The sequence below is a fragment of the Rhizobacter sp. genome (assembly GCA_021153565.1).
Lineage (GTDB): Bacteria > Pseudomonadota > Gammaproteobacteria > Burkholderiales > Burkholderiaceae_C > Albitalea.
The window spans coordinates 1-48,242 of record JAJKJU010000036.1 but is presented as its reverse complement, the minus strand read 5'-3'; the positions used below and the strand labels follow the sequence as shown (position 1 = coordinate 48,242).

Sequence of the window (48,242 nt, the reverse complement as noted above, 5' to 3'; positions counted from 1 at the left end):
GCCAAAAGACCCCTGCTCGTCGTTGCAAATGCTCGCCATAGCCCGGGCTATGGCTGTGCTTTGCGCCTAGATCAGGTGCCTTTTGACGCGCTGCTCGGACATGCTCGAAATACTCTCAGCCTCTGAATTCCTGAACCCGACCCTTCATACCCATGCCCAACATCGTCGTTCACCCAGTGATCATGGCCGGCGGCAGCGGCACGCGGCTGTGGCCGCTGTCGCGCGCGCAGTACCCGAAGCAGTTCCTCGTCCTGCAAGGAAACCGCAGCCTCTTTCAACAGGCAGTCACACGCCTCGACGGACTCGCCAGCGCAGACATCGAAGTCGCCGCACCACAGGTCGTCGGCAACGAAGACCATCGTTTCCTGGTGCTCGATCAGCTGCGCGAGCTCGGAAAGGCCGATGCCAGCGTTTTGCTCGAACCCGTGGGCCGCAACACCGCGCCTGCCATGACCATCGCCGCCTTGCAGGCAACCGACGGCAGCGCCGACCCCGTACTGATCGTCTCGCCCGCGGACCAGACCGTCACCGACGAGGTCGCCTTCACGACGGCGTTGCAGCAGGCCGTGCGCGCCGCGGCAACGGGCGCAATCGTGATCCTCGGCATCACGCCTGACCGGCCTGAGACCGGATTCGGCTACATACGCGCCGGAAGAGCCAATGGATCAGATCCTGCCCTGCCCGTGGCGCAATTCGTCGAGAAGCCCAACCTCGACACCGCGAAGCGCTACCTTGCCGAAGGTGTCTACTACTGGAACAGCGGCATCTTCGTGGTACGCGCTTCCGTGTGGCTCAAGGCGCTGGAGAAGTTCCGCCCCGACATTGCTGCCGCGACCCGCGCGGCGTGGGCGGCAAAAAGTGTCGACTCGAGTTTTATCCGCCCCAGCAAGGCTGAATTCCAGGCCATCCCCAGCGAGTCGATCGACTATGCCGTGATGGAGAAATGCCCCGGTGGCGCGTCCTTCGACATCCGCATGGTGCCGCTCGACGCCGGCTGGTCCGACCTCGGCGCCTGGGACGCGGTGTGGCAAGTGAGCCAGAAGGATGCCGACGGCAACGCCTCGGTCGGTGACACCTTCGTGCGCGACAGCCATGGAACCTTGGTGCACGCGACGAGCCGACTCGTGGGCGTGGTGGGCCTCGACAACATCGTCGTGGTCGAGACGCCCGACGCCGTGCTCGTCACCGATCGCGCGCGCAGCCAAGAGGTGAAGCACATCGTCGGGCACCTCAGCGGCTCGGGTCGCACGGAGCAGAACCTGCACCGGCAGGTGCACCGGCCCTGGGGCTGGTACGACAGCATCGATGCCGGGTCGCGATTCCAGGTCAAACGAATCATGGTCAAGCCGGGCGCGTCGCTCAGCCTGCAAAAGCATCATCACCGCGCCGAGCATTGGATCGTGGTGAGCGGCACGGCCGAAGTCACCAACGGCGACCAGGTGATCCTGCTCACGGAAAACCAGAGCACGTATATCCCGCTGGGCACGGTGCACCGGCTGGCCAACCCCGGCAAGGTACCCCTCGAAATCATCGAAGTGCAATCGGGCAGCTACTTGGGTGAAGACGACATCGTCCGCTACGAAGACACCTATGGGCGCGTGAAGTGACGCGCCTACGGATTGAACTGAAAGCAAGAGAAAAATGAAGATCACCGTCATAGGCACCGGCTACGTCGGACTCGTCACAGGCACCTGCCTCGCCGAAATGGGCAATCACGTTGTCTGCCTCGATCTGGACGTCGAAAAAATCCGCATCCTCGAAGATGGCGGGATCCCGATTCACGAGCCCGGTCTGCTGGACATGGTCACCCGTAATCGCGCAGCAGGGCGTCTACAGTTCACCACTGACATCGTCTCGGCCGTCAACCACGGAACGCTGCAGTTCATCGGCGTCGGCACACCACCCGACGAAGACGGCTCCGCCGATCTCAAATACGTGCTCGCGGCCGCCCGCAACGTGGGCCGCCACATGACCGACTACAAGGTCGTCATCAACAAGAGCACCGTCCCGGTGGGCACGGGCGAGAAAGTGCGCGCGGCAATCGCCGAAGAACTGAAGCAGCGGGGCTCGACGGTCGACTTTGCCGTGGTCTCGAATCCCGAGTTCCTGAAAGAAGGCGCCGCGGTCGAAGACTTCATGCGGCCCGACCGCATCGTGGTCGGCGCCGACGACGAGCGAGCGATTCTTTTGATGCGCGCGCTGTACTCACCTTTCATTCGCAACCACGACCGGCTGCTCGTGATGGACATCAAGAGCGCCGAGTTCACCAAGTACGCGGCCAATTCGATGCTCGCGACGCGCATCAGCTTCATGAACGAACTGGCCTTGCTGTCTGAGAAGGTGGGCGTGGACATCGAACTCGTGCGCAAGGGCATCGGCAGCGACCCGCGAATCGGCTATCACTTCCTGTACGCGGGCGCGGGATACGGCGGCTCGTGTTTTCCGAAGGACGTGAAAGCCCTCATCACCACGGCCAACCAGAACGGCATCGAATTGCAGGTGCTCCAGGCCGTTGAAGCAGCCAACGAGCGGCAAAAGCACATCCTCGTGGACAAGATCGTCGCCCGCTTTGGCGAAGACCTGCGGGGTCGCCAAGTCGCAATCTGGGGTCTGGCCTTCAAGCCCAACACCGACGATATGCGCGAAGCCCCGAGCCGCGTGGTCATCGCCGAGCTGGCTCGCCGGGGTGCGAAGCTCAAGGCATACGACCCGGTGGCCATTCCCGAGGCGCGCCGCGTGATGTCGGACGTGCCGGGTCTGAGCTTCGTGGACAACCAGGCGCAGGCGCTCGAAGGTTCGGACGCACTCGTCGTGCTGACCGAATGGAAAGAGTTCAAGAGCCCGGACTTCGAGCTCATCAAGTCTTCGCTCAAGCAGCCGGTGGTGATTGACGGCCGAAACCTCTACGACCCCGACCTCATGCTCGCACTGGGCATTGAGTACACCGGCATCGGAAGGTCGGCCAAGCCGCGGGCTTGATAGCGCGGAACTGGGCGCTGGCTCGCGCTGGCGCCACGATCTCCGCCACGTAACCTGTCACCTGTCCTGGATGCACTTCGGCCAAGCATCGTCGAGGTTGCAACAAGCCGCAACTTCAGTCGGCGGAAATCCTGACTGAATCGACAGGAAATTGTCCGAACCGCCCCCAAAAAGCCCTGGCCCGATCCCTGCACACGCGATGGCAGGTTGGTTACCCAACGGTGCCGGTAGAAGAAGACAAGGCCGTCGTGCTGTTGAGTCGGTTTCTTTCAACGAGCGCGCTGTGCCCGCCCTTCGGGGTTGGTTTCGCAGCGCCCTGTTTTCTTCACGCCAGGCTGCGAGCGGTTGTCTTGGAGTGACGAATGAGAGCCCTTTTCGAGCGAATGTCAGTACAAAGCGTGTCCATGACAACCTGTGTACTGGTTGCCGCGATGCTGACCGCCTGTGGCGGCGGTATCACCGACGGCTCCGCGACCGCTTCGGCCGCCTCGCTGATCGCAGATGGCGGCGGCACAGCGACCTCGCAGCCGACGCCCAACCCAGCCCCCTCTGACCCTGGCATCAGCGCCCCCGCGCCGACGTCGGCCCCAGCCTCTCATGGTTCTGGCACCAGCGCTCCCTCACCGGCACTCGGCAGCATCTCGCTGAGCTGGACTGCGCCCTCGACGAACGCTGACGGATCGCCCGTGTCCGACTTGGCCGGCTACCGTGTGTACTACGGCACGATGCAAGGCCTCTACTCTGACAACGTCACGATCAATAACCCGGCGACGCTGAGCACCACGATCAGCAATCTGCCAGCCTCTACGTACTATGTCGTCGTACGCGCCTTCAACCAGGTGAACGCCGAAAGTCAGGCTTCGGTCGAAGTCAGCAAGACAATCATGTAAGTCGCTGCGCTGCAGGCAGGAAGCCTGTCGCAGGAGACCCGCAGCGGGCGCGCTGCAGAAACCGCAACGACGCTTCAACACAGCGTCATCGCTTCGAGCGCGCCAAGTACCACGAGACATCGAGTCTCGAGGGCAAGCTGGGATGACGCTGGATGCCGACCTTCTCGGCATCACGGTGTAGGCAGAGATGCTCCGCACGTCAGGGCAAATGTTCATATCCCACGAGTGAAGTGCCGGCCTTCGTTGTCGAGGCCATATTCTCTGCTCTCCATAAATCACAGGGAGAGATAGAACAATGCGCACCTTGCTCGCAGGTTTGAGCCTTTTCGCCGCGGCTGCAGCCGCTCACGCCGTGCCGATCGCCACGCCAAGCTCCTGGGAGACCACACTTCAGGCACGTGACATCAACCACGATGGCCTCATCGATGCCTACTACGACACCTCGACAAACCTGAGCTGGCTGGCCGACGCCAACTATGCCGGCACCAGCGGCTTCGCTCCTGCCAGCATGTTCACCTATCCGCCGAATGTGGAGGGCGCGATGAACCGGGATGTTGCAGTAGGGTGGGCAGCGTCGCTCGACATTTATGGCGTCAAGGGCTGGCGGCTGCCGCGTGCACTCAGCGTCGCCCCCGTCGATTGCGCACACAACCAAGGACGTGGCATTCAGACCGGGCTGAGGTGCGAATTCAGTCCGGAACCGGGCATCAATGAACTGGTCGACTTGTATCACCTGCTGGGTGGCTCGAAAGGACCTTTCCTGAATGCGTGGCTCTACGGCCTGCCCGGATACCTGATGGAAAGCAACTATACGGGCCCAGAGGCGCCAGGCTATAACCTCGACATCCTGACATCGGGTCCGACGGAGATCATCCTGCACGAAACCTTTGCCGGCTACGCCTGGGCTGTCCGCGACGGCGACGTCATGGCAGTTCCCGAGCCGTCGACCTATGGCTTGATGATGCTCGGAATCACAGTGCTTGCGTTGCGTCGGCGCCAGAATAAGACCGGACGCGGACTGAGTTAAACCAGGGCGGCCTCAAGTCTGAAGTGCAACACCTACCAGAAGCACTACGCTGGAGGGCACGAGCACGCGGGCGAGCGAAGGGTTCAGTTCGTCCGCCTTGTATGCGCTTGCGATATGGACTGCGACGAACGGATCGCATCACGATAGATGGTCAGTATGCGATCGACTTTCGCTTCCCAGTCGAATTCGCGAAGCACCTTGTCGCGGCCGGCCTGTCCCATGGCCGCGCGCAATGGCGAGGATTGAGCGAGCCGGACCATGGCGTCGACCAGCCCTTCGATCATGGCTGCGCGCGAGCTTGGCTTGACCAGGATCCCGCAACTCGGATCCACATAGTCGGCTGGCCCCCCCCAATCGGTGGCGATCACTGGCAGGCCGAGAGCCATCGCTTCGAGCACCACTGCGCCACCGCACTCCATGAGGCTGGGAAGAATCAGGCAGTCCTGCTGGGCGAGCTTGCGCGCGCAATCCGCCTGCGTCATCCACCCGGCGAAAAACACCTTGCCGGCTTCTCCCTCCGCGGTCGCTGTCAACTCCAGTTTGTTGGCCAATGATCTGAGGTCAGCCGCTGCTGCACCGTCACCGATTACCTCCAGCGACATCGGCGCCTGCTTGCAAGCCACGGCGAAAGCGGTGAGCAGCAAATCTACCGCTTTCAGACCAATAAGCCGCCCGAGAAATACGAAACGCGTGACCTCGCCCGCCTCGTTCAATCGAGCACGGCCGGATTGCTTCCAAAGCGACAGGTCCACCCCGTTCTCGACGAGTTCGATCACGTTCGCAGACGTGCCCGTCGGCAAAGCGTCCCGCGTGCGACCATTGGCCACCAGCAGTGCCGCCGCTCGCCGTTTTCCGGGGATGAGCCAGTTCATGAAATTGGCAGCGGACCGGCCGACATCCACGATTCGATCGACCAGCGCTCCCTTCTGCTGGCGAAAGGCAGGCGGAAAGTCCATGCCGCCATTCATGGGTCCGATCACGACGGGCGCACCCAACTCGTAAAGCAAGGAAGGCTCTTTGGGCGACACCGGCATGGGCTGGTGCACGATCGAAATTCCAAGGCTGCGGATGGCACGACGTGCGATGCTGCGCTGTGTCAGCTGCGTCACGATGCGCAGCAGATAGCCGGTCGAGAAATGAGCCAGTCGCGTCGGCAACAAGCGCCCGGCGCGCCAGAGCCCGCGATGAATCCAGGTGTCCTCGATGTAGATGATGTGGTCCGTATCGACCGGATAGGCCTTTTGCAGCTCATCGCGAACACGTGCATGCGTGACGAGCCACACGGGAATGTTTCGCGAACGCAGGACACGGTAGTAGTGCAGCGGCAATGCCGCCTCTCCACCGAAGCGGGCCGATGCGTGTTCGGCGACGATCATGACGCGCAGTGGCGATTCAGTCATTGGGGGTGAGGTCGATTGTCAAGAAACGGCTCGCGACCAAGGCAGCAGACGATCTGCCGTCACCAGATTGCGGGCGAATCGCTTTTCGACCAGATGAAAGACAAGCATCGCGACGAGCAATGACGCCAGCAATGCCATCACGCGTGTGGCGATGAAATAGACCGCCCCTTTTGTAGACACGAAGGTGGACACGAGGAGACAGACAATGGTGATGACGGCGTAGTGCGTGAGGAAGATGGAGTACGAACGCTCTCCGAGCCACACGAGCTTGTCGTTGGACAATGTCCGCGAAGCGCGGGTCCACTGGTCGATGGCCGAGCCGACAACACCGAAATACACAAGACCCCATCCCACATGAACGTTCAGTGCATCAACCATGCCACTGCAACCGACGATGAACAGGCCGAGGATGGCGGCGGATCGGCGCAGCACCTTGGGAGCTTCTGAAGTGGCGAGAAAGACACCAGCTGCAAAGCTGGACAGGTAGGTCACGAACGGCCTGATCCCTGGGAGGGCCAAGGGGCCGGCGGCCCAACTGCCGGGATACACGAGAAGCGCCCCGACGATCGAAGCGGCAAAAAAACAGCGCACGGCCAATTTGGCGTTCTTTGTGGAGGCAATCAATATCACGATGGCGGGCGCGCACACGTAGAACATGAGTTCAACAGTGAGGCTCCACCATGCAAAGTTGTGCGCCCGATTGCCGAAGTACATGATGCCGGATTGTTTGATCCAGTCCATCAAGTCGAAAACGGGCAATGCGGAAACCTGGGTCCACCAAGTCGGGTAGGTCCATACCAGCCACACCGACAGCCCCGACAGCAACCACGCCACGAAAAAAGGCGGGTACAGACGAACGATCCGCCGCCAACAATAGTGCGCGATATCCATGCGCCGTCCGTCGCGAAGGTAGGGCCGCAGCAGCACCACGCCGCTCAAGACAAAGAAAAGCTCCACCCCTGATGCAGTCAAGCTTCCCAGGATGTGCCCCACCCACGTGTAGCCATTCTTGACGAGGGTCTGCGCAAAACTCGAGACGCCCAGATGGTGAAAAACCACCAGGCCGACCGCCAACGCTCGAAGACCATCGAGCGAGTGCAAGCGCGCGACACTGCCACTTCTGTCGGTTATCCCGATAGCCGTCACTGCTGAATTCGACGTCAGCATGGCACGCTCCCCTTGGCCAAAGCGCCGGGCGCGATGCCTGGGTCCAACATGTACTCGGCACAGGCATTTCGAAGGCAACGCCGCCCAGCGGGATGAATGCTCAAGCACGACCACGGTCGACCTTCTCGGACAAGGTGAAGCCAGAGAAGGCTCAAGAGCCCGATCAGGGCTGGGTCAGCGTGGCTCAGGTTCCGAAGGTCCAGTGTCAGCCGACGCCGATCAACGGCTGCCTCGGCAAGCACAGATCTCAAGGGCGCGATATCGTTTGCCGTCCAGGCACCGGAAAGCGTCAACTTCATCGAGTCGACACCTTTTGTGAAGTTGCAGGTGGCCTGTTCGCGGCGCGTCGAGCGTGCGAAGCACCGCACAAAAACTTGCGGGACGACTCGCGTCAGCAGCAATCGGCCAAACACCATCGCATCGTTCGCGTAGCGGCGCCAGAGTGCTGGCTCTTCCTTGATGCGCCAAAGCCACTCGAAGCCAATGCGCCCCATCCATGAGGGTGATTGACGCACCGTGCCGGCGACGAAGTTGACCACCGCGCCGAGGTGGCTCACGACCGGGGTGTGCAAGCGGTCGAGATTCCGTTCGATCCAGGCCTGCCCCTTTTGCGCACCCAGCGACACGACGAGAAAGTCCGCCGCGCTGGCGTTGATGCGGGCGATGCGATCTGCGCCGCTCATGTCTTCGATGGATCCGAAGCCAGGCGCATCAAAGCCGACGCAGCGCAATCCTTGGGAACGTGCATTGAGTTGCTCACACGCACGAGCAGCCACGCCGTCCGGACCGCCGAAGAAAAACACCTTGATCGGCGTCGCCGTGCGTTCGCGCAAGCGCTCGAACAAGGTCGATCCTGCGACGCGCTCAGGCATAGGAATGCCCAGCAGCTTGGCCACCCAGATCAGGGGCATGCCATCGGCGATATTCAAGTCGCTGTGAAGTACGGAGTCGCGGAACTGCGAGTTGCTCTGCGCCGCGATGGCGAAGTTCAGGTTGGGCGTCGACAGAAAGCATCGATTGCCGGATGCCGCCGCCGCGCGGACCTTTGCCACCGCACCGTCCATGTCGATGGCATCGAAGGGCAACCCGAGAATGCAATGGACATCACGACTGAAGTCCGGAGCCAACGCCCTTCTCCCGATAGATTTCCTGCGTGGCGCGCTTTTTTCCGACCAACAGTGAGCGCCATTGATAGTGGCGCACGAAGCGGCGGAAGGCCTCGTCGTCGTAGCGCGGCTTGCGCTGGAGCGCCGCCTTGATCCAGCCCCACAACATCATGCTGCTGCCGATCAGGGCCGGCTTCTCGCCGATGCGATTCACGGCGCTGGCGAGCATATACAGGAAGCCAGTGCCCATGAAATACTGGCCGAAGCCATGTCGCATGCGGCCGGTGAGAATTCCGGTCTGACTCGATCCCATCGGCCGCAGGTGCACGAAGCGCAGCTCGGGCTCGTCCCAGCTGCATGCCACCCAGCCCATCATGCGGCAGCGGTGGCAGTCGATGCCATCCCACATGACTTCGCGCACGAAACCGCCTATGGCCTTGAAGCGGTCGACCCGGTAGAACTTCGTCATGCCCAGCGAGGTTTCGTCTCCATGGTTCTCGGCCACGAGTTCACTGCCTTGGCGCACATAGGCTTTGCCGCTGCAAGTTGCAATGAGCTTGTTCGCTTCCATACGCTGCATCAGGATTTCGAAGTAGCGCGGCGGGAGGTTCAAGTCGAGATCTAGCTTGCAGAGGTAATCGTAGTCGTCGGGATCAATCGATTCATAGCCTTCATAAAAAGCTTCGATCACTCCTGGACCGACAGCACGGCGACCGCGATCCTTGCGCGTGACGATCGTGATCCAGTCGTACTTGGCTTGGTATTGCGCAAGGACGCGTGGGGTGTCATCGGTAGAGCCGTCGTCAACGATGACCCAGCGTGTGGGGCGCACCGTCTGGGCGATGACGGTGTCAAGCGTCTGCCGCATGTACTCGGCTTCGTTGCGACAAGGAGAAATCAGGACGTAGCGCTTGCTCATGGGATCAGATTCATTTCCGCTCAAGGGCTAGAGCTTGTGGCCAGGGAACCGAGTTTGTTTAAAGGCCTGCACGGCCGCATTGGCGATGCGGCCGAGCCACTACAACACCTCGGAGCGCCTCAGCCTGGGGAGGCGACGGGGCCAAGCCCGCTCAGCCGCTTTCGATCGGTGGCCGACAGTGCCCTGAGCAGCTCCGCCACGAAGGCATCGTGAAGACCATAGGCCCGGGACGACTGGGGATCGGGCGATGAAACGCGGAACAAAAGACCGTCTGGGATCTGCCCGGTCAGGCCAAGGCGCACCTCCACAATGCGGCGCTCGAGATTGCTCTTGACCGCCTCATCGCCCATGGTGAACCAGTAGGTCACTGGTTCCTTGTAGCGCCCGCGACTGGTGTCTAGACGGCGAGCATCAATGCTGCCAAATGGTGTTTTCACAGGCGAGTCGAATTTTTCGTTGAGTTCGAAGCCCTGTGCGGGATAGCAGATTTCTGGCTTGTGAGCGGCGAGGTCTCCGCGCTGATCGTCGCCGTAGGCAATGGACAGCATGATGCGGTAGCCGGCGCTGTTGATGTAGGTGCGCGACAGCACTTGGCTATAGAGCTTGTCGAGGAGCTGCTGCGTCTGCGGATTGACCACCTGCGCAGTTTCGGCCGGAAGCTCGCGCCAGTCGCCGAATTGCCGCGGCACCACGGTTTCAAGCACGTAGCGCGGACGCCCCCCGTTGTTCGCCTTGGCCGATGGCCGGATCGCAAAGCCGCCGATGGCTGTCAGTGCCATCAATCCGGTGAGGACTATCGATCTGCGAACCATTCCCATCGTGCGAGCCTCTACAGAGAAGTGGGATTGTATGTTCGCCCTGCAGCGGAGCAGCCCCATGACTTCGGGGGGCTGCGGCAGCGAACTCCGTGAGCAAAGTCGAAATCAGCATCGGAAAATCGGCCCGGAAACGGCGATCGTTTTCGATGTACCAGGCGCGGGCCGCGGCACCGATACGTTCGCGACGGTCGGGCGACCAGCTCAGGACATCGGCAACCGCTTGTTCCAATGCTGGCAGGAGCACCTTGTAGCGATGACCAAGGCGAAAGGGCTCTCCATCACCGGCTTTCACGACCACGCCGCGCTCAGGCGTCACCAACTCGTTCATCGGAGGAGCGTCCGTGGTGATGACGATGGCGCCAAGACTCATGCCCTCCACCAAGGACTGGCCGTAGCCCTCTACTTCGCTCGGAAGGACGTAAAGCGCATGCTCGCGCTGCAATGAAAGAATGGCTTCGTCAGACAGGCGCTCACTGACGTAGCGCACGTTCGGCAAGGTCGGTGCATACAGCACCGAGCCGGTATCGGGGACCCGCTGCACAACCGTGAGTTCGGTCCATTCGGGATGTCGCGCCCAGGCGTCGATGACTTGCCGAGTGCCCTTGTGCTCACTGCGCCCAGCAACGTGCAGCGCGCGCAAGGGAGTACGAGTGGCCGCCAATGATTCATGCCCGCGGTCTTCTGCAGTGAATCCGATCCACCGAGTGTCCTTGCCAAGCTCCTGGAAAGCGCGTTGTGCATCGGCCGTCTTGCACAGGACGAGATCAATGCCACTCAAATGCAGGCGGTGATCTTCGAGGAACCATTCCGGGTTCGGGATGAGCACGTTCCGATTCGCAAAAGGAAACCACCCCGGGTGCACTCGCTCGAGAAACAGGTTGATGTCATAGCGCGGAAGAAACCGGCCCAGAGCCTCGAGTTTCGCGAGCCGGGTCAGCCACTTGGCGGGTCGCACACCTCGGAACCAGTCGGCTTCGAAACCGGCGTCTTGTAGCAGGCCTTGCAGTAGCCGGGCGTCCACGCTCAGCCCGGCCCCGTTGTCCAGGCCAATGATGTTGACCCGCAATGGCCGTGGTCGCCTGATGCCCGGTTGTTTCGCTTTCGAGATAGAGGGTCGATTCGCCATAAGCCCCGTTTCGCTGCCTTGGACTGCAGACATCGCGCCGCAGTAGACCACAAGGCATGTAAGGAGCCGTGAAGCTCTGCTGCATCCACCAACAAGCCAGCCCCTGCGCGTCAGCCTTGTAACGACGAGCAGCGCCGGGCCGATCACATCACGGCCGAAAGGGAGAAATTTGGATTGATTTCTACGTGAAAACCCTTGGTCCGGTAAATGCGACAGCGTCACGCCCCAGTGGGGGCATTAGTGAGCCCCAATCGCCCTGGGTTCAATCGACAGCCATCGCCAGCCTTTCAGACCGCGCCAGCTATTCGATATTTCCCAAGACCCGCAAATAGTTACACATTGTGGATTCCGTTTACAGATGCGCGAACAAGCCAATCGACCAGCTTCCGAAAACCTGTATGCCCCCGGCGCAGCGCGCTTCAACTCCGGTTGGACAACGTCGGGAGCAATGTTCGAGCGACTTCAACGCCCCTGCGTCACACCGACCCCGTCGGTTCCTTCGCTCTCCGTACCGCGAGCCTGCCGGCTTCCGTGCCAGTGCTTGTGAATCTTTTTGATTAATGGAGCGATACATGAGAACCTTCCTGGGCCGGGCAGCTTTTGCCCCCGTTTCGATCAGCCTTTGCATCTCCCTTGCCGCATTGTTGAGTGCGTGCGGTGGTGGCAGTGCTGACTCCGTGAGCACGGCTCAAAGCACGGACGATGGTGTTGCAAGTGCAAACCTGGCGCGCCTGGGCAGCGCCCCGATCAATCAGATTGCTCCAATGCCGGCAGGCGTGACGCCGCCCAAGACCACCCTGCCCGCGCCGACGCCCGACCCAGTCTCGCCGACTGGAACGATGTCGGTTGAATGGGTGACCCCGACCACCAGCGCAGACGGCCTGAAAATGGCAGACTTGGCCGGATATCGCATCTATTACGGAACAGCAAGCGGTACGTACACGAATACGATCAACGTGCCAAGCCCGAGCACACTGAGCTACACGATCAGTGGCTTGCCTTCGAACACATACTTCGTTGTGGTCAAGGCTTACGACACATCGGACAACGAGAGCAGCCCTTCCGTGGAAGTGAACAAGGCTATCCGCTAGGGACCGCGTCGCTGATCTGTCCCGCAAGACAGATCGAACATCATCGATGTCTCCGTCAGGGAATGCTGGCGAATTGAGGTTAGATTCCGCAAGGCCCGGGAGGTCGGTGTCGAGTGGATTCCAGATTGGAGCAAACGAAATGAAAACGATTTTGAAAACCGGTTTGGCCGCAGTGGCCATTGCCTTGAGCGCATCGGCGTCGGCAACGGTCTATTACGTCTCGGATTGCCAGGCTGGCGCGGCCGCTGGTTGCGTGCCCGGCAACGACGCCAACGCCGGAACGAGCATCGATGCCCCGTGGCGAACCATTGCCAAGGCGCAGACCGTCATCGAAGCGCTGAAAGGTGGCGACGAAATGCGCTTTGCACGCGGCGCGGCTTTCACCAACGCGAAGCTGAAGATCTTTAATCCGAACAGCCGCGCAGCGACACCGTTGATTTTCGACAGCTATAAGCCAACCTGGGGAGCAGGCACGCAAAAGCCAATCTTCATGGCTCCGACGGGCACGAACGCGCTCCAGTTCGAAGACTCGGGCAATGCCGACCACGATGAGGGCTACGTCATTCGCAACCTCGATTTGCGCGGTTCGGGCAGCAGCACCGGCATCTTCATCTACAACGATGCTGACTACATCACGCTCGACAGTCTGGACGTCAGCAATTTCTCCGTTGGCGTCAATTGCTCTGAATCCAATCCGCCTGCCAACGCCGCAAGCAATGCGCGCAATGAATACATCACGCTTCGCAACTCCAACATCAGCAATAACATTGACATTGGCTATCTGGGTGGCTGCTACAACGTCCTGATCGAGAACAATCGCTTCGACAACAACGGCTTCAATCCCGGGGCTCTGCTGAACCGAAACCACAACATCTACATCAGTTCCGAAGGTGAAAATGTCGTCATTCGCGGCAACAAGTCGACACGCAGCGCAGTAGGAGCGGGCCTTTGCCAGGGCGTGCCGATCGTGGTGCACGGCGTGCAAAAGGGCCTCGTGATCGAGAACAATTACATCGATGAATCCACTGGCGCACACCCGGGCTGCTACGGTATTCAAGTCGCAACCGGCTACGGCAGCGTGGCTGAATCCTTTCGTGGCGCCATCATTCGAGGCAACAAGGTCATCAACGTAGGCGGCATCGGCATCGCAGTGGGGTCATGCCCGGATTGCGTCATCGAGAACAATTTCATCGTCCGGGAAGCTCCTGGCATTTTCATCGGCATCGCGATGCCGGATGGCACACCCACAGGTGGCGATGCGCTCGACACCAACCTGACTGTCCGCAACAACTCGATCTATGCCGCGTCCCCTGCCTATGGCAGCGCCGGCATCCGCGTAGAGACCTACGGGGCCACTCACAAAGTGGTATCGAACCTGATCTATTTCGGAGCCGGAGCTTCCAACTCGACATGCTTCAGCACCAAAGGTCTGACACTCGCAGGCTTCACGGCATTCGACAACAACCTCTGCTACACCGCCGGTTCCGGAACGTACAGCACGGGCTACGCGACCCTTGCCGCAGCACAAGCAGCAGGCTTCGACAAGAATGGCTCGAACAAGGATCCGATGCTTCAGGCCATCCCATCTCTTGCGAACGGCTACGCGATGAAGGCCAAGGACGGCTCGCCATTGCTCCAGGCCGGAAATGCGGTCTACAGCGTGATTTCGGGCGTTGTGAACATCGGCGCGTATGACAGGACGCCTCCATCGCCCCCCCCGAGCGTGACCATCAAATAAGCTCCACAATAGCGCAGCCTACGACGCGACGTCCCTTGATCGGGGCGTCGCGTTTTTCATTGGTAGAAGCAATTGCCCAGGCACTCGAAAGACACATGACCGGCTACGAGCGCAAGACTTTTTCCTTGCTGCTCCTGCAAAGCAGGGCGATGTCATCAGCCACCGCCCGAATACCCCCCACTTAACTCTCCTGAGTGGATCGATTGGAAAAGTATTCGATTACCGCCTGCGCCAACGCGTTTGTCGAGTCGATGTACAACGACGGCACCAAGGCGCACTGCCTTTGCATTCCGATTGGAATCTCCGTGCAGCCCAGGATAATGATGTCCGCCCCGCGATCCAACAACCGCTGCGCCGCGGCTTCGAAGGCTATCTCAGCTTTGTCGATGATGTTGGCCTTCACGAAGGCGATGCCGGGAGAGACAAAATCGGCGAATTCCTGCTCCCTCGGAGCAAGAACCTCGTAACCGATCTCACTCAATGCTCTTGCATAAATGCCGGTTCGATGGGTTCCCAGGGTCGACATGACGCCCACACGCCTGGCCGATGGATTCTTCTTGCTCACGCAGGCCACGCTCGCCCGCGCAATGTGAAGCACGGTAACGCTGGACTCGGCCTCGACCTCATCGAACCAGTGATGAGCACTGTTGCACGGGATGCAGATCGCCCGTGCACCAGCGTCACTCAGAAATCTGACGCCTTCGAGCAACTTCGGCAGAGGTGACAAGCCCGCACCGATGATGTTGTCCGTGCGATCCGGCGTCGAGCAGTCGCCATAAAGCAGGATGGGAATGTGTTCCTGATCGCAGGTGGCCGCCGATTCCTGAGCGAGCTTCCTGAGAAAATCGGCGGTGGCCAGCGGCCCCATTCCTCCAAGCACGCCCAGAAAGTCCTTCATGCCGCCACTCCGACACGCGCTGCGGCGTCTTGCTGCGGCCCGATGGCGCCGTAGTAGAGCTCGTAGAGTTTGAACATCAACCAGCCGCATCCGCCGAAGAACAGGCCCAGCGGAATCAGCAGAGCTGGCGAACCTGGCACTCCGAAATGGACCAGCAGCGCTTTGGCCCGAAGAACCATGTTGTGGAAGACGAATACGACCAAGGATATCTGCCCGAGCACGCTCAAGAGGTTGATGCTCACCCTGACCGGTGCGACGTAGCGTTCGTAGTTCGACAAGGCGACGCTGATCAAGGACGCCGCAAGCAGCAAAGTTCCGCCGTAGAAGATCCACTTCCACAAAGGCATTCGCGCGGCGTCGTGCAGCGCCCAGAAACTGCCGGTATCCATGTACACAGAAATCAGCCCCACGATCGTCACCGCGCATCCGGACAGCAGGAGGCGACGCGTCAAGTCGGCCAGCGGCTGCTTGCCCAAGGACCATTGATAGAGGTAGTACCCAGCCGCCAAGCCCGAAAATGCGCCCACGGACATGTTGAAGTAGTTGAACTTGGCCACCAGCATCAGACGGCAAAGCTGGACAAAACCCACTTGCTCATGGCTCAGAAAAAGCCATTGCGCCGTTTGATAAAGCACATAGGTGGCGACCAACATCACGCTCATGGTCCGGTAGATGTGCTTGCGGTTCAACGCGATGACCTTGAACCACAGCGGGGCCGTGGCGAGTGCGAGCAGGTAATACAGCAGTGCACTATAGAAACTGGCGAAGAAGGTCGTGGAGTCGAACGGATCGCCGCTCATCATCAGCATGCTGATGTCAAGGGCCGCACGGATCATCACGCCGATGGCAACCAGCCCCACGCCCTGGCGCAAGCCCCGCTTGGACTGCGCTGGATCGGTGAGATACATCGGCAGATAGATATAGCCCAGGCTCAGGCCAAACAGCATTGCGAATCCCGGCGTGGCCACGTTGAACAATGGCATCAGCACTTCCACCGTCCCGTGCAAAGAGTCGGGCAGGCGATTGAGCAACCCGTCGATCCAGTGTCCGGCCACAAGAATGATGACCAGGATGCCGCGCAGGACGTTGACCAGGAGATTGGTCTTCACTTTCGGAGGCATCCGCACCCCCTCCAGCGACGGAGCATTCCCGTCCGCCATGTCCGATATCTGACGAATCGACCAGCCCTGAAAGATGCCACGGGCAAAAGCATCGGGGATTCCCAGGCGCTGCATCCGCACCAGCGCGCTGATCGCGGTCAGAGAATCCCCGCCGAGTTCGACAAAACTGTCGTTCACACCGACGCGCTCATGCCCGAGCACGCCCTTCCAAATGGCGAGCAGTTCGGCCTCAAGCGGGTTGCGCGGACCGTCACACGCACCGGACGCAGCCACGGGTTCAACGGACGACGACACGTCCGTGGGCTTGAGTGCCTTCTTGTTGACCTTTCCATTGGGCAACAGAGGCAAGGCGTCCAATATGACGAAGACCGATGGCACCATGTTTTCCGGCAGCCGGGCACGCAGGTAGTCGCGCAGCATATTCGTCGCCGCCGCGTTGCCGGCCCGCGTTGACTCTTGGTCGAACGCAACATAGGCCGCCAAGTACTTGATGCCTTTCGCATTCTCGTGCGCCACCACGGCGGCCTCTTTGACTCCCGCGCAAAGCCCGATGGCCGCCTCAACCTCGCCCGGTTCCACGCGCACGCCGCGGATCTTGACCTGGTTGTCCATGCGGCCTCGCATGACGAGCAGCCCATCCGCGCGGTAACAGCCGCTGTCACCAGTGAGGTAGATCAAGTCGGCCGCGTCGTCGCAGTCCTTGCGAAACGGGTTGGGAATGAAAGCCTTTGCCGTCGCCTCCGGCGCGTTCAGATAGCCGAGAGTGCGAAATGGCGTCCTGATGGCAATCTCGCCAATTTCGTGCACGCCGCAAAGCCTTCGATTGCGGTTGAGGATCAATATCTGCGTCTCGGGCTGCGGACGGCCTATCGGCTGCACGCCTGGCTCCGGCTGAAACACCTTGTGGAAACACTTGATCAGGGTCGTCTCTGTCGGACCATAGAAGTTGGTGATCAGCGGCCCGTCACCGAGAACCGCTCGAAAATTCAGGATCAGCGCATCGGTCAGCGGCTCTCCCGCCAAGAACACGCGCCGCAGACTTGGCAGGCGCAGTTGTGCAGGCACATGATTGGTCCAGGCGCGCAAGAGCGACGGGACCACGTGGAGGATGCTGATCTGCTCCGACGCCATCCACATCAGGATTGCGGACGGATCGAGGACCTCGGCCTCGGCGGGGATGCACAAGGTGCCGCCACTGGTGAGGACGAGGAACATGTCCCGAAGCACCATGTCGAAAGACAGGGTCGTGATTTGCGCCGCGCGATCGCCTGGGCCGATGTCAAAGGTCTTGCGCTGCCAGTCGAGAAAGTGCGCAAGCCCTTGATGCGAGCCGACGACACCTTTGGGCACACCAGTACTGCCGGAGGTGAAGAAGATGTACGCCGCCGCATTGGGAATCAGCACAGGTAGCTGCGTCGCGGGCGATGCGGCGCATGCTTTCGAGGAAACGAGCCCGGTCTCCGGATCGACGGTGATGACCTGCACGCTATCGTCGATGCCACCGGGCTCTCCAATGCGCACCAGGAATTTGGCGCCGGTCTGTTTCATCATCACAGCTTGGCGCTCGAAAGGAAGCTTGGGATCGATGGTCAGCAGCGTCGCACCGCTTCGAAATACGCCAAGGACAGAACTGACGACACCAAAGCTGCGCGGGCCTGAAACAGCCACCACATTGCCGAGCGCGACACCGGCCCCACACAAGTGGGCAGCGAGTTGGCCAGAACTGCGATCCAGATCGGCGTAAGACCAGGTTTTTCCCGACTGGCGAATGGCGACTTCATCTGGCCGGGTCGCCGCGATCGAAGCAAAGGACTCCGTCAAGAGTGGATAGCGCGGAACGTCGATGGCCGCCGTAGGGTCAGGCAGCCATGTCGACGCCAGTGGGGTCATCAGCGAGTAGTCGAGCACGCGAAGATGCGGCGACGCGATGGCTTGGCGAACCAGCATCTCGAACTGCGCCAAGAACTCTTTCATGCGCTCGACGAGAAACAACTTACCGTCGAATTGGAGTTTGACGCTGAGCGACAGGCCGCTTTCCACCCACAGCAAGGACACGCCTGCAACTGCCGTGAACGAAGTGGCGGCGGACACCTCTTCGCCAGTCCCGAACACAAACACGGTGGGCACTACACCCTCGTTGGACTTTCCCGCGTCGGTCTCTTTTGATGAGGAGCACGCCGCCACGACATCGGTCAGGCTCGTCTGTTCGTGAATCTCGCATGACACCGGCTTCATGCCATCAGCCTTGCGCCAGACGCCAATGGTCAAGGAAGACTGGTTGGTATGGCGGTGCAAGATTGAAAGGAAGCACGCCAAGCCAACAGTTGCCGAGGCTTGCGAGTCAAGCGTTGCCTCAAGTTCGATCCGCCCGGATTGCGGGTCACAGCGGCCGTGGTCAGGGGGCAGTACGAGCCATGTTTCGTCGGCTTCCGATAGGTTGGTTGATTCACGCGCTGACTTACCGGCAATTTCGACGCTGGTCTTCTTTACTGGGCCTTGCAATTCATTCTCCCGTTGATTCCGTGAGCAGCAACAGTTCCATCGGCCTATTCAATGTGCAGGCTGCGCGCTTGAGGAACTGTTTCAGCCTGTCCATTTTGGCGCATCCATAGTCGCAGGCCGGCAATGCCGTGGCCTGGCCGCCACCCCTGAATCGGCCCCCTGGGACTGATCGGTGACGGTCAAGGCGCTGAGTTTCGGCGATTGAAAGGTATCCTTCCGTCTTGGCCGGCATCGGCCGTCATCGTGGCATCGACGATGATCAGCCTGGTGTAAAAGGCGCCCCGACAGACATGGCAGTCGTATGCAGCAAACCCCAGACAATCCTCAGAAGAATGGCACGGCTCACTCGGTCTTTCCCTACTACGCAGCGCTAGGGGTGGCGGTCTTCACAGCAGGCCTGGGCTGGCTGGCATTCGTGGCGGGGGTTCCTTGGCCGGCCGTCGCGCTTTCGGCGCTTGCCGTCGGTGGCGTGACTATCGCAGCATTGGCTGCCGACCGCCGGGAACTCGATGAATCGACGCGCAAGTGCCAGTAATAGAAGACAGGGTCGTTGGTGAAAGCAGCAGGAAAAGAGAGCTCGAATCCGCAGCGGATTCTGGTTCGAGCACTTCTCAACAGCATCCGTAGCTATCAGGTCTACAAGACCCGCTCGGGCATCATTGCCCGTGTGCTTCGTCGGCTGGCTCGTGTCCGCTATGAAGTCCTGAGCATCATGACGGGTGCGGACATCGGCATCGACGCGAAGTTCGGATCCAACCTTCGACTCCCACATCCCGTGGGAGTGGTGATTCATCACGAAGCAATTCTTGGCGATGACTGCATGCTCATGCAGCAGGTCACCATCGGCATGGTTGAGGACCACTGCGTCCCGCGAATCGGTTCGCGGGTCTACGTCGGCGCCGGCGCGAAGATCCTTGGGCAAGTCATTATTGGCGACGATGTCCGCATCGGCGCAAACGCGGTAGTGCTGTCCGACGTTCCTGCCGGAGCGACGGCAGTCGGCATACCGGCAAGAATCATTCAAGTCCCGAATTCCGCGTAGACGAACTGCACCATCAATGGAATCCCATGGATTCCACATATTCAACTGAGTCATGCGTTGGCGACAATGAGGTCTAATTGCGGCGCGGACAAAGTCGCCATGATGCAGCCTCGATCGAATTGGTGCTTGCCCTGTGGAGTCGAGACTCTCAAATGGTGGGTTCGCGAACCAATACAAAAACTCAGGAGGACTTGGCGGAATGTCCGTTCATGCACTGCTCTATCGGCTTTATCAGCCGATACCCCCGTCACTTCGCGCCGAGCTGAAATGGATTCAGGAAGCATTGCGAGAGCTGCGCCGGAAGGCCCAATTCTGGAAATGGGTACGCGTGGACCTTTCGCCTCCGGGCTGCACGCACGAAGTCCGCTATTCGGGCAGAGGCACTCAAACCGAAGTCGTCGAATTGCAACTCAGCGGCTCATCCCAAAGAATGAATGATTGCGACCCTGTCGCAGTCAGTGAATTTCCATTGCCAGGCTCGCTGCGCGTCCCGCGCTTCATTCAGCCTGTCGTGCCTTTGGACTTGCCCTTGGACGACCTGCTCGCGTGCTACGGCGACAAACTGCGACGCGTCGTACGGCAGCAACTCCTGAAAGCGACGATCGTACGGGCGGCAACACCTCAAGAGATCGCGCACGCCGACGAGACCATGCTGCAACCATACGCCCGAGCCCGCTATGGGCCGGGCGCGGACCAGTTGTCGCGCACGACCGTCATGAACATCGCCACCCGCCCCGATGGTCGGATGGACATCCTTCACTCCGATGGAGAAGCCGCGGCATGCCATCTGGGCTTCAAGAGAATACGCAAGGGCAAACTCTACTGGAATGCGATCCGGTTCGGTTTCGCGGAAGCGATATTCACCAATTCAAAGCGACTTCACGAAGTGAATTCGGTCAATGTTTTCCTCGCAACGAAATACGCGAAAGAGAACGGCTTTGACTATTACGGCTTGGGCGACTGCCTCGCACGTCCTGACGACGGTCTGCTGCACTGGAAGCGCCGCCGCGGCGGCATTCTCGACGCAAGCCAGTGTCAGGAGTGGTTTTACGTGCGACTTCCCGAGCGAGGCGCCTGCTCATTCCTATGGAATACGCCTCTGTTTTCGGCGCAACTGCGAGGCGCGAAACTTACCTTGCACATCGGCATTCCGAAGGAACGCAGCGATACGGATGTGCTGGCACGTTATCGCGAAATGAGTTTCGGCGGACTCTTCGAAATGGTGATTCATACTGAACGCCCGCTGGCGCAAACGCTTCTCGACGCGCTTGGCGAATTGTTCGAGAACATCACGCCCGCGCCTCGAGTGACAGTCAAGAAGCTCACCGCATGAGGCGGCATCAAGCCCACTGCCCCGTCGCCCGTTGTGCCTTGGCTTCGCAGGGCGTTCAGCCAGGCATTCAACCCGCCATCAGTGTCTTCAATTTGCCTGCTTCGACATCGACGTGATGCATGCGCCATACGCGCTCAAACGCTGAATCACCCATTGCCGCCAGAGTGTTGGCAGGCGCCTCGACGCAAGCCAGCATGGCATCCGCCAGCGCATCGACGTCGCTCGCCGGAAACAACCATCCAGTGTCGCCCGCGCAGACCAACTCCGGAATGCCCGCAAGGTAGGGCGCGATGACTGGACGTCGGCTCGCCATGGCCTCCATGATGGCGACAGGCAGGCCCTCGGAGAGACTCGGAACGACGAGAGCAGTCGCGGCAGACATCTCGGCCCTGACACCTTGTGCATCAAGCCAGCCGGTGATCCGCACGCGATCGGCCACGCCAAGACGCTGGACCAAGGCCTGCACGTCAAGACGCTGAGGACCATCGCCGACCAGGACGAGATCGAAAGGCTTGGACGAAAGCCGCACGGCTTTCGCCATCGCCTCGATCAGCAGCAGTTGCCCCTTTTCCTTTGATAGCCTGCCGACGCAGACGAAGCGCACGGCGTCGGTGGAAGATGTCGTCGACTGCGCACCGTACCCTGCTTCCAGGCCACATCGGACGACTTGCACGCGTGGCCATAAGGCTTGCGGAATCCACCTGCAGATCTGGCTGCGGCCGTACGAACATACTGCGACGGCGAATACCGATCAGCCGACGGTTTCTGCGAGTCCGACTTGAGCCGGCCGGTCCATGATGTCTGATCCGTGGGCCGTGAAGCTGTACGGTGCCCCACCCAGCGCGCGAACCAGCATGGCAACTTCGGCGGGATTGGTGGCGAAGTGAGCGTGCAAGTGGGTTGCGCCACTTTGCTGCATCCACTTCTTGATAACGCATGCTTCGAGCAGATAGGCCACGTGGACAGGAAACCGCTTCTCCGATTGGCGCGACATCCCCCAGGCCAATTTCAGCGCCCGAAGGAAAGCCATGGGCTTTGAGACGGCCGTGCTCAAAGCGGCACCGAGCAAAGGCACTACACCGCCTTTGAGTACATAGCGCGTCAATACGCGCTCCGCGAGGTCGACAGAGTCGACCAGCGGAATGTTCCAGCCGCGCAATGCGATGCGGTCGACCGACACGCCCAATCTCTCCAAAGCATGGATCTCTCGCCGGATGAAGGTGTGGCTAACGGCGGGGTACTGGTTGATCAAGTAGGCGACTCGCACGGACGCTTGGCTCCCCTCAAGACTTGTAATCGAACGAAGTGGCACCACGCCGCCTTTTGTGCCCGGCCCAGAACTGGATTTGCCCCAGCAACTCGGGAAGCTTTCCAAGCATAAGAAAGAAGCCTCGCTCGAGATTGAAGCGCCATCCGCGATCCGTGGACGCCGCGATGCGCAAAACCTGAATCGGGTACGCCAGAAAGAGCAAAAAGCCCATTCGGCCGAAACACAGAATTCCAGCCAGGAAGAGCATGGGAACGAGCGCAGCCCACAGCCAAGTTCTCATCGACTGCCGAACGATGCTTTTTTCGGTGGCCACACCCGACAGCCAGAGCCGCTGCGCCGTGCCGAAGCCAGTGCGCTTTGTTCGCTTCCACCACTGGCCGAACCGCGTCATGGCGGCGTCATGCCAAGCCATTGCCATGGACAAGCGCCACACTCTCCAGCCCTTGTCCCTCATCCGCTGACACAGTTCTGGCTCTTCCCCGGCAACCATGTCCTCGCGAAACGCGCCCACCTCGGACAGGACATCGGCGCGCATCATCGCAATGCCGCCGCAGGCGTCGGTTTCGCCCGGTGCGCGGTCCCATTCGAAATCGCAAAGCCGGTTATAGACCGAAAGTTCTGGAAAGCGCTCGCGCAGACGACCGCAGACACAGGCAATGTCCTCGCGGCTCCCGAGAAAGCGCATCGCTTCTTCAAGCCAGCCTTGAATGACTTCGCAATCTCCGTCGACGAACTGAACAAAGCTGACGCCAGGCTCGACCAGCCTGAGTCGCGCGAAACCCGCGTTGCGAGCGCGCGCAGCGGTGAAAGGCTCTGACATGTCCAATTCAACGACTTCGACGCCCCTGGCACGCGCCCTCATGACCGAAGCGTCGGTGGATCCGGAATCGACATAGACGATGACTGACTCGACGCTGCTCAGCGAATCAAGGCAGCGTTGCAGGCGCTCGCCTTCATTGCGCCCAATGACGACTACACCCAGCTGTTTCATTTGGTTCTCGGATGAGGGTGCAAACTTGAAAAGGCGACGTGGATCGACGCCTCGTCGGACTCGCGGTGCAAAACGCTGGACCGGGAGGCTTGCATGCTCAGTCTCAAGGCAATTCTTCGCAGCTTCACCGGTGTGCCATTCGTGCGAATCACCGCGTCGAGCGCAAGCCGAGCCTGGTCTGCACGGCAGATGACCAATACAGCGCCAAGTGCTTGCGCGCCGCGGAGGCAATCACCCCTCGGCGCTTCACGATGCCCTTGACGACATCCATGATGTCACCCAAGGTCGAAAGCGCGAGTGCCGCAAGCAGGCCACCGAAGCCGTGGTTCTTTCGGAAGTAGAGGAGTTCGCTTTCGATCTGCAATGCAGAAATCTGCCTGCCCGGTGTGAGATGACTGTCGCTCTTTGCGCTTTCACCGCCGATGTGCACGACCGTCGTCTTCGGAAAGAACACCACTTTCCATCCGAACGATTTGGCGGCGCGGCAAAGGTCCACCTCCTCGCTGTAAAGAAAGTAGCGGGGGTCGAACAAGCCCACTTGGTCAACAACTTCGCGCCGAATGAAGAAATAGCAGCCGACCACCCAGTCGCACTCGCGCACCGATGCATGATCCCAATGCATGTCATCGACCAAACGTATGCCGGGAAAGAGCGAATGCAAGCCCGTGCGATTGAGAAAGAGGTTCCAGGGGGTGGGGAAGTACCGGCAGCACGGCTGAAGAACGCCATCGCGGCCGACCAAGCGGACGCCAAGAATGCCGCAATCAGGGTGGGCATCCATGTATTGCACGGTCTTCATCAGCGTGTCCGGTGCAACGAAGGCATCGGTGTTCAACAGAAGCACGTGGCGCCCGTGAGCGTGCGCCAGCCCTTGGTTGTTCGCCCGGCCGAAGCCCACATTCTTGTCGTTGAGAATGACGGTGGCATCGTCAAAGTCGCGGCGCAATACATCGGCGGAGTCGTCGCGAGAGGCGTTGTCCACGATGATGAGTTCAATCGACAGGCCCTCACTCGAGGCTGTCAATGCGTCGCGCATGCCCTTGAGCAGATGTGCCGTGTTGTAGTTCACCACGATCACGGAGACATCGACCTTGCTGGGTGCCATTGCCTGCGTCATCGTTCATGCTCTGCCGGTTGCCCGTGCACCAATGGACGAATGCCAGCACATGCTGTGGCAATGCGAGCATGCAGGGAGTCGAGCAGCTCGTACCTTTTGCGGTACATCGATCGCTTCTTGGACGGAATTTCTTCGAGCGATTTGAGCGGCGCCTCGGGCCCCAGCATGAAGAAGTCCGCATCGTGCCTGATACCGCCGCGCTCCGACCATATCTCGTCGTAATTGAGCGACAGCGTGTCCGATTTCGCTTTTCCAAAATAGCTGCTGCGATGCTGCCGGCTCGCGTCCGCGACCGCATAGATCCTCCAGACACCCAGGGTGCGGCAAAAGCTCCGAAGCAACTCGACCAGGAAGTCTCTCGGCCGCATGCCGTGCAGCGTCTTGGTCAGATCCTTGTAGTCGGCCATCGCGCCATCGGCATTTCCGCCCTGAATGGCGCCCACGAATGCAACCGTGCGTTCACCCTCGAAGGCGAACGAAAAAGCGATCGAATAAATGCGGACATCCGCCATGAAGAGATTGAGAACAAGTTGCCCTTCCCGCATGAACCATTGCGGCCGATCGAGCACCACACGCAAAGACTCTTGTACGTCGCCGAGGTCGATGAGTTCAAAGGACTGGTCAATGGGAAAGTCCAGCGCGCCCCCCATTGAATCAATGAGCCTGAAGTGCTCATCAATACGCTGAATCCGCTCCTTCGAACTCCAGGTCGAGCACATGTATGGCCACACGATTGCGCCGACGATTTCCGGACGCTGTTGGAAGGCTCGTTGCAGCGAACCACCGCTTGGCGGCGCCACGAACGGGCGCAGCAAATCCTGTGCAGACCATGCCTTGAGGACGAAGGAAACTCGTGCACGCAAACGGCGCAATCCCTTTTGCCCGCAGACTGGCGACGACCATCGCCAGAAGCGGCGCAAGGTGTGAATCAGCCCCTGCATGGGTGGAGTGGCCGACACGCGACCAGTCGAATCTTCAATTGCGTGATCACGTATTGTCATCCTCGTGCCGTCCTCCTCAAATTGTCTTTGTCGTGATCGATGGCGCGGCGAAGCGCGGCTTCAAAGAGTTCGGCAGAACGCTCCCATGAACCATCTCGCACGGTATCGAAGGCAGCCTGCGAAACCTGGCGCCACTGTGCATCCGGCAGCATCAGTATCGACTTTGCCGCGGCTGCCAATCCGTCGGCATCGTCGATCTCGACGAGCGCACCATTCACGCCGTTCACCAGCGCTTCTTCAGGCCAACCCGTCATGGTGGAGACCACCGGTGTACGGCAAGCCATGGCTTCCATGGCAGGCAGGTTGAAACCTTCGCTTCGGCTCGCCGCAATCCATACATCGCAACGTGCGTAGAGATCGCGCAATGTGTCCTGCGGCGGGTCGAAATGAAAGTTACCCAGCTTCGCGAGCTCAGTCTTGGGACGAGCCGAACCGAAGCTCAGCACTTTGAGCCCCGGAATCTGCTTGCGCAGAGTCTCCACCGCTCGAATGGCAACATCGACACCTTTGACTGCAGCTTCCGAGTACAAAAAACCGACCGTCGGCTGAGTCTGCTTTCCACGCGGCCGCGCGTGAAACTGCAAATGGTCGACGCTGTTGTGAACAACGTCGACGTTGCCATCGCCGTATTCGGTTTCCATGACGCGAGCAAGCCAGCGGGCGACCACGATTTTTCGCAAGGGCATCCGATAGGTGGCACGGCACCGTTGTGCACCTTCACTGTGGAAGACTTCGTGCCCTTGCACGAAATACACCTTCACGCCCTTCGAGGGCGACAGACGCGAAGCCCACTCGGCCGTCTCCCACCACGTTGCGACGACCACGTCTGCATCCGGCACGTCCGCATCGACGATCGGTCGGGCCGTCTCGAGAATCCGATGGTCCAGCGTGAGTCCGTCGAGATGCGATTTCAATGGCTTGCGCAATCCGAACGCATCCTGAATTCGATGAAGCCGGCGCGATGCTTCCTTGGGTGTCGACACGATCGTGACGGCATGGCCGTGATCGGCCAGCCACTTTGCATAGATAGCGATGACCCGAATGCCGCCGCTCATGTTCACCGGCGGAAGTAGGAACGTGATTTTCATTTCTGTGAAGCGCCGTTCAGTTTTTCATTGCTTTGGAAAGGCGGCCCGAAACAGGATTTTCGCGAAATTCATCCAACTACTCAGTTGGAGCGGATGCGTTTCGACCGCTCGCCAAGCGCGACCCACGCTTGCGCGTACACGTCCTTCAGCAAGATCGCGCCACGATTGCCCGACAAGCATGCCGTGCATCTGCATGGACAAGCTGCCCGCCGGAGAATTCGTGTCGACGGGAGGTGCCGGGGCTTTTCCCAACTGGAGTGCGTCCGCGCCCGCCGACAGGCGTTGCCGCTGAAACTCTAATGCCATGTCATCGAAGAAGACTCGGCGACGGCTGCTTCGCGAATGCGTGATCGATGCCCCGTGCAAGCGATAGAAGTAGTTGTCCATTGGCTCATAGGCGACACGAAACACTTCGCCCAAGCGGTACTGGAAATCGATGTCCTCTCCCGTCTCAAAGTATTCGCGGAACATGCCAATTCGCTCGAACACGCGCTTGCGTATCGCGAAGGTGCATAAATGAGTACGGCTCTTTCCACGACGCAGCTCACCTTCGATACTCTTGAAAGTCTTCGTGTCACGCGGGACGAGCTGAGAAATGACTCTTCCGGCGCGGTCGATCGTGCTGAACGCGCCGCACAGGGCATCATGCTCTGGATTTTCTTCGAGCCAAGCCACCTGGCGTCGAATGCGCCCCTCGGGATACAGATCATCGGCATCGCATCGCATCACGATGCTGCCGCAGCTCGCCTCGATGCCAGTGTTGAGGCTCGCCGATATCCCCTTGCGGGGCCCATCGACAATTCGAACCCTGGCATCCCCGAGCGACGCTGCCAGCTGTCGCGAGTTGTCGATGGAACCATCGTCCACGACAATGACTTCGATCAAGACGTCGCGCTCCTGCAGGATTGAACGCAGCGCGTCCTCGATGTACGCGTCCGCGTTCAGCATCGGAACAATGACGCTGACCGTCGGTCTTGTCTGATCCATATTCGTCACGCTCATTTGAATGCCGCGAGCGGACTCCAGTCATTCGTCAGCGCCAACCCGACCGCGGCGGCCGTCGAGGCCATCAACACGGGGATGTCTATGCGCGGATGCCACAGGCCAAGTCGGGCGTAAACCGTGGAATGGAGCGGATACAACACCCAGCCAGCGGAAGCAAAGCCGATGATTGCACCGGGCTTGCCCCAAATCCAATACCCGACCAGCATTCCTCCAATCTGGCAAAACAAGAGTGCGACTTGAATCACGGTGCTGAGTCCCACTCGCTGCATCGCCCAGAGCACACCTGAAAACGAGCCGTTGAGCATGTCGACCATGAGGCCGAGTGCAAGGATCTGAAGGATCACGCCGGCTTCCGCGTAACGGGCGTCATAGAGCATGGAAAAAATCTTCGGGCCGCCGAAGGCCAGCATCAAGGCCATGCACCACGTGGGAGCGATCTGTACGAGACGTGCGCGTTCAACCACCTTGGAGAAGCGCGAGGGGTTCGTGCGGAGCACTTCGGAGTACGCCGGCAACAGCACACGTGCCGCGAGCTGCCTGGCCGCTTGCCAGACGACAAGATTGATGGCGGTAGCGAGCCCCAGCAGCCCCAGCAATCGAACATCGAGCAGCGATCCCCAGATCAGGCGATTTCCCTCTCCGCCCAGGAAAGTCAGCCCCGAACTCAGCATGACCCATAGGCCGAAAGAGAAGATGCCGCGGGCAACGGATTTGTCCCACGCAAAGCGGTTGACGGGGCCCTTCAGGAACAGGTGGCCCGCCAGCATCTTCATCAGCTCTGCGAAAAGATAGCCCCAGGCCAAGGCCCAGGGAGTTGGGTCGTGCCAGGCAAGGAGCGTGGCAGCCACGATGTTCACAACGAGCGTCCCCACGTCGATCATCGTCACGCGCAAAGCGTCGACATTGCGGCTGGACAATGCCACCTTGGTCGACGAGAAGCCGTCAACAAATGCGACCAAGGCCACCATCGGAATGAGCTGCGCGAGTATGGGCTGACCGTAGTAGGCAGCGATCGGCTGGGCCAGGCCCATGAGCACCAGACCGATGAGAGCTCCCTTGCAGACTTGAATGGTCCACGCCGTATTCGTGTAGCGCCGTTCGCCTCCGCGGGCACTGATCACAATGCCTTGGCTGATACCCACATCCGAAAGCAGCGCAGTACCGGTCAGGACGGCCTGTACGATGGCCATCAACCCAAAGGCCTCGGGAAAGAGCAGACGAGTCAGGATGAGGTTGCTGCCGAAGCGCAGCACCTGTGTGGCTCCATAGCCGATCAGCGTCCATCCGCCCGCGCGGAAGACTCGCTGTTTCAAGGTTTCCGTGGACATGACCGTTGTGCTCATTGCGCCCCTAGTGTCGCGTCAAGCCACACATGTCGATTGATCGCGCCGCTGTCGGAGCGCAGTGCAAGGCGCGCCGCCGAGTCATGGCCGTCGCTATGGCGAGGAGGCGCAACGCCGCAATGCGCTTCGAGAGCAAGCGAGCAACCGGCATTTGTGGCTTGACGCGACACCAGGGTTGGGCGACGCAATCGCACCCAGTGAATCGGCGCCGTCCCATCAAAATGGATAAGGCAGCGCCCAGCCTCGCTCTTGATCCGAACACCCGCTTGCTCAGTTGCCGTGAGCCCGGTGTCTGCTCGAATCTCGACATCACCACCGGCGGGCTCGCCAACGAATGGCAGTTGCGAGCCCTTCGACGGCACCGACATTGAAGCGACTGACACCAGGATGTTGCTCGACCGCGCGACAGGTTCGCCATCAAGCGACTGCACCGCAACGCTGACGTGCGGCCCACTCATTCGGATCGTGACGCTGGACAGTTCGACGACGTGTGCAGCCAGGTTTCCACCGGCCGCCTGGGTTCGAGGGGTGTCGATTTTGAACACGCCTGCGGACCAGTCCCGGCGCAATTCCCCCGTATCGGAAACCACCTCGCCGGCTCGGCGGGACAGCACCGGGTCAGCGGCAAGTGCTTCAATGTTGATCGAACCGGCTGGGGCCGAGGCGGCGCGCACCCATGGCAGTGCCTCCACCTTCGGCAAACTCGTCAGCAAACGCCCTCGCTCCGCCGCGATGCGCAAGGCTGCTGCCTGCGGGGCGGGCATGCCTCCCGAAAACAACTGCGCGATGTTCGGCGTCCACAAATAGGTTATCGAGGCCTCGCGCACATGATTTTGTCGATAAAGCAAGGCAGCGGCAGGCAGCATCGCAAGACGGTCCGGATCGTTAAAGGCATGCCAGTTCGATGCAGCAGCGGGCGACTGCAGTGGCTTTTGCGCGTACGCATAGTGCATGAGCGCGTCCCATCCCTGGTGGCTTGCGCTGGCCGCCACGTACAGCGGCAGCACGGTTCGATCTGCGTCCGGGAACTGGCCCATGTTCCATTCCGTCACCGACAAGGGCATGCCCGGGACTTGCGCCGAAGCGATCGTGTGCACGGTGGTCCGTGCAGCGGCGGGATTGCGTCGCAGAAATCCGGCCTCCTCATACGCATGGACGTCGATCATGTCGCCGCTTGTCAGGGCCGGCAGCGAAGACATCTGCCATCCCCAGAGACTGGTCGTGACGATCGGTACCTTCACGCCGAAGCCGCGCAGATGGGCAATCATCCGCGCGTTGAAACGCTGTTCGAGGTCGTTTAGAAATATCTTCGACGGGCCCGCTTCCCACGCGCGCCACACGCGTTCTTCTGGCAGTTGGTGTGCTTTCGCAAACACGCTCGCTTCAGCCATGTAGCGCGCGCTGTGCTTCGGAACGCCCTGGTTCGGCAGCAGGGCATTGCCGAAGTGATGCGTCAAGTCATTCTCGTTCGTGATCAGCACGGCCGCGATGGCCGCGTCGTCCTTGTAGGCCACGCCGGTGAAGGCATTGACGTGGCCGAGATAAGCCTCGTTGAACGCCTTCATGGCCCGCTCGATGTCGTCGTTGACGTAGTTGAAGCCTCTCAGGTCGACGGCATCCTTTCCCTTGGCGATTTCGTCGAAGCCCACGATGCCGTCAGCTCGGCGAAGCTCACGCCCCACGTGCAGGTCGAGCCAGACATAGATGCCCTCGTCCTTGAGACACTTGATCCACCAGTCGATTTTTTCGACCATTGCCGGATCGAGTTTTCGTGAGCCGGCAGTGCCTGCTGGTCCGAAAATGTTCGGACGCGACCACGACGAATCGTGGTGATGCAGACGAACCAGATTGAACCCGAGTCGTGACAGGCGCTGAGCGTGCAGCTTCACCGATGCGGTATCGGACATGAACAGCGTTGCAGCCGTGAGGTTCGCACCCCAGAACCTTGCAATACTGCCGTCGCCGAATACCAGCGACTCGCCCTTGGCGCTTACGAATCCGCGCTTGCCGGCCGGCTGCTCGGGCTTGTTGAGGAACGACAGGTCTACCTGGGCGGACGTCCAGTCGATCACATCGATCGACGTGGGCGAGGCACTGGTCGCGCCCCCAAAAAGGCAAGCAGCAACAACGCTTGCAAGACAGATGAAGAGTCGGCGATAGGCAATGGCGGCAAGCTTCATGTTGGCCGCGACTTCGGGGCGGCACGGAAACCTTGCGGCAGATCGACCGGCCTCTCGACGGGTGCCGACATGGTGTCGAGCGTGCGCTTCACCATGAACGAGTAGCCAACACAAAGTCCAGCAACAAACCAATACAGCAACGGAATGAAGGTGATGCTGCTGACCGTCCCGATGGAAACGGCGATCCCCACGAGTGACGCGAGAAGCGCTTGACCGATCGTGCGCTCTTCGCATTCGGGGTCAGGCAGACGCATCATGTTCCAGAACACGGAGATGCCACCGAGGATGAAGACACCCATGAAACTGAAAAGACCGACAAGGCCATTAGCCAAGCCGATGCCGACATAGGTATTGACAATGTCCACCATGCCGCCGATCACGAGATCCATGGCAATGAGTTCCGACACATAGTCGGTGGAACCGAACCAGGGGTTCTGAAGAATGATCTGGATAGACGACTCCAGCATGCGTTGCCGATACACGACGTTCTCGGCTTCGACGGTGCCGATGAACGGCAGGAGGTCGACGACTGTGTCACGCATCGGCGACATCATCACGAGACCCACGATCGCGCCAAGCACGAGGCCCGACTTGAACAGCCCCCCCACTGCCTTCGGCCCCGTTAATTTGAAAACGGTGAGTGTGGCCAACGCTGCGACCCAAGGCCCTCTCGAAACTGTAGAAATGAGCCCGCCAAAAAGCAGGAACAACCCAAGCCACCAGATCCGCCTGTTCTGAACGACATAGCGTTGCATCGCCAAGCAGAGCGCGATGGCGACGACGAAAATGCAACCGAGCACGATCGGCTGGCCCGTCGGGCCTTGAGCCCGCAGCAATGCGCTTCTACCCAGATAGTTGCTATAGCTCCAGTGCAGACCCCAGGCGTGGATGAGGTCGCCATAGAGCAGCCAGTACTTCACTGCCTCGAAGCAGGCAACCAGGCCGAGAACAAGACTCGCCAGGCAAAAACTCATGAAGACGTCGCGGTATGCACGTGCGCTTCGCAAGGAGCGGCTTGCCACATAGTATGGAAGCCCGACGTCTATGACCGCGTACAAGGCATACCTCAGCGTATTGGTCAGCGTGTCCAACTGCAGCCGCAACCCCAACTGCACCAAAACATAGGAAAGCAGGCAAAAGTCCGCAATGGCCCACCCTTCACCGTGCGACTTGACCTCGCGCCTTGCGTGCAAATAGGCGGGCAGAAGCAGCACCAGTGACAACAGCCTCGTGTAGTCGAATTCCAGCAGCTGGTTGAACACCCCCAGCCCCGGCACCGGCGATGAGATGAGCGGAACGGCGAACATCACGACCGCATACATCGCCAGCGGGTTCGACTCTTCTCTGCGCATGACAAGAATGGTCATGGCAGCGACGAAGATGAACAGCCAGAAGCTGTGCGACACGAAGGCCACGGCTGTGATGATGAACCACAGGTTTCGTCGACGGTTGAAGTCGCTGTGGTCCACCGCAAACTCGGTCGCGGCCCGCCGCGACAAGGCGAACACCACGACCCCGAAGATCAGGAGGACGACGAGAGCTCGAAGATGAACGGGCATGACCTAGAAACGCACGAGGGATCAGAGGCTGAGAATTTTTTGAGCGTGCCCGAGCAGCACGTCAAAAGGCGTCTGATCTAGGCGCAAATCGCAGCCATAGCTCGTGCTATGGCGAGCATTTGCAACGACGAGCAGGGGCCTTTTGGCGTGATGAGCGGGCATGGTCGAAATACTCTCAGCCTCTCAGGTCAGCGAAGCCGACGAGCCTCGGCCGAAGGCAACACCTTCACCAGCATGGCGTCGAGCAGGAAGCAGATCAGCAAAGCGATGACCATCAGCACCATGCCCGCGGTGCCGTGCAGGAAGCCCTGCCCAGCCTCGTCGCCGAGGTAGTAGGTGATGAGCACGAGCACCATCACGCGCACGATGTTCGCAACAAAGGCAATTGGCAGCAGCGAGGCCAGCATGATTGCGTTATGCAAGCGGCTCTTGCGGGCCATGATGAACATGAACAACGTGCCCAGAGCGGAGAGGCTGAACATCGAGTGCAAGCCCGAGCAGGCATCGGCCACCTGGAGCTGATATTGGCCGATGCTGATGATCACGCCGCTGCGTGCGATCGGGTAGCCTGCCGCGTACAAAATGGTTTCGACGATCGCGGAAATCCATTGCTTGAGCGGGCCAGTGATGGCGTCGACCAGCATGCCCGGCAGCGGGATCATGAAGATGAAGTAGATGACCGGGAACCACGCGAGGCGCAGCGCCGCAGGCCCCTTCATCAGGAGCAGCAATCCTGCGACAACAGGAATCTGCGAGGCGATTTCGAGAATGGAAATGTTGAAGACGCGCCCGGTGAAGTACATCAGCAAGCCGAATGCAAAAATCGGCCAGCCCCACGCGCGCGAGGGTTCAGAAGGCGTGTCAAGCAGTTGACCGCGAATCGACCAGAACAGCCAGACCACCACCGCGAGGATGATGGGACCGTGTCCGTGATCATCCGATTGCCAGATGCCCTGAGCCGCCCACCAGTAAACAGGCACGTACATCGCGCAAAAGCCGACAAGCACGACGAACCACGGCATGTAGCGGTCGGAGCCGACCAGCAAGCTGTTCCGGGCGGAGGCGGTACTGCTCACTGCGTGCTCACTTCTTCTTGACCTGCTTGGGCTCGGGCACGTCGTTGAGGACGGAACCCACCACGGCCACACCCGATTCGATGAGACCTTGCACCATGTCGTTGAATGCGCTGATGCGCGTCTTGCCCGCACGCGCCAGGGCGAGAACCGAGCCGGTGCGCGCGGCGATCATGGCAGCATCTTCGCCCACGGACAACGAAGGCGTGTCGATGATGATCACGTCGAAACTTGCGCGCGCGTGAATCAGGAATTCATCCAGATTCATCTTGCTGAGAAGCTCGAGTGGATTTGGCGGGATCGGCCCCGAAGGCAGCACGTACAGCCCCGCGAGGTCGGTAATGCGAATGATGGCCTCGTCGCGCGAGCGGCCCGCAAGCACAGTGGACAGCCCAACCTTGTTCTGCAACAGGAACATCTCGTGCTGTCGCGGATTGCGCATGTCCGCATCAATCAGCAGCGTTCGCTCGCCCAGCTGTGAAAAGATGATCGCGAGATTGGCAGCGAGGTAGGAGCGGCCCACGCGGGCATCCGCTGCGACGACAGTCAGCACTTGACGCTGTTCGGTCTTGTCGAACCAGCGCAGCATCAGTTGGCTGCGGATCGCGCGCAGCTGCTCCACCCGCGGGCTGAAAGGCTGATACGCCGCCACGAGCTCGTCGGAGAGCGACTTCTTCTCTGCACTTGCACGCAGGTAAGCGTACGAGAACTGGCGCGACAGCGCGTACTGGATGTCGGCTTCGGTCAGCATGCCCAGGCGTATCGCCGCCTCGCCAAAGCGAATGTCATTCTCTTTCTGGAACAGGATGATTCGCTCTGCGTTTTCCGGAGTCAGCACGCCGCTGTCCATCAGGATCGCGCCGATTGAGCGGTTGGCCCTCGGCGCGCCGGTGGCCACTGATACTGTCATCTTCATCAACGCGCTCCCGGGGCGTTCAGCATAGGCTTGGCGAGTCGTTGCCCGGAGGTCAGTTGCCGGAAGATCGGACGCTTGGAGTCACCAGGACGCAAGACCCCGATCACCGGCACACCAGCAGTCGCAAGCAGGTCTTGCGGGCCTCGCACGCGACGATCAAGCATTTCCCACAACAGCGCGACACCGATACCCAGCAGCAAGCCGCCGACGATCGAGCCGATGATGTTGACAAAGACGCGTGGTCGCGCCGGGTAGAGTGGTTCCACCGCCTGACTCAGAAGTCGCGTGTTGGCCTGCATGTTCTGTCCTTCGAGGTTTAGCAAGCTCACTCGCTGGCTGACACCCTCATAGGCGCGCTGTGCCGTTTCAACGTCGCGCAGGAGCACGGAAACCTGGTCCTTCTGCGAACGCAGCGACAGTACCTGCTTCTTTTGTTGCTCAACGAGGTTACGCAACTCAGCAATCTTCTGGCCGGTACCGCGAGCCACGACCGAACTGCCGCCGGAAACGCGACGAATCTCGCTGGCGATCTGCTGCTTCAGTTCGGCGATCTGCGCTTCGAGCTGTACACGAGTCGGGTGGTTCTTGCCGACGATGCTGCTGAGTTCGCTCAGCTTGGTTACCGCGAGCGACAGTTGGGCTTTGAGCCCCTGAACTGCAGCGTTGCTCATCACGTCGGGCGACGTGTCACCGCCAGTGTTGCGTTGGCGAGTCTGTGCCTCGACCGATTCGCCCTCAGCCGTTCCGAGCTGCGCGAGCAGCGTGCCCAGGCGTGCATTTTCCTGGTCGAGCCGCTCGTCATTGACGATGATGCCCTTGTCCTGCTGAAACTTCGACAGCTTGGCCTGGGCCGCTTCGAGGTTGGTACGCAGGAGCTTGACCTGTTCGTCGAGGAACACCGCCGACTGCCGCGCCGGTTCGATGCGAAGTTCGACCGAGACGTCCATATACGCCTGCGCGAATGCGTTGGCCGCGCTTGCTGCAAAAGCCGCGTCCTGAGAAGCGAAGCTGATGCTGATCACATTGCTGCCGTGTGCCGGCTCGACCGTCAGGCCGCGCTGCAATAGCCCAGCGAAATAGCGTTCGAGCGGCACCTTGGCCTCAGTCGATTCGCGCCACTGCCGCACCGCTTCAGGCGAACGCTCGACGCCCAGCATCTTGACGACGCGCGAAGCCACGCGGTCGCTCTTGAGCACTTCCACCTGCGTTGCCATGTACGCCGGCGACGCCAGGCCCGGAGCAAGCGCCCCCATGATCGGGTCCACCCGCACGTCGACGATCATCGACGCTTCGGCAATGAACTGCTTGGGAAGCTTCAGGGTGACCGCCGTACCGATCACCGCCACGATCACCGCGATCAGCAGCACCAGCCATTTCTTGGACCAGATGGCCCGGAACACCTGCAGGGGACTCATGGCCTTGCCTTAGAACAGCGACTCGCGCACGTAGATGACATCGTCACGTTCGACCATGTCGTTCATGTTGGGTTGAATGATGCGCACATTGCCGGAAGCATCGCGGCGATGAATCTTGAGGCCGCGCTCGGTGCCGCGCTGCGTGACACCCCCGGAGGCCGCGAGGGCCTGCAGCACAGTCATGCCGCGTTCGACGCGGGTGGCACCGGGGTGCTGCACCTCGCCGTAGATGTAGAGCATTGGGGCGCGGTCGACGTACAGGATGTCGTTGTTGGCGACCACGATGTCGAGCTCGTTCTTGCCCGCCTGCAGGATGGCAGGTAGATCGATCTCGAGCCGCACCGGCTTGCCATTGCGCGCGCCGACGAGCGTGACGATGTCGGAGCCTGTCGGTGAAACACCGCCGGCCGCGGCAATCATCTCTGACACTTTGCTGCCGACAGTTTCGATCGGGTAGCGCCCGGGTTTGCCGACTTGGCCAAGCACGGAAATCTGCGCACTGCGAACCTGCTGCAGCGAAACCGTGACTTGCGGCTTCAGCACGAAGTTGCCGTCACGCAAAGCCTTGGCGATCCGCTGCTCGGCGGCCGTGATGGACAGGCCGTCAAGCGACACGGCGCCAATCAGCGGGAAAGTGATCTGGCCGTTTTCGGACAAGCGCGTTTCGACGCTCAAGTCGGGGTTCTGGTAGACCGCGATCCGAATCACGTCTCCTGGACCAAGGGTGTGTTCAGGCCGCGGCTGAGTGGGCAGTGCGGTTTGCGCGATCGCGGAGGAAATGCCAAACCAGAACAGCAGCAGGTACTTCAGAAAAGATCTCATGGTGGTCCTCATATTTCATCGGCTGGTGTCAAGCGTGCCCCCAGCACTGCATCGGCACTCCCGCTGCCAGACGTTCTCGTTATTTCAAACCTTTGATGCCTTGCTCCAGCGTGCTGCCCGTGGGCATGGAAGCGGGCTGGACGGGCAGAATCGGTTCCGGTGCCGACGACGGCGTCGACGTGAGCGGGGACTTGGTCAGCTTGACCTCGGTCGACGGCGCGGAAGCCGGCTTGTCGGTGCGAACGAAATCACCCACGTATTCAATCTTGGCCGAACTGCGCAGGGCCTTGAGATCGTCTTCGACGAGCTTGCGGCGGCGCTCGCTGACGAGATAGCTTTCAATGGGACCACGCGCGCGTTCCTCGTCAACTGGCTGGCTGCGCGAACTCACGAGCACCAGAATTTGCGCGCCGTGTGCCGTGGGCACGAACTGCGCCTGGCCGTCCTTCAACTTGGAGATGGCGTCGAGGCGGGGGAGCGGCAACTGCTCTGCGGGGCGGACGGCCTGGTTCGCGCCGAACTTGATGTTGTTGGCCTTCAGGTAGTCCACGAACTCGTTGATGTCCTTCGACGCTGCGAGGCGGGATTGCAGTTCGGCGAGCTGTTCGGGCTTGGCTTCGATGACGATTTCCTGCAAGTTGTATATCCGGCGTTCCTTGAAGAGCGCGGGATTCTCCTCGTAGTAGTTCTTGATTTCTTCCGGGCTCGGCTTGGGCGCACCGGCACCGATCTTTTCCATGTAGGCGCGCGAAATGATTTCACGGCGGGCGGAATCGACGGCGGCGACGACTTTCGGGTCGCGGTCGATCTTTTGCTCACCAGCCTTCTGAACAGTCAACTCCTGGTCGATGAGCTTTTCGAGAACAACCTTGCTCGCCGAAGCCGCTTGCTCGGGCGGCAGACCACGCTGCGCCTGCAGCACATGGTTGATCTGGTGAACGGTGATTTCTTCCTTGTTGACGCGCGCCGCGGTTTGCGACGCCTTCTTTTCGTCCTTCTTGCCACAGCCTGCCAGCATCACCGCCGAGACAGCGACGGCAACGGCCGCAACACGCATGGCGGTCGTCAGGGGGCGAGAAAGCATGAGAGTGGAAGTCATCGTGGGCGGTCTCCGGGAGCCTTCTGTCATCGTGTGCTGCAAAGTGTGGTGACAACTGTGCGGAAGTGGGGGCAATAAAAAATGCCGCATTCAAGAGAGATTTCGCACAGCGCGCGGGCAATCTTCGAGTGTACTGGTGAAGCAAGGCGGAACACGTCAAGCCAGCCTGCCCTTGTGAGCGCCGATTAGAACCCCAAGTTCATGCGCGCTTCCCCCGCATACGAGGGGGCGCAGAAGCTTCAACTTTGGGGGTCAGGCAGAGGCTGAGAGTATTTCGAGCGTGTCCGAGCAGCACGTCAAAAGGCGCCTGATCCAGGCGCAAAGCGCAGCCATAGCTCGTACTATGGCGAGCATTTGCAACGACGAGCAGGCGTCTTTTGGCGTGATGAGCGGGCATGATCGAAGTACTCTCAGCCTCTCAGACCAGGACGGCGCTTCGGTGGCACGAGCGCGCCCCGGAGATCAGCACTTGATGCCGGCATGCAGGGCGACAACGCCCGCGCTCAGGTTGTGCACATCCACATGCCCGAACCCGGCCGCTTTCATCATTTCCTTGAGCTCGGCCTGCCCCGGGTGCATGCGGATGGACTCCGCCAGGTAGCGGTAGCTCTCGGCATCGCCAGCCACCCATTGCCCCAGGCGAGGCAGCACCTTGAACGAGTACCAGTCATAGGGCTTTTGAAGCGGCGCGGCCACCTTCGAAAACTCGAGCACCAGCAAGCGCCCACCGACGCGCAGCACGCGGTTCATTTCGGCCAGGGCCCGCTCCTTGTGCGTCATGTTGCGCAGACCGAAGGCCACCGTGACAAGATCGAAGCTGCCAGTCGCGAAAGGCAGCGCCTCGGCATCGCAGATGGATGTGGGCAGCACCAGCCCCTCGTCGAGCAGGCGATCACGGCCTTGGCGCAACATGGCTTCGTTGATGTCGGTGTGCACCACGGTGCCGGTCGGGCCGACCTTCTTTGCAAAGGCCTTGGCCAGATCACCGGTGCCGCCGGCAATGTCCAGCACCCGGTCACCCAAGCGGACGTTGGCGACGCCCACGGTGTAGGCCTTCCAGGCGCGGTGCAAGCCCATGGACATGAGGTCGTTCATCACGTCGTACTTGGACGCGACGGAATCAAAGACGCTGCGCACGCGGCTCGCCTTCTGGGTTTCGTCGACCTTCTGGAAGCCGAAATGGGTTTCGCTCATGGTCCTGCTCAGTGGTGGTGACCGCAGGCCGATCCGGCCTTGGCTGGCATATCGGCATCACGCGACACGCCAGCTTCGGCCAGCCGTGCCTCGTACTTGCGCCACAAATCGACTTGCTGCGAGCCGAGATGGTAGAGGTAGTCCCAGGAGAAGATGCCCGTATCGTGCCCGTCGGAGAACGTCGGTTGCACGGCGTAGTTGCCAACCGGGGCGAGGGAGATGATGTCCACCTCGCGCTTGCCAGTCTGCAGCACTTCCTGCCCCGGTCCGTGGCCCTGCACTTCGGCCGACGGCGAATACACGCGCATCAGCTCGAAAGGAATGCGGAACTGCTGGCCATCGGCAAAACCGACCTCGAGCACCCGCGACTGCTGATGAACGGTAATCGAGGTGGGCTGGGGTGTTTGAGGGGTCAGGCCGGCCATGGGCTCTTGCTCGGGATGTGCTCGATGAAGCGTCTGAGAGGCTGAGAGTATTTCGAACGTGTCCGAGCAGCACGTCAAAAGGCGCTTGATCTAGGCGCAAAGCGCAGCCATAGCTTAGCTATGGCGAGCATTTGCAACGACGAGCAGGGGTCTTTTGGCGTGATGAGCGGGCATGATCGAAAAACTCTTTGCCTCTTAGCCAGTGTAGCGAAGGGGAATGCCCTGATCAGCAGGTCGACAAGGCGGCAATGACAGCAGTGTCGAGTTGCTCCGTGGTCATCGCAAGGCGCTGCATGGGCGACGGCAACGGATCGCGCAGCTTGTCACCCCACACGGGATTCGGGAAATGGCTGTCCCATTCGAAGCGCGCGATGACATGCCAGTGCAGGTGCGGGACCATGTTGCCCAAGGCGGCGATGTTGATCTTGGTCGGTGTGAGTTTGTCGATCAGCACGCGTTCGATTGCGCAGACGAGGTCCATGCATCGCCGGCGTTCCGCGGGTGCCAGGTCCGAGAATTCGCGCACGTGGCGATTGCAGACCACGCGATAGAAGGCGGGATGCGCCGCATCATCGACGCGGATGACACGCCAATCGGCCTGAGACCAGACAAGGACTCCGCCAGGGGCGACGCAAAGATCGCAGCCTGCAATGGCATCGTGGGCGGGTTTGAAGACGGGTGGCGCGGGCATCGCCGCATTATCAGCGTACCCTTCGGCGCTCTGCACATGGCGTCGGCAGGCGCACGGCCACGCGAAGGGCATGATTAAGATGCGCCACCTCATCGCGGAAGGACTCCATGACGCAGCCCATCACGCGCCGCAGCGCGCTCGCCCTCGCCGCGGCATCCGCCGCTATTGCCATGCCTCTCGGCAGCTTTGCGCAGGGCTGGCCCGCAAAGCCGATCCGCTGGGTGGTGGCCTACCCGGCAGGCGGCGGATCCGATTTCCTCGCACGTCAGCTGGCGCCGCAACTCGGCAAGCAACTCGGCCAGACGATCGTGATCGACAACCGCCCCGGCGCGGCCGGCATCATCGGCACGGACAACGCAGCGAAGTCAGCGCCCGACGGCTACACGATCGTGACCGGCGACAACGGCGCGATGGTGTTCCACAGTGCGATGTACAAGAAGCTGCCCTACGACCCGAAAGACCTGGTGCCGGTCGGCTTCATGGCACGCTTTCCGTTGATCCTCGCGGTGAATCCGAACTCTGGCTTCACGAGCGCCAGCCAGTTGCTCGACGAGATCAAGAAGAACCCGGGCAAGTACAGCTATGCATCGCCGGGCATCGGCAGCCCGCACCACCTGGCCATGGAACTGCTCAAGGACCGTACCAAGGCCTTCGTCGTGCACGTGCCTTATCGCGGCACGGCACCGGCGGTGCAAGACGTCATCGGCTGGCAGGTGCCGATGATGGTGCTCGACACGGCCGCCGGCTTGCCGCAGATTCGCAGCGGCAAGGTCAAGGCGCTGGCGGTGATGTCAAAGAAGCGCATCCCGTCGCAACCCGATGTGCCAACGCTGGATGAGATCGGCATCAAGGACTTCGACGTGACGGCGTGGCAGGCGCTCTTCGTGCCCAAGGGCACGGCACCGGAGATTGTGGCGAGGCTGACGGCGGAGATGAACAAGGCGATCACGACGCCGGATGTGAAGGCTCGGTTGGAGGATTTTGGGTTGGAAGTGACGCCGTCCGACGGGCCTGCGCTGGCTGCGTTCCTGCGGAACGAGACGGCGTTCTGGCACAAGCTGATCAAGGAGCGGGGGTTGTCGGCGGAGTGAGAGAGGCTGAGAGTATTTCGATCATGCCCGCTCATCACGCCAAAAGACCCCTGCTCGTGGTTGCAAATGCTCGCCATAGCACGAGCTATGGCTGCGCTTTGCGCCTCGATCAGGCGCCTTTTGACGTGCTGCTCGGGCACGCTCGAAAAACTCTCAGCCTCTGACTCGAGGGTCTTGACGCAAACGCGATCCCGGTTTTCATTTGTGAAACGCCGGGACCGGTCTTCACACCAAAACCCGCTCGATCCCGCCCTCGTTCGCCCGCTCCACATACTCCGGCATCCAATCCGGCCCGAGAATCTGGTTCGCCATCTCGACCACGATGTAGTCCGCCTCGAGCAGCCCATTGTTCAGGTCGCCCGTGTAGCGCGACAAGCCCTGCAAGCAGCTCGGGCATGACGTCAGGATCTTCACCGCCCCCTTCTCCGGCACCGCTCCAGTTGCCCGCAAGGCCACTTCATCCTTGCGCAATTCCTCTTCCTTGCGGAAGCGAACCTGCGTGGAAATATCAGGCCGCGTCACGCCGAGCGTGCCGCTTTCTCCGCAGCAGCGCTCGCTCTTCCTCACGTTGTCGCCGACGAGCGCCTTCACCGTTTTCATCGGCTCCTGCAGCTTCATGGGGCTGTGGCAGGGGTCGTGGAAGAGATACCCGCCCGCGCTGTTCGCCGCGTCGAGCGTGATGCCCTTTTCGAGCAGGTACTCGTGGATGTCGATGATGCGGCAGCCCGGAAAAATCTTGTCGAACTGGTAGCCCTGAAGCTGGTCGTAGCAGGTGCCGCAGCTCACCACCACGGTCTTGATGTCGAGGTAGTTGAGCGTGTTCGCCACGCGATGGAACAGCACACGGTTGTCAGTGATGATCTTCTCGGCTTTGTCGAACTGGCCTGAGCCGCGCTGCGGATAGCCGCAGCACAGGTAGCCGGGCGGCAGCACGGTCTGCACGCCGGCATGCCAGAGCATCGCCTGCGTGGCGAGACCCACTTGCGAGAACAAGCGCTCCGACCCGCACCCCGGGAAGTAGAAGACGGCCTCCGTCTCCGCAGTCGTCGCCTTTGGATCGCGAATGATCGGGACGTAGTTCTTGTCCTCGATGTCGAGCAAGGCACGCGCCGTCTTCTTCGGCAGGTTGCCCGGCAGCTTCTTGTTGATGAAGTGGATCACCTGCTCCTTGATCGCAGCCGTGCCCACTGTCGACGGCGGTGCCGCCGTCTGCTTGTTCGCGAGACCGCGCAGAAGGGTGTTGGCAGCACGTTGCGCACGGAAGCCCACCTCGACCATCGCGGTTCGCATCAGCTTGATGGTCTCCGGATTGGTGGCGTTGAGCATCATCATTGCCATCTTGTTGCCGGGACGGAAGCTCTTCTTGCCCATCTTGCGCAAGAGGTTGCGCATGTTCATCGACACGTCGCCGAAGTCGATGTCCACCGGGCATGGCGACTCGCATTTGTGGCAGACCGTGCAGTGGTCGGCCACGTCCTCGAACTCTTCCCAGTGCTTGATCGACACGCCACGGCGCGTCTGCTCTTCGTACAGGAAGGCTTCGACGAGCAGCGAAGTCGCGAGGATCTTGTTGCGCGGGCTGTAGAGCAGGTTGGCGCGAGGCACATGTGTTGCGCACACCGGCTTGCACTTGCCGCAGCGCAGGCAGTCCTTGATGGAATTTGAGATGTCGCCGATATCGCTCTGCTGCATGATGAGCGACTCGTGGCCCATCAGCCCGAAGCTCGGCGTGTAGGCGTTGGTCAGGTCGGCGTGCAGCGCCATTCCGTCGACAGAGAAGCCGCGCAGCAGCTTGCCCTTGTTGAATCGCCCCTCGGGGTCCACCCGCCTTTTGTAGGCAGTGAAGTTAGCCAGCTCGTCGTCAGTCAGGAATTCGATCTTGGTGATGCCGATGCCATGCTCGCCCGAGATCACGCCATCGAGCGAACGCGCCAGCTTCATGATGCGCGCCACGGCTTCGTGCGCCGTCTGCAGCATTTGGTAGTTGTCGCTGTTGACGGGGATGTTGGTGTGCACGTTGCCGTCGCCTGCGTGCATGTGCAAGGCCACCCACACGCGTCCGCGGAGAATGTCCTTGTGAATCTTCTGGGCAGCGTCGACGATGGTCGACAGGGCGGCGCCCGAGAAAATCTGCTGGAGGGGGGCGCGGATTTGCGCTTTCCATGAGGCACGAAGGCGGTGATCTTGAACGATCTGGAATACCGTCTCCGCAGTGGAAGCCTGCGACTTGGACAGAGCCCGCTCCACTGCCGCATGGATGCTGGCGCTCGCTGGCGTTGCGGCCTTGGACAATGCGTCCTGAACGGGAACGTCCAGATTCACCATCGTCCACTGCCACAGTGCCCTCACCTCGCGCAGCATGGACAAGGCCTGCTGCACACGGTCTTCCAGCAACTCAGCCGCCGGAATGTCGTTGGCGTCGTCGCTCCTGCCCAGTGGCAGGTTCCCGCTCAGGAAAAACTCTTCCAGCGCATTCACCAGCGCCAGCTTGTTTCGCAAGGACAGCTCGACGTTGATCCGCTCGATGCCCTCTGTGTACTCACCCATGCGCGGCAGCGGAATCACCACGTCCTCGTTCACCTTGAACGCGTTCGTGTGCTTGCTGATGGCCGCTGTGCGTTTGCGGTCGAGCCAGAACTTCTTGCGCGCTTCGGCGCTCACCGCGACGAAGCCTTCGCCCGCGCGGCTGTTGGCAATGCGGACCACTTCGCTCGTCGCGCGCGCCACGACGTCGCCGTCGTCGCCGGCGATGTCGCCCACCAGCACCATCTTTGGCAACGTCCCGCGCTTGCTCTTGGTCGCGTAGCCGACGGCCTTCAAATAGCGGTCGTCCAAATGCTCCAGGCCCGCCAGAATCGCACCGCCTGCTTTCGCTTCCGCGAACATGAAGTCCTTGATCTCGACGATCGAAGGAACGGCATCCTTCGCGTTGCCGAAGAACTCAAGGCACACCGTTCGAGTGTGCGCCGGCATCTTGTGCACGACCCAGCGGCAGCTCGTGATGAGGCCGTCGCAGCCTTCTTTCTGTATGCCGGGCAGCCCGGCAAGGAACTTGTCGGTGACGTCCTTGCCCAGGCCTTCCCTGCGGAAGATCTTGCCCGGGATGTCGAGCTTCTCTGTCCTCTCAAGAACCTTGCCCGTTGCATCGTAGTAGCGGCATTCGAAGCTCGCCACGTCAACGTCGTGAATCTTGCCCATGTTGTGGTTCAGCCGAACCACTTCCAGCCACTTGGCATCGGGCGTGACCATGCGCCACGACGCGAGGTTGTCGAGCGCAGTGCCCCAGAGCACGGCCTTCTTGCCCCCGGCGTTCATCGCGACGTTGCCGCCAACGCACGAGGCCTCGGCCGAGGTCGGGTCCACAGCGAAGACGAAGCCGCCGCGCTCGGCCGCATCGGCCACACGCTGCGTCACGACGCCGGCTTCGGTCCAGATGGTGGCCACCTCGCGGTCCATGCCGGGCAGTGTCATCATCTCGACGCCCGTCATGGCCTCGAGCTTCTCGGTGTTCATGACCGCACTGTTCCAGGTCAGCGGTACCGCACCGCCCGTGTAGCCCGTGCCGCCCCCACGCGGAATGATGGTCAGGCCCAACTCGATGCACGCGCCGACCAGCCCGGCCATTTCGGCCTCGGTGTCTGGTGTAAGCACCACGAAGGGATATTCAACGCGCCAGTCGGTCGCATCGGTCACGTGAGATACACGGCTCAAGCCGTCGAACTTGATGTTGTCCTTGGCGGTGTGCCTGCCCAGCACCTTGGTCGAGCGCTTGCGCAGGTCGTAAATGGCCTTGAACTGTTCGGCGAAGGAATCGATCGCCTTTGAGGCTGCCTTGAGCAACTCGCCGACATGGCGATCGCGTTCTGCGTCGGCCGTCGGATTGCGCCGCTTTTCGACCTCGTGCAGCCGGTGATGCAGCGCATCGATGAGCAGCTTGCGACGACGCGGGTTGTCCAGCATGTCGTCTTGCAGATACGGGTTGCGCTGGACCACCCAGATGTCGCCCAGCACCTCGTACAACATGCGAGACGATCGCCCGGTCTGGCGTTCTTCACGCAGGCGATTGAGCACCTCCCAGGCCCTCACGCCCAACAGGCGGATCACGATCTCGCGGTCGGAGAATGACGTGTAGTTGTACGGGATCTCGCGCAGACGTGGCGCGCCGTGGGCCAGCTCCGCAGCGCCGGCGATTTCGTTCAGGATCGTGGGTGCGTTCATCGAAATTCGAGCCTCAACGGGCCCGTGCCAGCACTTAAGGGGCCATGGTAACGCACGGGTGTTTTCCCTCAGTTCTGCGGGCTCGCGTACTGAGGTTTCTTCAGCGGGGTAATCCCCCGTTGCTCCGTCTTCTTCTCCACGACACTCTTCGTCATCCAGCAACAACGGCAGGAACCAATGACATTGAGCCGTGCGAACGTGACATCGCCATGGTGTTCCATTTCTTCACGGTTCGCATCGATGGCATGGGCATGTCGCCGCACATCGGCGACATGCTGACTCCGCATATGGACGCGCAGCATCTGCATTGGTTCGACGCTGCGACCCAGCAACGAGTGTGATCGGGATGAAGGATTGGCCCTACCCGTTCTGGATTGCGCACCGCGGAGCCGGCAAGCTGGCACCTGAGAACACACTCGCGGCATTCCGTGTCGGGGCGGCGCATGGGTATCGCGCCTTCGAGTGCGATGTGAAGCTGAGCGCCGATGGCGTGCCGTTTCTCCTGCACGACGCAACTCTGGAACGTACGACGTCGGAACGCGGAGTGGCTGCCGACAGGGCATGGAACGAACTCGCGTGCATTGATGCGGGAGGCTGGCACAGCCCCGCATTCCTCGGCGAGCCGATTCCGAGCCTCACGGGCATCGCCGGCTATTGCCTGCGCAACGGCTTCGCGCTCAACATCGAGATCAAGCCCACGCCGGGTGCGGAAGCAGAGACTGGCCGGGTGGTTGCCGATGAAGCAGCGCGGCACTGGGCGCAGAGCGAGACAAAGCCACTCTTGAGCTCCTTCCGCGCCGACGCATTGGCCGCAGCGCGAGCTGCTCAACCTGATCTGCCTCGCGCCCTCTTGCTCGACACACTGTGCAAGGGCTGGCTCAAGGAGGCACAAGACTTCGGCTGCGTCGCCATCGTCGCCAACCACGGAGTGCTCGATGCAGCCGTGATTGCGCAGATCCATGGGGCCGGCATGCGGGTCCTGACCTACACCGTCAACGATCCCGCCACTGCTCACTGGCTGGTCAACTGTGGCATCTACGGCATCATCACGGATGCAGTCGACCGCTTTTCTGCGGAAGATTTTCGAAGTATTTGACTTGAAGACAGCGGACTGTCCTCCCTCTACCAGTCTCTACCAGAGGTTCTACAAGAGGTAGAGGGAGTCACAAGCATCAACTGCGGTAGTCCGCGTTGATCTTCACGTAGTCGTAGCTGAGGTCGCAGGTCCACACGGTGGCCGTCTCGTCCCCGCGATGCAGATCGACACGCACATTGATCTCGCTTTGCTTCATCACGCGCTGGCCGTCTTCTTCGCGGTAAGTCGGATTGCGGCCCCCATCCTTCGCAACGTGGACGTCGTCGAGGAAAAGATCGATGCAGGTCTGGTCGAGGTCGTCGATGCCCGCGTAGCCCACCGCTGCCAAAATGCGGCCGAGGTTGGGATCGCTGGCGAAGAAGGCTGTCTTCACGAGCGGCGAGTGCGCAATGGCATAGGCCACTTGCTTGCATTCGTGTTCCGACTTGCCACCGTCGACCTGCACGGTGATGAACTTGGTCGCACCCTCGCCATCGCGGACGATGGCCTGGGCGAGCTGTTCGCAGACCTCGATGATCGCCTTGCGTAACGCGTCGCCGTCGGCGGTGTCGAACCGCGTGACCGGATCGTTGCCGGCCTTGCCCGTCGCGATGAGCAGAAAGGAATCGTTGGTCGACGTATCGCCGTCAATGGTGATGCGGTTGAAAGACCGGTTCGCAGCTTCATGCACCAGCGCTTTCATCAGCGCCGGCGCGATCACAGCGTCGGTCGCAACGAATCCCAGCATCGTCGCCATGTTCGGACGGATCATCCCCGCGCCTTTGCTGATGCCGGTGATCGTGACTTGCTTGCCGCCGATACGCACGCGGCGCGACGCGGCCTTCGGCACGGTGTCGGTGGTCATGATGGCCTCGGCCGCCGCGCCCCAGTTGTCTTCGCGCAGGTCGGCAAGCGCCGCGGGCAGGCCCGCCTCGATGCGATCGTTGGGCAGGCTCTCCATGATCACGCCAGTGGAAAACGGCAGCACCTGCTGCGGCGAGATCTCGAGCTTTCGGGCCAGCGCGACACAAGTCGACAGCGCCCGCACCAAGCCATCTTCGCCGGTACCGGCATTTGCATTGCCAGTGTTGATAAGGATCGCGCGCGAAGCCGAATCGGCCGCAAGATGCTGGCGGCACAACTGCACCGGCGCCGCGCAAAAGCGATTGCGAGTGAAAACGCCCGCGACCTGCGAACCTTCGTCGAGCGTCACCACTGTCAGGTCGCGGCGGTTGGCCTTGCGCACACCCGCCATCGCGATGCCTAGCTTCACGCCGGGAACGGGATGCAGGTCATTCGGGTCAGGGGCATTGAGATTGACGGGCATGGAATGGCTCGCTCGATGAGGAAGGTCGCCATTGTAGAAAGCAACCAAGCCAGTGCCATCACATCAAGCAACACCCGTGGATCCGGCTCAGAGGCTGAGAGTATTTCGATCATGCCCGCTCATCACGCCAAAAGCCCCCTGCTCGTCGTTGCAAATGCTCGCCATAGCCAAGCTATGGCTGCGCT

At 60.8% G+C, this 48,242-nt stretch carries 40 protein-coding genes; 12 read left to right on the top strand and 28 right to left on the bottom strand.

The features are described from left to right. The first annotated feature begins 152 nt into the window (after window positions 1-152). From AC30NL_RS02800 to AC30NL_RS02785, 4 genes are all read left to right on the top strand, one after another. Window positions 153-1,607 (top strand): mannose-1-phosphate guanylyltransferase/mannose-6-phosphate isomerase, encoded by a 1,455-nt coding sequence (locus AC30NL_RS02800; protein WP_489462492.1) that lies wholly within the window; start codon window positions 153-155, stop codon window positions 1,605-1,607. A 34-nt stretch (window positions 1,608-1,641) separates the two neighbouring features. Further along, window positions 1,642-2,979: a UDP-glucose dehydrogenase family protein gene (locus AC30NL_RS02795; RefSeq protein ID WP_489462491.1), complete on the top strand. Its 1,338-nt coding sequence runs from the start codon at window positions 1,642-1,644 to the stop codon at window positions 2,977-2,979. 404 nt (window positions 2,980-3,383) lie between these two features. Further along, window positions 3,384-3,869, top strand: a complete 486-nt coding sequence (locus tag AC30NL_RS02790) for a fibronectin type III domain-containing protein (RefSeq protein ID WP_489462490.1) — start codon at window positions 3,384-3,386, stop codon at window positions 3,867-3,869. Between the two features lie 295 nt (window positions 3,870-4,164). Continuing rightward, complete coding sequence (locus AC30NL_RS02785) at window positions 4,165-4,896, top strand: PEP-CTERM sorting domain-containing protein (RefSeq protein WP_489462489.1); 732 nt, start codon at window positions 4,165-4,167, stop codon at window positions 4,894-4,896. A gap of 83 nt (window positions 4,897-4,979) precedes the next feature. Here AC30NL_RS02785 and AC30NL_RS02780 read toward each other — a convergent pair whose 3' ends face one another. The 6 genes from AC30NL_RS02780 to AC30NL_RS02755 form a co-directional block, all read right to left on the bottom strand. Beyond that, window positions 4,980-6,296, bottom strand: a complete 1,317-nt coding sequence (locus tag AC30NL_RS02780; RefSeq protein ID WP_489462488.1) for a glycosyltransferase family 4 protein — start codon at window positions 6,294-6,296, stop codon at window positions 4,980-4,982. 18 nt (window positions 6,297-6,314) lie between these two features. Beyond that, entirely contained in the window at window positions 6,315-7,463 is a 1,149-nt protein-coding gene (locus tag AC30NL_RS02775; protein ID WP_489462487.1) for an acyltransferase family protein, read from the bottom strand. Next, window positions 7,457-8,590, bottom strand: a complete 1,134-nt coding sequence (locus tag AC30NL_RS02770; protein ID WP_489462486.1) for a WecB/TagA/CpsF family glycosyltransferase — start codon at window positions 8,588-8,590, stop codon at window positions 7,457-7,459. The genes AC30NL_RS02775 and AC30NL_RS02770 overlap by 7 nt, the downstream gene beginning before the upstream one ends. Beyond that, window positions 8,568-9,488, bottom strand: coding sequence for a glycosyltransferase family 2 protein (locus tag AC30NL_RS02765; protein ID WP_489462485.1), 921 nt, complete (start codon window positions 9,486-9,488; stop codon window positions 8,568-8,570). The genes AC30NL_RS02770 and AC30NL_RS02765 overlap by 23 nt, the downstream gene beginning before the upstream one ends. A 119-nt stretch (window positions 9,489-9,607) precedes the next feature. Next, window positions 9,608-10,267, bottom strand: coding sequence for an exosortase-associated protein EpsI, B-type (gene epsI, locus AC30NL_RS02760; protein WP_489462484.1), 660 nt, complete (start codon window positions 10,265-10,267; stop codon window positions 9,608-9,610). After that, entirely contained in the window at window positions 10,185-11,372 is a 1,188-nt protein-coding gene (locus AC30NL_RS02755) for a glycosyltransferase (RefSeq protein ID WP_489462483.1), read from the bottom strand. Before AC30NL_RS02755 ends, epsI begins: the two co-directional genes overlap by 83 nt. Window positions 11,373-12,109: 737 nt before the next feature. On the opposite strand from AC30NL_RS02755, the gene AC30NL_RS02750 reads away from it, so the two are divergent. After that, window positions 12,110-12,523: a fibronectin type III domain-containing protein gene (locus AC30NL_RS02750; RefSeq protein WP_489462482.1), complete on the top strand. Its 414-nt coding sequence runs from the start codon at window positions 12,110-12,112 to the stop codon at window positions 12,521-12,523. A 139-nt stretch (window positions 12,524-12,662) separates the two neighbouring features. After that, the gene (locus AC30NL_RS02745; RefSeq protein ID WP_489462481.1) at window positions 12,663-14,261 is read left to right on the top strand and encodes a right-handed parallel beta-helix repeat-containing protein; all 1,599 of its coding nucleotides are present in this window, start codon (window positions 12,663-12,665) and stop codon (window positions 14,259-14,261) included. Window positions 14,262-14,442: 181 nt separating this feature from the next. Here the strand turns inward: AC30NL_RS02745 and cuyB are convergent, their stop codons facing one another. Both cuyB and AC30NL_RS02735 read right to left on the bottom strand, forming a co-directional pair. Beyond that, entirely contained in the window at window positions 14,443-15,159 is a 717-nt protein-coding gene (gene cuyB, locus AC30NL_RS02740) for a cysteate racemase (protein ID WP_489462480.1), read from the bottom strand. Next, window positions 15,156-18,548 (bottom strand): amino acid adenylation domain-containing protein, encoded by a 3,393-nt coding sequence (locus tag AC30NL_RS02735; protein WP_489462479.1) that lies wholly within the window; start codon window positions 18,546-18,548, stop codon window positions 15,156-15,158. Before AC30NL_RS02735 ends, cuyB begins: the two co-directional genes overlap by 4 nt. A 535-nt stretch (window positions 18,549-19,083) precedes the next feature. Here AC30NL_RS02735 and AC30NL_RS02730 point away from each other — a divergent pair. The 3 genes from AC30NL_RS02730 to AC30NL_RS02720 all read left to right on the top strand — a co-directional run bounded on the left by AC30NL_RS02730 (window position 19,084) and on the right by AC30NL_RS02720 (window position 21,157). Beyond that, on the top strand, window positions 19,084-19,317 hold the full coding sequence (locus AC30NL_RS02730) for a hypothetical protein (RefSeq protein ID WP_489462478.1): 234 nt from the start codon (window positions 19,084-19,086) through the stop codon (window positions 19,315-19,317). A gap of 18 nt (window positions 19,318-19,335) precedes the next feature. Next, a complete protein-coding gene (locus AC30NL_RS02725; RefSeq protein ID WP_489462477.1) occupies window positions 19,336-19,824 on the top strand; it encodes a serine O-acetyltransferase in 489 nt (162 codons plus the stop codon). Window positions 19,825-20,023: 199 nt separating this feature from the next. Beyond that, window positions 20,024-21,157: a hypothetical protein gene (locus AC30NL_RS02720; RefSeq protein WP_489462476.1), complete on the top strand. Its 1,134-nt coding sequence runs from the start codon at window positions 20,024-20,026 to the stop codon at window positions 21,155-21,157. 67 nt (window positions 21,158-21,224) lie between these two features. On the opposite strand, the gene AC30NL_RS02715 is transcribed toward AC30NL_RS02720, so the two are convergent. From AC30NL_RS02715 to AC30NL_RS02630, 18 genes are all read right to left on the bottom strand, one after another. Next, on the bottom strand, window positions 21,225-21,830 hold the full coding sequence (locus tag AC30NL_RS02715) for a glycosyltransferase family 4 protein (RefSeq protein WP_489462475.1): 606 nt from the start codon (window positions 21,828-21,830) through the stop codon (window positions 21,225-21,227). A gap of 78 nt (window positions 21,831-21,908) precedes the next feature. Then, the gene (locus tag AC30NL_RS02710; protein ID WP_489462474.1) at window positions 21,909-22,424 is read right to left on the bottom strand and encodes a hypothetical protein; all 516 of its coding nucleotides are present in this window, start codon (window positions 22,422-22,424) and stop codon (window positions 21,909-21,911) included. Between the two features lie 16 nt (window positions 22,425-22,440). Continuing rightward, window positions 22,441-23,418, bottom strand: a complete 978-nt coding sequence (locus tag AC30NL_RS02705; protein WP_489462473.1) for a glycosyltransferase family 2 protein — start codon at window positions 23,416-23,418, stop codon at window positions 22,441-22,443. A gap of 148 nt (window positions 23,419-23,566) precedes the next feature. Further along, on the bottom strand, window positions 23,567-24,535 hold the full coding sequence (locus AC30NL_RS02700; RefSeq protein ID WP_489462472.1) for a glycosyltransferase family 2 protein: 969 nt from the start codon (window positions 24,533-24,535) through the stop codon (window positions 23,567-23,569). Next, window positions 24,532-25,476 carry a VirK/YbjX family protein gene (locus AC30NL_RS02695; protein WP_489462471.1) on the bottom strand — a complete coding sequence of 315 codons (945 nt, stop codon included), beginning with the start codon at window positions 25,474-25,476 and terminating at the stop codon, window positions 24,532-24,534. The genes AC30NL_RS02700 and AC30NL_RS02695 overlap by 4 nt, the downstream gene beginning before the upstream one ends. A gap of 56 nt (window positions 25,477-25,532) precedes the next feature. Further along, entirely contained in the window at window positions 25,533-26,624 is a 1,092-nt protein-coding gene (locus AC30NL_RS02690) for a glycosyltransferase family 4 protein (RefSeq protein ID WP_489462470.1), read from the bottom strand. A gap of 24 nt (window positions 26,625-26,648) precedes the next feature. Further along, window positions 26,649-27,611: a glycosyltransferase family 2 protein gene (locus tag AC30NL_RS02685; RefSeq protein WP_489462469.1), complete on the bottom strand. Its 963-nt coding sequence runs from the start codon at window positions 27,609-27,611 to the stop codon at window positions 26,649-26,651. Window positions 27,612-27,622: 11 nt separating this feature from the next. Then, entirely contained in the window at window positions 27,623-28,972 is a 1,350-nt protein-coding gene (locus AC30NL_RS02680) for an oligosaccharide flippase family protein (protein ID WP_489462468.1), read from the bottom strand. Then, window positions 28,969-31,152, bottom strand: coding sequence for a hypothetical protein (locus AC30NL_RS02675; protein ID WP_489462467.1), 2,184 nt, complete (start codon window positions 31,150-31,152; stop codon window positions 28,969-28,971). Before AC30NL_RS02675 ends, AC30NL_RS02680 begins: the two co-directional genes overlap by 4 nt. Further along, window positions 31,149-32,711, bottom strand: coding sequence for an O-antigen ligase family protein (locus AC30NL_RS02670; protein ID WP_489462466.1), 1,563 nt, complete (start codon window positions 32,709-32,711; stop codon window positions 31,149-31,151). The genes AC30NL_RS02675 and AC30NL_RS02670 overlap by 4 nt, the downstream gene beginning before the upstream one ends. A 188-nt stretch (window positions 32,712-32,899) precedes the next feature. Then, on the bottom strand, window positions 32,900-33,787 hold the full coding sequence (xrtB, locus tag AC30NL_RS02665) for an exosortase B (RefSeq protein WP_489462465.1): 888 nt from the start codon (window positions 33,785-33,787) through the stop codon (window positions 32,900-32,902). Between the two features lie 7 nt (window positions 33,788-33,794). Continuing rightward, entirely contained in the window at window positions 33,795-34,700 is a 906-nt protein-coding gene (gene epsG, locus AC30NL_RS02660) for a chain length determinant protein tyrosine kinase EpsG (RefSeq protein ID WP_489462464.1), read from the bottom strand. Then, on the bottom strand, window positions 34,700-36,115 hold the full coding sequence (gene epsF, locus AC30NL_RS02655) for a chain length determinant protein EpsF (RefSeq protein WP_489462463.1): 1,416 nt from the start codon (window positions 36,113-36,115) through the stop codon (window positions 34,700-34,702). The genes epsG and epsF overlap by 1 nt, the downstream gene beginning before the upstream one ends. A gap of 9 nt (window positions 36,116-36,124) precedes the next feature. Continuing rightward, window positions 36,125-36,937: a polysaccharide export protein EpsE gene (epsE, locus tag AC30NL_RS02650; protein ID WP_489462462.1), complete on the bottom strand. Its 813-nt coding sequence runs from the start codon at window positions 36,935-36,937 to the stop codon at window positions 36,125-36,127. A 79-nt stretch (window positions 36,938-37,016) separates the two neighbouring features. Then, on the bottom strand, window positions 37,017-38,021 hold the full coding sequence (locus AC30NL_RS02645) for an EpsD family peptidyl-prolyl cis-trans isomerase (protein ID WP_489462461.1): 1,005 nt from the start codon (window positions 38,019-38,021) through the stop codon (window positions 37,017-37,019). 477 nt (window positions 38,022-38,498) lie between these two features. After that, window positions 38,499-39,230 carry a bifunctional demethylmenaquinone methyltransferase/2-methoxy-6-polyprenyl-1,4-benzoquinol methylase UbiE gene (gene ubiE, locus AC30NL_RS02640; protein WP_489462460.1) on the bottom strand — a complete coding sequence of 244 codons (732 nt, stop codon included), beginning with the start codon at window positions 39,228-39,230 and terminating at the stop codon, window positions 38,499-38,501. Between the two features lie 8 nt (window positions 39,231-39,238). Further along, the gene (locus AC30NL_RS02635; protein ID WP_489462459.1) at window positions 39,239-39,655 is read right to left on the bottom strand and encodes a gamma-butyrobetaine hydroxylase family protein; all 417 of its coding nucleotides are present in this window, start codon (window positions 39,653-39,655) and stop codon (window positions 39,239-39,241) included. Between the two features lie 226 nt (window positions 39,656-39,881). Continuing rightward, entirely contained in the window at window positions 39,882-40,346 is a 465-nt protein-coding gene (locus AC30NL_RS02630; RefSeq protein WP_489462458.1) for an HIT family protein, read from the bottom strand. Between the two features lie 107 nt (window positions 40,347-40,453). Here AC30NL_RS02630 and AC30NL_RS02625 point away from each other — a divergent pair, with 107 nt between their 5' ends. Then, a complete protein-coding gene (locus tag AC30NL_RS02625; protein WP_489462457.1) occupies window positions 40,454-41,437 on the top strand; it encodes a Bug family tripartite tricarboxylate transporter substrate binding protein in 984 nt (327 codons plus the stop codon). 225 nt (window positions 41,438-41,662) lie between these two features. Here AC30NL_RS02625 and AC30NL_RS02620 read toward each other — a convergent pair whose 3' ends face one another. Continuing rightward, complete coding sequence (locus AC30NL_RS02620) at window positions 41,663-45,655, bottom strand: DUF3683 domain-containing protein (protein WP_489462456.1); 3,993 nt, start codon at window positions 45,653-45,655, stop codon at window positions 41,663-41,665. 209 nt (window positions 45,656-45,864) lie between these two features. On the opposite strand from AC30NL_RS02620, the gene AC30NL_RS02615 reads away from it, so the two are divergent. Both AC30NL_RS02615 and ugpQ read left to right on the top strand, forming a co-directional pair. Beyond that, window positions 45,865-45,996: a hypothetical protein gene (locus AC30NL_RS02615; RefSeq protein ID WP_489462455.1), complete on the top strand. Its 132-nt coding sequence runs from the start codon at window positions 45,865-45,867 to the stop codon at window positions 45,994-45,996. Between the two features lie 5 nt (window positions 45,997-46,001). Next, a complete protein-coding gene (gene ugpQ, locus AC30NL_RS02610) occupies window positions 46,002-46,751 on the top strand; it encodes a glycerophosphodiester phosphodiesterase (protein WP_489462454.1) in 750 nt (249 codons plus the stop codon). Window positions 46,752-46,827: 76 nt separating this feature from the next. Here the strand turns inward: ugpQ and argJ are convergent, their stop codons facing one another. Then, entirely contained in the window at window positions 46,828-48,057 is a 1,230-nt protein-coding gene (gene argJ, locus AC30NL_RS02605; protein ID WP_489462453.1) for a bifunctional glutamate N-acetyltransferase/amino-acid acetyltransferase ArgJ, read from the bottom strand. Between the last annotated feature and the right edge of the window lie 185 nt (window positions 48,058-48,242).

Bases quoted from the DNA above. Each gene is read 5' to 3' on its own strand.
- AC30NL_RS02800 (WP_489462492.1), top strand. From the start codon at position 153: ATGCCCAACATCGTCGTTCACCCAGTGATCATGGCCGGCGGCAGCGGC.
- AC30NL_RS02795 (WP_489462491.1), top strand. From the start codon at position 1,642: ATGAAGATCACCGTCATAGGCACCGGCTACGTCGGACTCGTCACAGGC.
- AC30NL_RS02790 (WP_489462490.1), top strand. From the start codon at position 3,384: ATGACAACCTGTGTACTGGTTGCCGCGATGCTGACCGCCTGTGGCGGC.
- AC30NL_RS02785 (WP_489462489.1), top strand. From the start codon at position 4,165: ATGCGCACCTTGCTCGCAGGTTTGAGCCTTTTCGCCGCGGCTGCAGCC.
- AC30NL_RS02780 (WP_489462488.1), bottom strand. From the start codon at position 6,296: ATGACTGAATCGCCACTGCGCGTCATGATCGTCGCCGAACACGCATCG.
- AC30NL_RS02775 (WP_489462487.1), bottom strand. From the start codon at position 7,463: ATGCTGACGTCGAATTCAGCAGTGACGGCTATCGGGATAACCGACAGA.
- AC30NL_RS02765 (WP_489462485.1), bottom strand. From the start codon at position 9,488: ATGAGCAAGCGCTACGTCCTGATTTCTCCTTGTCGCAACGAAGCCGAG.
- epsI (WP_489462484.1), bottom strand. From the start codon at position 10,267: ATGGCACTGACAGCCATCGGCGGCTTTGCGATCCGGCCATCGGCCAAG.
- AC30NL_RS02745 (WP_489462481.1), top strand. From the start codon at position 12,663: ATGAAAACGATTTTGAAAACCGGTTTGGCCGCAGTGGCCATTGCCTTG.
- cuyB (WP_489462480.1), bottom strand. From the start codon at position 15,159: ATGAAGGACTTTCTGGGCGTGCTTGGAGGAATGGGGCCGCTGGCCACC.
- AC30NL_RS02730 (WP_489462478.1), top strand. From the start codon at position 19,084: ATGCAGCAAACCCCAGACAATCCTCAGAAGAATGGCACGGCTCACTCG.
- AC30NL_RS02720 (WP_489462476.1), top strand. From the start codon at position 20,024: ATGTCCGTTCATGCACTGCTCTATCGGCTTTATCAGCCGATACCCCCG.
- AC30NL_RS02705 (WP_489462473.1), bottom strand. From the start codon at position 23,418: ATGAAACAGCTGGGTGTAGTCGTCATTGGGCGCAATGAAGGCGAGCGC.
- AC30NL_RS02700 (WP_489462472.1), bottom strand. From the start codon at position 24,535: ATGACGCAGGCAATGGCACCCAGCAAGGTCGATGTCTCCGTGATCGTG.
- AC30NL_RS02695 (WP_489462471.1), bottom strand. From the start codon at position 25,476: ATGCAGGGGCTGATTCACACCTTGCGCCGCTTCTGGCGATGGTCGTCG.
- AC30NL_RS02690 (WP_489462470.1), bottom strand. From the start codon at position 26,624: ATGAAAATCACGTTCCTACTTCCGCCGGTGAACATGAGCGGCGGCATT.
- AC30NL_RS02685 (WP_489462469.1), bottom strand. From the start codon at position 27,611: ATGGATCAGACAAGACCGACGGTCAGCGTCATTGTTCCGATGCTGAAC.
- AC30NL_RS02680 (WP_489462468.1), bottom strand. From the start codon at position 28,972: ATGAGCACAACGGTCATGTCCACGGAAACCTTGAAACAGCGAGTCTTC.
- AC30NL_RS02675 (WP_489462467.1), bottom strand. From the start codon at position 31,152: ATGAAGCTTGCCGCCATTGCCTATCGCCGACTCTTCATCTGTCTTGCA.
- AC30NL_RS02670 (WP_489462466.1), bottom strand. From the start codon at position 32,711: ATGCCCGTTCATCTTCGAGCTCTCGTCGTCCTCCTGATCTTCGGGGTC.
- epsG (WP_489462464.1), bottom strand. From the start codon at position 34,700: ATGAAGATGACAGTATCAGTGGCCACCGGCGCGCCGAGGGCCAACCGC.
- epsF (WP_489462463.1), bottom strand. From the start codon at position 36,115: ATGAGTCCCCTGCAGGTGTTCCGGGCCATCTGGTCCAAGAAATGGCTG.
- epsE (WP_489462462.1), bottom strand. From the start codon at position 36,937: ATGAGATCTTTTCTGAAGTACCTGCTGCTGTTCTGGTTTGGCATTTCC.
- AC30NL_RS02645 (WP_489462461.1), bottom strand. From the start codon at position 38,021: ATGCTTTCTCGCCCCCTGACGACCGCCATGCGTGTTGCGGCCGTTGCC.
- ubiE (WP_489462460.1), bottom strand. From the start codon at position 39,230: ATGAGCGAAACCCATTTCGGCTTCCAGAAGGTCGACGAAACCCAGAAG.
- AC30NL_RS02635 (WP_489462459.1), bottom strand. From the start codon at position 39,655: ATGGCCGGCCTGACCCCTCAAACACCCCAGCCCACCTCGATTACCGTT.
- AC30NL_RS02630 (WP_489462458.1), bottom strand. From the start codon at position 40,346: ATGCCCGCGCCACCCGTCTTCAAACCCGCCCACGATGCCATTGCAGGC.
- AC30NL_RS02625 (WP_489462457.1), top strand. From the start codon at position 40,454: ATGACGCAGCCCATCACGCGCCGCAGCGCGCTCGCCCTCGCCGCGGCA.
- AC30NL_RS02620 (WP_489462456.1), bottom strand. From the start codon at position 45,655: ATGAACGCACCCACGATCCTGAACGAAATCGCCGGCGCTGCGGAGCTG.
- AC30NL_RS02615 (WP_489462455.1), top strand. From the start codon at position 45,865: ATGGTGTTCCATTTCTTCACGGTTCGCATCGATGGCATGGGCATGTCG.
- ugpQ (WP_489462454.1), top strand. From the start codon at position 46,002: ATGAAGGATTGGCCCTACCCGTTCTGGATTGCGCACCGCGGAGCCGGC.
- argJ (WP_489462453.1), bottom strand. From the start codon at position 48,057: ATGCCCGTCAATCTCAATGCCCCTGACCCGAATGACCTGCATCCCGTT.